The organism is Streptomyces sp. NPDC005820, from assembly GCF_040630255.1.
Classification (GTDB): domain Bacteria; phylum Actinomycetota; class Actinomycetes; order Streptomycetales; family Streptomycetaceae; genus Streptomyces.
The window spans coordinates 111,936-169,606 of record NZ_JBEXXE010000009.1 but is presented as its reverse complement, the minus strand read 5'-3'; the positions used below and the strand labels follow the sequence as shown (position 1 = coordinate 169,606).

Annotated in this window: 40 protein-coding genes and 2 pseudogenes (2 of these 42 cut by a window edge); 20 read left to right on the top strand and 22 right to left on the bottom strand. The window is 70.1% G+C overall.

Translation table 11 applies throughout. The features are described from left to right. The 13 genes from ABZ464_RS13540 to ABZ464_RS13480 form a co-directional block, all read right to left on the bottom strand. Positions 1–250 carry the beginning of a DegT/DnrJ/EryC1/StrS family aminotransferase gene (locus ABZ464_RS13540; protein ID WP_359275398.1) on the bottom strand. 1,118 nt of this gene lie to the left of the window's left edge, so 250 of the gene's 1,368 nt are visible here — the first part of the coding sequence; it begins with the start codon at positions 248–250; its stop codon lies beyond the left edge, outside the window. Between the two features lie 172 nt (positions 251–422). Then, on the bottom strand, positions 423–1,913 hold the full coding sequence (locus ABZ464_RS13535) for an amino acid permease (RefSeq protein ID WP_359275395.1): 1,491 nt from the start codon (positions 1,911–1,913) through the stop codon (positions 423–425). 158 nt (positions 1,914–2,071) lie between these two features. Further along, positions 2,072–3,535, bottom strand: a complete 1,464-nt coding sequence (locus ABZ464_RS13530) for an aldehyde dehydrogenase family protein (RefSeq protein WP_359275393.1) — start codon at positions 3,533–3,535, stop codon at positions 2,072–2,074. Continuing rightward, a complete protein-coding gene (locus ABZ464_RS13525; protein ID WP_359275390.1) occupies positions 3,532–4,431 on the bottom strand; it encodes an NAD(P)-dependent oxidoreductase in 900 nt (299 codons plus the stop codon). The genes ABZ464_RS13530 and ABZ464_RS13525 overlap by 4 nt, the downstream gene beginning before the upstream one ends. Before the next feature lie 248 nt (positions 4,432–4,679). After that, positions 4,680–6,803 carry a beta-galactosidase gene (locus ABZ464_RS13520; RefSeq protein WP_359275387.1) on the bottom strand — a complete coding sequence of 708 codons (2,124 nt, stop codon included), beginning with the start codon at positions 6,801–6,803 and terminating at the stop codon, positions 4,680–4,682. Continuing rightward, a complete protein-coding gene (locus ABZ464_RS13515; protein ID WP_359275384.1) occupies positions 6,800–8,344 on the bottom strand; it encodes a family 43 glycosylhydrolase in 1,545 nt (514 codons plus the stop codon). Before ABZ464_RS13515 ends, ABZ464_RS13520 begins: the two co-directional genes overlap by 4 nt. Next, a complete protein-coding gene (locus ABZ464_RS13510) occupies positions 8,341–9,612 on the bottom strand; it encodes an MFS transporter (RefSeq protein ID WP_359275381.1) in 1,272 nt (423 codons plus the stop codon). Before ABZ464_RS13510 ends, ABZ464_RS13515 begins: the two co-directional genes overlap by 4 nt. Before the next feature lie 110 nt (positions 9,613–9,722). After that, positions 9,723–11,777 carry a PKD domain-containing protein gene (locus tag ABZ464_RS13505; RefSeq protein ID WP_359275379.1) on the bottom strand — a complete coding sequence of 685 codons (2,055 nt, stop codon included), beginning with the start codon at positions 11,775–11,777 and terminating at the stop codon, positions 9,723–9,725. Positions 11,778–11,905: 128 nt separating this feature from the next. After that, on the bottom strand, positions 11,906–12,757 hold the full coding sequence (locus ABZ464_RS13500; RefSeq protein WP_359275376.1) for an ATP-binding cassette domain-containing protein: 852 nt from the start codon (positions 12,755–12,757) through the stop codon (positions 11,906–11,908). Between the two features lie 3 nt (positions 12,758–12,760). Beyond that, positions 12,761–14,527 (bottom strand): dipeptide/oligopeptide/nickel ABC transporter permease/ATP-binding protein, encoded by a 1,767-nt coding sequence (locus ABZ464_RS13495; protein ID WP_359275373.1) that lies wholly within the window; start codon positions 14,525–14,527, stop codon positions 12,761–12,763. Then, positions 14,524–15,465 carry an ABC transporter permease gene (locus tag ABZ464_RS13490; RefSeq protein ID WP_359275370.1) on the bottom strand — a complete coding sequence of 314 codons (942 nt, stop codon included), beginning with the start codon at positions 15,463–15,465 and terminating at the stop codon, positions 14,524–14,526. The genes ABZ464_RS13495 and ABZ464_RS13490 overlap by 4 nt, the downstream gene beginning before the upstream one ends. A gap of 30 nt (positions 15,466–15,495) precedes the next feature. Then, entirely contained in the window at positions 15,496–17,031 is a 1,536-nt protein-coding gene (locus tag ABZ464_RS13485) for an ABC transporter substrate-binding protein (RefSeq protein ID WP_359275367.1), read from the bottom strand. Between the two features lie 307 nt (positions 17,032–17,338). Next, positions 17,339–18,481: a LacI family DNA-binding transcriptional regulator gene (locus tag ABZ464_RS13480; protein WP_359275364.1), complete on the bottom strand. Its 1,143-nt coding sequence runs from the start codon at positions 18,479–18,481 to the stop codon at positions 17,339–17,341. Between the two features lie 226 nt (positions 18,482–18,707). Here ABZ464_RS13480 and ABZ464_RS13475 point away from each other — a divergent pair, with 226 nt between their 5' ends. The 3 genes from ABZ464_RS13475 to ABZ464_RS13465 are packed head-to-tail and all read left to right on the top strand — an operon-like array spanning position 18,708 to position 25,012. Next, positions 18,708–21,521: a glycoside hydrolase family 78 protein gene (locus ABZ464_RS13475; RefSeq protein WP_359275361.1), complete on the top strand. Its 2,814-nt coding sequence runs from the start codon at positions 18,708–18,710 to the stop codon at positions 21,519–21,521. 31 nt (positions 21,522–21,552) lie between these two features. Then, a complete protein-coding gene (locus tag ABZ464_RS13470; RefSeq protein WP_359275358.1) occupies positions 21,553–23,952 on the top strand; it encodes a glycoside hydrolase family 3 N-terminal domain-containing protein in 2,400 nt (799 codons plus the stop codon). Beyond that, positions 23,945–25,012: a family 43 glycosylhydrolase gene (locus ABZ464_RS13465; RefSeq protein ID WP_359275355.1), complete on the top strand. Its 1,068-nt coding sequence runs from the start codon at positions 23,945–23,947 to the stop codon at positions 25,010–25,012. Before ABZ464_RS13470 ends, ABZ464_RS13465 begins: the two co-directional genes overlap by 8 nt. 214 nt (positions 25,013–25,226) lie before the next feature. Here the strand turns inward: ABZ464_RS13465 and ABZ464_RS13460 are convergent, their stop codons facing one another. Together ABZ464_RS13460 and ABZ464_RS13455 are read right to left on the bottom strand one after the other, a co-directional pair. Next, the gene (locus tag ABZ464_RS13460; RefSeq protein WP_359275352.1) at positions 25,227–26,981 is read right to left on the bottom strand and encodes a DUF5060 domain-containing protein; all 1,755 of its coding nucleotides are present in this window, start codon (positions 26,979–26,981) and stop codon (positions 25,227–25,229) included. 74 nt (positions 26,982–27,055) lie between these two features. Next, the gene (locus ABZ464_RS13455) at positions 27,056–28,045 is read right to left on the bottom strand and encodes a TIM barrel protein (protein ID WP_359275348.1); all 990 of its coding nucleotides are present in this window, start codon (positions 28,043–28,045) and stop codon (positions 27,056–27,058) included. A gap of 165 nt (positions 28,046–28,210) precedes the next feature. On the opposite strand from ABZ464_RS13455, the gene ABZ464_RS13450 reads away from it, so the two are divergent. Genes ABZ464_RS13450 through ABZ464_RS13435 form a run of 4 tightly spaced genes read left to right on the top strand, consistent with a single transcriptional unit; the run spans position 28,211 to position 32,620 of the window. Continuing rightward, complete coding sequence (locus tag ABZ464_RS13450; RefSeq protein ID WP_359275345.1) at positions 28,211–29,092, top strand: transketolase; 882 nt, start codon at positions 28,211–28,213, stop codon at positions 29,090–29,092. Continuing rightward, a complete protein-coding gene (locus ABZ464_RS13445; RefSeq protein WP_359275342.1) occupies positions 29,089–30,093 on the top strand; it encodes a transketolase C-terminal domain-containing protein in 1,005 nt (334 codons plus the stop codon). The genes ABZ464_RS13450 and ABZ464_RS13445 overlap by 4 nt, the downstream gene beginning before the upstream one ends. Then, on the top strand, positions 30,090–31,589 hold the full coding sequence (locus ABZ464_RS13440) for an FGGY family carbohydrate kinase (RefSeq protein ID WP_359275339.1): 1,500 nt from the start codon (positions 30,090–30,092) through the stop codon (positions 31,587–31,589). The genes ABZ464_RS13445 and ABZ464_RS13440 overlap by 4 nt, the downstream gene beginning before the upstream one ends. A 41-nt stretch (positions 31,590–31,630) precedes the next feature. Beyond that, complete coding sequence (locus ABZ464_RS13435) at positions 31,631–32,620, top strand: sugar-binding transcriptional regulator (RefSeq protein WP_359275336.1); 990 nt, start codon at positions 31,631–31,633, stop codon at positions 32,618–32,620. Between the two features lie 545 nt (positions 32,621–33,165). Here ABZ464_RS13435 and ABZ464_RS13430 read toward each other — a convergent pair. Beyond that, positions 33,166–33,657: a hypothetical protein gene (locus ABZ464_RS13430; RefSeq protein ID WP_359275333.1), complete on the bottom strand. Its 492-nt coding sequence runs from the start codon at positions 33,655–33,657 to the stop codon at positions 33,166–33,168. A 429-nt stretch (positions 33,658–34,086) separates the two neighbouring features. Between ABZ464_RS13430 and ABZ464_RS13425 the strand changes: the two are divergent. Next, positions 34,087–34,179, top strand: a pseudogene (locus ABZ464_RS13425) (IS6 family transposase); the annotation flags it as partial. A gap of 101 nt (positions 34,180–34,280) precedes the next feature. On the opposite strand, the gene ABZ464_RS13420 reads toward ABZ464_RS13425, so the two are convergent. From ABZ464_RS13420 to ABZ464_RS13405, 4 genes are all read right to left on the bottom strand, one after another. Further along, positions 34,281–35,906, bottom strand: coding sequence for a CocE/NonD family hydrolase (locus ABZ464_RS13420; RefSeq protein WP_359275330.1), 1,626 nt, complete (start codon positions 35,904–35,906; stop codon positions 34,281–34,283). A 341-nt stretch (positions 35,907–36,247) separates the two neighbouring features. After that, entirely contained in the window at positions 36,248–37,420 is a 1,173-nt protein-coding gene (locus ABZ464_RS13415) for a serine hydrolase domain-containing protein (protein WP_359275327.1), read from the bottom strand. Positions 37,421–37,595: 175 nt separating this feature from the next. After that, positions 37,596–38,522, bottom strand: a complete 927-nt coding sequence (locus tag ABZ464_RS13410; protein ID WP_359275325.1) for a family 43 glycosylhydrolase — start codon at positions 38,520–38,522, stop codon at positions 37,596–37,598. Between the two features lie 103 nt (positions 38,523–38,625). Further along, positions 38,626–39,651 (bottom strand): LacI family DNA-binding transcriptional regulator, encoded by a 1,026-nt coding sequence (locus ABZ464_RS13405; RefSeq protein WP_359275322.1) that lies wholly within the window; start codon positions 39,649–39,651, stop codon positions 38,626–38,628. Positions 39,652–39,950: 299 nt separating this feature from the next. Here ABZ464_RS13405 and ABZ464_RS13400 point away from each other — a divergent pair, with 299 nt between their 5' ends. From ABZ464_RS13400 to ABZ464_RS13380, 5 genes are all read left to right on the top strand, one after another. Beyond that, positions 39,951–41,540 carry an ABC transporter substrate-binding protein gene (locus ABZ464_RS13400; protein WP_359275320.1) on the top strand — a complete coding sequence of 530 codons (1,590 nt, stop codon included), beginning with the start codon at positions 39,951–39,953 and terminating at the stop codon, positions 41,538–41,540. Positions 41,541–41,568: 28 nt separating this feature from the next. Then, complete coding sequence (locus ABZ464_RS13395) at positions 41,569–42,507, top strand: ABC transporter permease (protein WP_359275317.1); 939 nt, start codon at positions 41,569–41,571, stop codon at positions 42,505–42,507. Then, a complete protein-coding gene (locus ABZ464_RS13390; protein WP_359275314.1) occupies positions 42,504–44,477 on the top strand; it encodes a dipeptide/oligopeptide/nickel ABC transporter permease/ATP-binding protein in 1,974 nt (657 codons plus the stop codon). Before ABZ464_RS13395 ends, ABZ464_RS13390 begins: the two co-directional genes overlap by 4 nt. Continuing rightward, positions 44,474–45,487, top strand: coding sequence for an ABC transporter ATP-binding protein (locus ABZ464_RS13385; RefSeq protein ID WP_359275312.1), 1,014 nt, complete (start codon positions 44,474–44,476; stop codon positions 45,485–45,487). Before ABZ464_RS13390 ends, ABZ464_RS13385 begins: the two co-directional genes overlap by 4 nt. A gap of 137 nt (positions 45,488–45,624) precedes the next feature. Beyond that, the gene (locus tag ABZ464_RS13380) at positions 45,625–47,784 is read left to right on the top strand and encodes a DUF6351 family protein (RefSeq protein ID WP_359275309.1); all 2,160 of its coding nucleotides are present in this window, start codon (positions 45,625–45,627) and stop codon (positions 47,782–47,784) included. Positions 47,785–47,830: 46 nt separating this feature from the next. Here ABZ464_RS13380 and ABZ464_RS13375 read toward each other — a convergent pair whose 3' ends face one another. Continuing rightward, positions 47,831–48,613, bottom strand: coding sequence for an enoyl-CoA hydratase family protein (locus tag ABZ464_RS13375; protein ID WP_359275306.1), 783 nt, complete (start codon positions 48,611–48,613; stop codon positions 47,831–47,833). A gap of 165 nt (positions 48,614–48,778) precedes the next feature. Between ABZ464_RS13375 and ABZ464_RS13370 the strand changes: the two genes are divergently transcribed. The 6 genes and pseudogenes from ABZ464_RS13370 to ABZ464_RS13345 all read left to right on the top strand — a co-directional run bounded on the left by ABZ464_RS13370 (position 48,779) and on the right by ABZ464_RS13345 (position 55,977). Continuing rightward, positions 48,779–50,404 carry a carboxyl transferase domain-containing protein gene (locus tag ABZ464_RS13370; RefSeq protein WP_359275303.1) on the top strand — a complete coding sequence of 542 codons (1,626 nt, stop codon included), beginning with the start codon at positions 48,779–48,781 and terminating at the stop codon, positions 50,402–50,404. Positions 50,405–50,433: 29 nt separating this feature from the next. Next, a complete protein-coding gene (locus tag ABZ464_RS13365; RefSeq protein ID WP_359275300.1) occupies positions 50,434–52,491 on the top strand; it encodes a biotin carboxylase N-terminal domain-containing protein in 2,058 nt (685 codons plus the stop codon). Positions 52,492–52,562: 71 nt separating this feature from the next. Then, a pseudogene (locus tag ABZ464_RS13360) lies at positions 52,563–53,308 on the top strand (hypothetical protein). A gap of 16 nt (positions 53,309–53,324) precedes the next feature. Further along, a complete protein-coding gene (locus ABZ464_RS13355; protein WP_359275610.1) occupies positions 53,325–54,500 on the top strand; it encodes an acyl-CoA dehydrogenase family protein in 1,176 nt (391 codons plus the stop codon). Continuing rightward, positions 54,500–55,312 (top strand): CoA transferase subunit A, encoded by an 813-nt coding sequence (locus tag ABZ464_RS13350; protein WP_359275298.1) that lies wholly within the window; start codon positions 54,500–54,502, stop codon positions 55,310–55,312. Before ABZ464_RS13355 ends, ABZ464_RS13350 begins: the two co-directional genes overlap by 1 nt. Next, positions 55,312–55,977 (top strand): CoA transferase subunit B, encoded by a 666-nt coding sequence (locus ABZ464_RS13345; protein ID WP_359275296.1) that lies wholly within the window; start codon positions 55,312–55,314, stop codon positions 55,975–55,977. Before ABZ464_RS13350 ends, ABZ464_RS13345 begins: the two co-directional genes overlap by 1 nt. A gap of 419 nt (positions 55,978–56,396) precedes the next feature. Here ABZ464_RS13345 and ABZ464_RS13340 read toward each other — a convergent pair whose 3' ends face one another. Then, entirely contained in the window at positions 56,397–57,236 is an 840-nt protein-coding gene (locus ABZ464_RS13340) for a LuxR C-terminal-related transcriptional regulator (protein WP_359275293.1), read from the bottom strand. A gap of 252 nt (positions 57,237–57,488) precedes the next feature. On the opposite strand from ABZ464_RS13340, the gene ABZ464_RS13335 reads away from it, so the two are divergent. Continuing rightward, positions 57,489–57,671, top strand: partial view of an AMP-binding protein gene (locus tag ABZ464_RS13335; RefSeq protein ID WP_359275290.1) — the 5' end (the start) only. It continues 1,401 nt past the right edge of the window; the window shows 183 of its 1,584 coding nt (coding positions 1–183); its start codon is at positions 57,489–57,491; its stop codon lies off the right edge, out of view.

The following is a 57,671-nucleotide window of genomic DNA, read 5'->3' as shown; positions in this document are numbered from 1 at the left end:
CCAGGGCGGGGCGGGTGGACAGGTCGCCGGCGTGGGCGGCACGGACTGCCGGGGAGAGCACGTTGGTTCCGGCGTACAGCACGAGACCCTCGGTGGCCGTGCGGTGGTGGAAGGCGTCCAGCTCACGGGTGACCGCGTCGGTGACCTCGGCCGGTCCTTCCTCGCGGTGGAGGGTCTCCAGTTCGCGCAGCCGCCGCCGGCTGGCGGCGTCGGCCCAGGGTGCGATGGCGGGGGGCGGGTGGGCGTTCACGAGGAGAGGCTCCTTGCCGGGCGGGGAGAACGAGTGGTCGGCGGGCTGCCGCCGTGGTTCGGCAGCCCGCCGGGTGCGGGCCGTCCGGGAGGGGCCCGTGTGTCGCCGGTGCGGCGGCGACGGCTTTCACCAGAGCCGGGTCACCGGGGGTCTCCCGGCGGCCCGGTCGCGGTCAGTCGACGAGGTGTGTCGCGGGCTTGTCGCCGGCTCCGGCGTCGACCGTGGAGGGGCGGACGCCCGGTTCGCCGGAGGCCGCCGCCGCTTCCCGGGCGGCCATCCTCGGCCGGGCGTACAGGTAGCCACCGATGAGGGCGGCGGCCCACACGGGCAGCGCGTACAGGGCGATGCGGTTGTCGGGATCGAAGCCGAGGATCACCGTGACGAATGCCAGGAAGGCGATCACGAGCCAGCTCAGCGGGGTGGCGAAGGGCAGCCTGAACCAGCTCTCGTGCACCTCGCCCCGGGCCAGACGTCGACGGTAGATCATGTGGCAGACGATGATGACCAGCCAGCTCCAGATCGCGCCCAGGGTGGCGACCGAGGAGATGTAGACGAAGGCCTGGTCCGGTACGGCCGCGTTGACCAGGACGCCGATCATCATGGCGGCGCCGGACGCCAGGATCGCGGCGGCGGGCACATGCCCCTTGTTGACGGTGGCGAACCGGGCGGGCGCGACGCCGTCCGCGGCCAGCCGCTTCAGCAGGCGCCCGTTGCTGAACAGACCGGAACTGCAGGAGGACAGGGCCGAGGTGAGGACGACGAAGTTCATGACGCTGCCCGCGGCCGGCAGTCCGATGTGGGTCAGCGCCTTCACGAACGGGCTCTCGCCCGCGCTGAACTCGGTCCAGGGGAACAGGGTGAGCAGCACCAGCAGCGAGCCGACGTAGAAGATGCCGATCCGCCACGGGATCGAGTTGATGGCCTTGGGCAGGACGGTGTCGCGGTTCTTCGTCTCGGCGGCCGTCATGCCGATCAGCTCCACGCCCTGATAGGAGAAGACCACGATCTGGAAGGCGAGCAGGACCGCCATCCAGCCGTTCGGAGCCGCACCACCGTGGTTCCACAGGTGGGCGAGGGCACTGTTCTCACCGGCGTCGCCGATGCTGAAGACCGCGACGAGGGTGCCACCGACGATCAGCCCGAGGATGGCGGCGATCTTGATGGACGCGAACCAGAACTCCGCCTCGCCGAACGCCCCGACCTTCAGCAGGTTCAGCAGCACCAGCGCCACGAGGACGACGAAGGCGGTGACGTACTGAGGGACGGACGGGAACCAGTAGTGCACGTAGATGCCCGCCGCGGTGATCTCGGCCATGCCGATCACCGTCCACGTCGTCCAGTAGCCCCACCCGGTGACGAAGCCGTAGGCGGGGCCCATGAACTCACGGGCGTACTCGGCGAAGCTGCCGCTGACCGGACGGTAGATGAGCAGCTCGCCCAGGGCGCGCATGATGATGAAGATGAACACGCCGGTGACCGCGTAGACGCCGATCAGGGCGGGCCCGGCCTTGGCGATGCCGCCGCCTGCCCCGAGGAACAGGCCGACGCCGATGGCTCCGCCGACGGCGATCATCCGGATGTGGCGCTTGGTGAGGCTCTGGGCGAGCCCGTCATCGGTGAGTTCGACGCCGTGGGCCGGCGGCCGAGGGGTGGTGGTACCCATGGAAGGTCTCCTTCGGGTACGGCGGAGCCGTCGCGCGACAGGCGCCGCCGGAGCGGGGTGGTGAACAGCAGACCCGTGTGGGGAGCCGGGCTTCGGCGACGCCTGTCGGACGTCGTGCGTGGGGAGGGTCGCGCGCTGGGGTGGTGCGCGCCGGAGGGTCAGGCCGTGTAGGCGATCGTGAAGCTCTTGTGCTGGGTGAAGCTTTCGAGCGCGCCGTCCACGGAGTACTCGCGGCCCAGGCCGGACTGCTTGATGCCGCCGTAGGCCATGCCGGGGATCTGTCCGCCACCGCGGTTGATCTGGATCCACCCGGCCTGCAGCCGGTTGGCCGTGCGCAGCGCCTGGTCGATGTTCTTCGACCACACGTAGCCGGCCAGCCCGTAGGTGGAGTCGTTGGCGGCCTCGACGACCTCTTCCTCGTCATGCCAGGGGATGACGACCAGGACCGGGCCGAAGACCTCCTCGCGGGTGATCTCCCAGTCGGCGTCGACACCGCTGATGACGGTCGGCGCGACGTAGTAGCCGTCCTGGTCGACCGGCCGACGGACACCGCCGGTGATCAGCTTGCCGCCCTTGTCGAGGCCGGACCGGATGTAGCGGCAGACCTTGTCGTACTGCGTCTCGCTCACGAGGGCGCCGATGTCGCTGTCCTCGTCGAGCGGGTCGCCGATCCTCAGCTGCGCCAGCTTGCCGGTCAGCTTCTCCAGGAACGAGTCGAAGATGTCCTCGTGCAGGTACAGGCGGGAGCCGGCGGTGCAGGACTGGCCCTGGCGGGTGAAGCGCATACCCATGATCACGCCGTCGACGGTGGCGTCGTCGTCGGAGTCGGGAAAGACGATGACCGGGGACTTCCCGCCCAGCTCCAGGGTGACCGGCGCGATCCGGTCGGCGGCCGCCGCCAGGATGCCGCGCCCGACCCCCGTGGAGCCGGTGAACGTCAGCTTGGCGATGTCCGGGTGGGAGGCGATACGCGCGCCCGCCACGGCACCGGAACCGGAGAGCACGTTCAGCACACCGTCGGGCAGGATCTCCGCCGCCCACTGCGCCAACCGCAGCACACCCAGGGGGGCCAGCTCGGCGGACTTGAGGACGAGGGTGTTGCCCATGGACAACGCCATGGCGATCTTCAGCGCGGACAGCTGCACCGGTGCGTTCCACGGCACGATCCCGCCGACGACGCCGAGCGGCTCGCGCACGGTGTAGGACAGCAGGCCGTCGCCGAGCGGCAGCGTCTCGCCCTTCTGCTCGGAGGCGACCTGTCCGTAGTAGCGGAAGATGTCCACCGCGGAGGCCGCCTCACCGCGAGCCTGGGTGCGCAGGGCGTTTCCGGTCTCCGAGGCGATGATCCGCGCCAGTTCCTCCTGGTGCTCGGCGATCCTGTCACCGAGCTTGATCAGCAGGGCGCCGCGCTCCCGCGAGGGCCGGGAACGCCAGGCCGGGAACGCCTCCCGCGCGGCCGCGACCGCCCGGTCCACGTCCGAGGCGCCTGACGCGGGTACGCGGGCGATGATCTCGCGGCGGCCGGGGTTCTCCACCTCGATCCACTCGCCGGAGTCCGCCGGACCCCACACGCCGCCGATCAGCTGGTGGACGGAGGGAATCTCCACGCCTGTGGTGCTCACTTGCCGGTCTCCTTGGTCTGCAGGCGGACGCCGGCGAAGTCCTCGTAGAACTCGACGACGCTGGTGAAGTCCTTGCTGCCGCGGCCCAGTCGGCGGCCGATCGTGAACAGGTCCCGTACGGCGTTGGACAGCGGCAGCGGCACCGGGCCCGAGGCGGCGGAGGCCAGGAACAGGCTCAGGTCCTTGTGCATGAAGTCCAGCGCGAAGCCGGTCGGCCGCTCGGCGGTGAACAGCGTGCGCGGGAAGTAGCCGGACAGCACGTTGCTGTTGGCAGAGCTCTTGGTCAGTACGCTCACCGCGGTGTCCAGCTCCACGCCCTGGCGTACCGTCATGGTCAGGGCCTCGCCCAGCGCCGCGATGTTGATGGCCGTGATGAGGTTGTTGGCGAGCTTCACGACCTGACCGCTGCCGCTGTCCCCGACCCGCACCACGCTGCCGGCATAGGTGTCCAGGAGCGGGCGCACCTTCTCCAGGGCCGCCTCGTCACCGCCCACCATGATCGCGAGCGTGCCCGCCTCCGCTCCCTGCACTCCACCGCTGACCGGCGCGTCCAGGAAGCGCACGTCCTGCGCCGCCGCCGTCGCCGCGAGCCGCCGTGAGGTGTCCGGATCGATCGTGCTGTGATCGACGATCACCGCGCCCTGCTGGGCGTGCGGCAGGATCTCGCCGACCACCGCCTCCACGATCGCCGGCGTGGGCAGACTCAGAAGGACGGCCGCAGCCCCCTCGGCGGCCTGCGCGGCCGACGCCGCGGCGCGGGCCCCCGCCTCCACCGCGGCCTGCACCGCGGCGGCGTTCAGGTCGAAAACCGCCACGTCGTGGCCGGCCTTCACCAGATGGGCGACGACTCGCCCACCGATGTTCCCCAGCCCGACAAAGGCGACTGTTGCACTCATCCGAAGACTCCGATCTCAGCTGGTTCCCAGCCACTGCCCGAGGGGCGTGAGCAGCTGGAATCCGACGGTGTGCAGACCGTACGGCCCGGCTGAAACCGGTCACCACCGGCAGATGCCGAAAGCTGTGCCGCGTTCCTTTCGGCATTTGTAGAAGGGCCGCCCCATGTGCAGAGGGCGTGGACCGCCTCCCTCGGGAGGTGGTCCACGCCCTCTGCGTCCGGCGGCGCGGTCGGCCGATGTCGTTGGGGCTATCGCCCTTGTTCCGCCCCCGATGGGCCCTCTCCGCTCTCCACGAGGACTCGGACGTCCCACGGCCCCAGCTCGAGGGACTCGCCCTCCGCGCAGGGCCGACCGCTGACGACGTCCCGGAATGTCTGGGGAAGCCGCACGGGCTGTGGTGTCCAGGACCAGTTGTGCAGGAAGTGGACGCGACGGCCGTCGGCCGCGGTCGCGCTCGTGCGGGTCACGCTCGCGGGCAGGCCGGACCAGGCGTCGAGGGACGACGGACACGCCCACGCCAGCAGCGCCTGGGCCAGGCTCTCGTCGGGCACGGTGCCGACGCAGGTGATGCGCCCCTCGCCGACCCGGCGTGTGGTGACGGCCGGCCACCGGCCCAGATGGGGGTGGTCGTACCGCGCCAGGACGGTGGCGTCGTCGACGACGAGGCTGTCGGCCCATCGGGTGGCCGCGGCCGGCCCGCCGTTCGCCAGAGCGGCGTGGGCGGCGATGACGGGCACCGCCTCGTTCAGATTGCCGAACTCCGCGTAGTGCACGCCCGCGGCGGTGGCCAGCCGGGCCGGCATGACGTCGGTGCGGGCCCGGCCCTCCTCGTCGCCGTACCCGGTGCGCGGCCCCAGAACCAGATGGCCACCCGCCTCCGCGTAGGCCCCGAGCCAGTCGAGCGTCCGGTCGTCGGTGAGGTACAGGCCGGACACGACCAGCACCCGGTGCTGCCGCACCGCCTGCTCGGGAGGCGTGTCGGCGAGTTCCCGGGCGTGCACGATGCGCGCCTGGAGCCGGGCGTCGAACGCGCCTCGGTGGAAGGGGTCGAACAGGGCGTCGTAGGAGTCGGGGTCGGGGCTGCCGTCCGGGTGGGCGAGCGGTGGGTACTTCTCCATCAGCCACTTGGTCGGGCGTGAGTAGACCAGAGCGACGTCCGCGTCCGGGACCAGGTCCACGACCAGATCTCCCGCCGCCTCGAACTCGGCGCCGATGCCGGCCACTTCCGCGTGGATCCGGCCGGGCCGGCCACTGTGCGGCAGCACACCGCCCCAGTAGGTCTCGCCGCCGAAGTGCAGGGTGTGCCAGTGCCAGTACTCGATCATCCGCGCTCCCCGGGACACGAAGGCCCACGCGGCCTGGCGCAGTTGCCCGTCGTACGGAGGGCGGTTCTCGAACGGGCCGCCCACGCCGCCCGCGTTCGTCTCGGTGACGAGGAAGGGCTCCTGGCGGGAGGAGTACATGCGGTCGGCCCTCAGGTACAGCCCCCGCGGGCCCATGGCCTTCCACGGGTGCCGGACGGGGACATTCTCGCCGGGCAGTCCCAGTGCGTCCTGTGTCTCGTAGTAGGCGTTGCCCGAGGAGACGTCGAGGGCGTCGGTCATCGTGTCGTCGTCGACCGCGGGGCGACCGTAGTCGATGCATGTGGTGACGAACTGCTCCGGGCGCGCGTACTCCCGCACGATGCCGGCCTGGCAGGCGATGAACTCGTTCACCTGCCGGGCCTGGAACTCCCGCCACGCGATGTCGTACTGAGGCTGTGCGTTGCCGTCGGGCGTCCACAGGTCGGCCCAGGTGGACAGCCGGTGCGACCAGTAGACCAGACCCCACGCCCGGTTGAGGGTCTCCACGTCACCGTACTTCGCCCGCAGATCGTCGACGAAGCGCTGGAACACGCCATGGTTGTACAGGAGTTCGTTGCCGGGTTCGTTGTCGACCTGGTATCCGATGACGGCCGGGTGGTCGGCGTACCGTTCGAGGATCCTGCGGGTCACCCGCTCGGCGTGGAAGCGGAACGCCGGGTGGGTGATGTCGGCCTCCTGCCGGGCGCCCCAGGGGATGCGCCGGCCGGTGCCCCGCTCCCCCGCGATCTCCGGGTACTGCCGGGCGAGCCACGGCGGCACCGCGTACGTCGGGGTCCCCAGGAGGACCGAGATGCCGCGTTCGTGGGCGCCGTCCAGGACGGGCCGGAGCCAGTCGAGGTCGAAGCGGCCGTTCTCCGGTTCCCAGGTGGACCAGACGGACTCGCCGACCCGGATGACGGTGAAGCGGGCCTCGGCCATCAGATCGAGGTCGTCCTTGAGACGGTCGTACGGCTGGTACTCGTGGTAGTAGGCCGCGCCGAACAGGACGCGGCGCGGCAGCGAGGTCATGACGAGCCCTCTCCGTGGTAGCGGAAGTCGGCGAAGTGGACGGTGCCGTGCTCGGCGAACACGCCGGTCACGCGGCCGGTGAAGGGTGACGCCAGTTCGACGGACCAGAAGCGGCCGTCCAGTTCGGCGAGTGTTGTCTCGGTGCCGGACTCGTCCACGACGACGAGCCTGATCGTGTCGCCCGGCGGGAGCCAGGGCACCTCGTGGGGTTCGGGCACACGGGTTTCGAGCCGCAGGAGTACCTGTGCGCCCGGTACCTCGGCAGTCCAGGTCTGGGTCAGCGCGGGCAGGTTGCCCCGTGCCGTGACCAGGAGGCCGTCGCCGGACGGTGCCCGTTCGGCGACCAGCGTGACCGTGTACCGCTCGTCGAAGCGCAGACCGATCCCGCCCCTGCCGTCCGCCGGGTCGACGCGGGTCTCGAACAGGCTGCTCAGATGGCGCTGCCGGCGGCCGACGAAGTCGGGCCGGAAGGTGTCCAGGCCGCCGGAGCCCGCGCTCACGGTCAGATGACCGGGTCGTGCGTCGAGGGACGCCACGTCGGCGGGGGCCCGGCCCACCGCCAGCCAGCCGGGGTCGGCCAGGGCGGCCGGGTCGGTGAACTCGACGTACTCGTCCAGTGGTTCCGGGCGCGGGTTCACCTCCACGGGCGCCGGGCAGGGCCAGTCGTCGACCCATTCCACGCCGGTGACGTACGTTTCCCGCCCCAGGGGCGAGGCCTTGCCCGCCATGCGCGTGCCGAGCAGCACCAGGACGTCCTCGCCGTGCGGGCCGCGGACCAGGTCGGCGTGGCCGGTGCACTGGACGGAGCGGTCGGTGCCCGAGGCGCACAGCACCGGGTTGCCCGGGGCTCCTTCGAACGGCCCCTCGATGCTCGGGCCCCGGGCGACGCTCACCGCGTGGCCGTACCCGGTGCCGCCTTCCGCGATCATCAGGTACCAGTGGTCGCCGCGCCGGAACAGGTGCGGCGCCTCGGGTGCGACCAGCCCCGTTCCGGACCACAGTTCCCGGGGTTCCTCCAGCGCCCGTCCCTCGGCGAGGTCGACCCTGGCCTGGAGGATGCCCCGGTGCTCGACGACCGTCGTCCCGTCCAGGTGCAGGCCGCTGTAGGTGACGTAGGCGGCGCCGGTCTCGTCCCAGGCCAGGTCGGGATCGATGCCGATGATTCCGTCGAGGGTGGTGCCGTCGCTCCAGGGTCCGGCCGGGTCGGCGGCGGTGAACACGACGCAGCCTCGGGGACTGGTGGCCACCGTGACGATCACGTGGAAGAGGCCGTCGTGGTGGCGGATGGTCGGGGCCCACACTCCCCCGGAGTCCGGCACGTTCGCGACTCCCACCTGCTCCTCACGGGTCGCCACGTTGGCGATGTGTTCCCAGGTGACGAAGTCGGTGCTGCGGTGGACCGGCAGCGCCGGAAGGTACTCGAACGACGAGGTGACCAGGTACCAGGTTCCGTCGACGAGGACACAGCTGGGGTCCGGGTTGAATCCGGGGATCAACGGGTTGGGCAGCGGTGCGGCCGGGCGCGGGTTCGGTGATGTCATGGCTGGTCCTGCCTGTTCGAGGGTGCAGGGGTCACGGGATCGCCCGGGGAAACCGGCGGCTTCGCGGGCTGATCCGTGACCTGGTCGGTCGTCCCGTCGGGCGGGGTGGCGCCCCGCCGTCCGGATCTGCGCCAGGGCTCGCACACCAGCGCCGCGAGGAACGCGAGACCACATGCCGCGGCCAGCGGGGCGCGGGCTCCCCAGCCGGTGACGAGCAGCCCCGCGAGAGTGGTCCCGGCCACGTTGCCGATGGCGAGCACGCTGCCCATCCATCCGAACGCCTCGGCGGCGGAGCCCGTCGGCGCCGTCGCGGACAGCCGTTCGAAGAGGCTGGACAGCGCAGGTGCGACGGTCATGCCCCAGAAGAAGAGCAGTACGATCAGAGCGGTCCGGCCGGTGGTGAGCGCCAGCAGCCCCAGTCCCGCCGCCACGTACAGCAACGGGCGCCGCAGCCTCGCCTTCTGACGCCTGCGCGCACCATGGACCAGTCCGCCCACGAGAGACCCGAGGCTGCCCACCGCGAGCACGAATCCCGCATCCGTCGACACCTCCGAGCCGCTCACCAGGGCGACCACGCCGAGGACCTGGGCCGCCAGCGCGCAGGTCAGCAGCGCTCCCGCCGCGAAGAGACGGGGCAGACCCCGCACCCGCAGCACGGCCCCGCCGCGGACGGACGCCGCGACCACGCGGCCGGCCTCCGCCTCACGGCCCGCCGCGTAGGCGAGCGTTCCGACGAGAACGAGCGTGCCGCACGCGGCGAGCGCGAGGTGGGGCCCGCCGAAGGCGGCCAGGGACGACGTGATCACCGGCCCCACGACGAAGACGACTTCCTGCGCGGTCGCCTCGAGTGCGAAGAAGGTGCGTCCCTGTTCCGGACGGACCAGTACCGGCACTGTCGCCCGGACCGTCGAGGTCAGCGGAGGCGTGCACAACCCCAGGCACAGGGACAGGCAGACCAGCAGTACCGGTTCCGGGGGAACCAGGATCAATGTCGCCATGGCCACGGTATGCAGTACGGCGGTGACGGCGAGGACCCGGCGACGGCCGCGCGCCTCGGCCAGTCTGCTCAACAGTGGTCCGGAGACCAGGGCTCCGATCATGCCGACCGCCGACACCGCGCTGTACACCGCGTAGCTCGACCGATCGATGGTGAGCATCAGCATGGCGAGGCTGGTCATGCCCTGGTTGAAACGCCCCACGATGGAGGTGAGGAACAGCCAGGACACCGAGGGAGTGCGCAGGAACTCCCGGTAGGCGGCTACGGGCACGGCCGAGCCCTCGCTGCGTCACGGTGGGGCTGACGTGATGTGTTCACTCTGTTCCTTGTCGAGGTGTGTGTGCGCTGCGGCTGCGAGGAGCCCCGGCATGAGCACCCGGGTCAGCGCACGACGACCCGTACCCGGCCCAGGTTGCGCGCCCGGGCGAACGGCGTGTGCGCGTCGCCCTCGCGCTGAGCGGTGGCGCGCAGTGCCACGAAGTACGTGCCGGGCTTGTCGTAGGTGAAGGCCGCCTGTACCTCCGCGGTCTCCCGCGCGGGGCCGCAGGGGTGTGCGGTGAAGGTCCCGGATCCGGTGAAGTCCCATTCGGTGGACACGAGCCGGCCGGCCTTCGGGGGCATCTCGATCCTGGCCCGGAAGACGACCGGCCGTCCGGCGGCGACCTCGATCCGGTCCCGGCCGTGCACCGTGAGGTCGACGACGGGCTGGACACCCAGCCGGGCGCGGGCCCGCGTCGGCACCTCGACCTGGCTGTCGCGCATGGTGTACGAGGTCGTCCGCGCCGGTGCCCTGCCCTTTTCCACCCAGGCGCTCAGGTCACGGAGTGCGTGCTCCAGGATGCCGGTCCACTCGACCAGTCGGGTCGCACGGGCTCCCGTGACGGGACCCTCCAGATGGTCGGCGCTGTCGTTGTACCAGAGCCGGTAGGTGTCGTCGAACCGGTCGCCCATGGCCTGCTTCACCTGGGCGCCGTACCAGTCGGCGGGCACGGGGCAGGCGTCGCAGTCGAGCAGGTTGGCGACCACAATGACCTTGCCGTTCACCTTGCCGGTGTGCGTGCCGCCGTCGCTGGTGCCGGCGGATATGAGTGGGCCGATCTGGATCGCCCGCTGCGGGTACAGGGGCTGTCCGTCCGGTCCGCGGTACTGGTCGAAGGTGTGGAATCCGGGCCGGGTCGGAACCTGATGCCGGTGGTAGGCGTGGAAGGCGAGGTACCAGCGGTTGTCGGACTGGAGCCTGACACCGCCGGCGAGGGCGTCGAGGACGTCCGCGCTGTTTCCGTCCGCGAGGGTGAACACCTTGGCGTCGACGTCCAGCGAACCCTTCAGCGCGCCGACGTCCGTCGTGCCGTCCGCACCGCGGACCGTGAAGTCGAGGGGTGTCCTGATCGCTGTCGACGGCACACTGTCGAGGAGGAGAGCCGTCGGCACGTTGTCCGCGTTGCGGCGCACCTCGGTGACGGTCGATGTGTGATCGATCCGCGCGGCACGGACCAGGTCGCCGAGAGGGGACTTCTCGGTGCCCAGATAGCCCGGCTTCGACCAGAAGTCATCCGCGTACGTGGGATCGATGCTGCGCACGACGGCCACGAACCCCAGCAGGTTGTCGGGGTCCACCGGCAGTTTGAGTACGTAGGAGTAGTCCTCCCACGTCCGGAGCGGAACACCCATGCTCGACACCTCGCGCAGCATGGCGCGCTCGACGCTGTTGAGACCGGCGTAGGGATCGCCCGTGCCTCCGGGGCTGACCGCGTCACCGATGCGGGCGGCCTTCTCCCGCAGCACGAGCCTGGCCAGGGCGCGCACGGTGAAACTGTTCGGGATGGACACCGGGCTGCCGGGTATGAACGGCACCGCTCCGTCCCACACGCCCACGGTGTTCTCTATGGCGCCGATGGTCTGGTAGGAACCGCCGCTGCCGCCGTAGAGGTATCCGTAGATCCGCCGGCTGGAACGGTAGTACTTCGCCGCGACCGTCCTGGAGAACTTGGCCGCCGCCGCCTCGACGCGGTAACCGATGCCTCCGTTGGTCTGGACGACGTACGCGCCGCTGGCCGCGCCGAAGGCGACGACGTCGTCGGGGGCCTGCTCGTCCTGGGTCGGGTACACCTTGTGGAAGAACCGCCCCTGCCACTGCTTCTCGGGGGGCAGGTAGATGGTGAACTTCTTCGACGTGCCCTCGAAGTGGCCGGACACCTTCCGGTGCCGCACGGGGGAGGTGAGGTCTTCCTCGCTGTCGATCACGGGCCGGTTGTACGTCGGGTCGTCGCAGTCGGGCGTGATCTGCACGGGGCCGCCGGGGCCGCTCGCCGTGCAGGTCGGCCGTGCCTCGGCCGAAGCGGGGGTACTGAGCAGCGGGGTCGCTCCCAGCACGACGGCGGTGCCTGCCGCCGAGGTGCGGACGAAATCGCGTCTGGAGGGTCGTCGTACGGTCATGTGCTTCTCCTGGGAGGGGAGGTGCTGCGCTGGTTCGTGGTGGGCTGACGCGGGTTCCGCGCTGCTGCGGGCATGCCGGGGAGCCGCCGGTACTCACCGGCGTACGGGCCGACCGGCGCGGCTGTGCGTCAGCGGGCGTCCGTGGTCTCGGGCACGCCGGTGCCCTCGGCGGCGGCGAGGCTCAGCCGCTTCGCCCGGCGGACGCGCTGTCGCTTCGGGTCGGCGACAGGCGCCGCCATCTGGAGCTTGCGGGTGTAGGGGTGCTGCGGATTCGTCGCGACGTCGTGGGCGTCGCCGATCTCGGCGATGCGCCCCTGGTTGAGGACGGCGATCCGATCGCTCACCTGGTTCACCACGCCCAGGTCATGGCTGATGAACAGATACGCCACACCCGTGTCGCGCTGGATGTCCTGGAGGAGCGCGAGCACCCGGGCCTGTGTCGTGACGTCCAGGGCGCTGGTGGGTTCGTCGCAGATGATGACCGAGGGGTCCAGGGCGAGGGCCCGCGCGATGGCGACGCGCTGCCGCTGCCCGCCGGAGAACTCCCGCGGGTACCTTCCGCCGGAGTCGGCCGGGAGACCGACGGCGTCCAGGAGTTCCCGTACCCGTGCCCGTCCGTCCCGGGAGCCGGCGGCGAGAAGGGGTTCCACCAGGATGTCCTCGACCACCATCGACGGGTTCAGTGAGGAGTAAGGGTCCTGGAACACGACCTGGATGTCGCGTGCGATCTTGCGTCGGCGGGCCCGGGAGATGTTGCTGATGGCCTCGCCGCGGAAGAAGACGGAGCCGGAGGTCACCGGCGCGAGCCCGAGGATCGCCCGGCCGATCGTCGTCTTCCCCGATCCGGACTCGCCCACCAGGCTCAGGGTCTCCCCCGCGCGCAGGTCGAACGAGACGTCGTCGATCACCGTGGCGCCCGTGCCCCGGCGCCCTCCGTAGCGCACGACGAGGTTCTCGACCTTCAGGACCGTCTCCGTCATCCGTCACACCTCCGCGATCTCGACACGGCGTGCCGACGAGAGCAGTTCCCTTGTGTACGCCTCGGCGGGCGCCTCGAAGAGCGCGTCCACATCACTGCGCTCCACGATGTGTCCGTCCTTCATCACGCTGACCCGGTCGCAGAGGTCCGCCACGACGCCCAGATTGTGCGTCACGAGGATCACGGCGAGGCCGCGTTCGTCCCGCAGCTCGCGGAGCAGTTCGAGTACCTCCGCCTGAACGGTCACGTCCAGGGCGGTGGTCGGCTCGTCCGCCACGATCAGGTCCGGGCCCGAGGCGATCGCGCCGCAGATGAGGACGCGCTGGGCCATGCCGCCGGAGATCTCGTGCGGGTACTGCCCGAAGACCCGTTCCGGGTTCTTGATCCCGACCCGCGCGAGGAGGGCCAGCAGTTCCTGTTCCGCCTCCCGCTTCGTGATGTCCTTCACCGCGCGCAGGCCGTACGTGAGCTGCGCGCCCACCGTGAAGCAGCTGTCGAGGTTCGACATGGGTTCCTGCGGTACGTAGGCGATCCGCCGGCCGCGCGCCTCACGCATGTGCTGCTCGTCGGCGAGCAGATCCTTGCCGTCGAGGACGATGCTGCCGCCCAGGACGACCGCCTCGCGGGGCAGGATGCCGAGGGTGGAGAAGGCGATCTGCGACTTGCCGGACCCGGACTCGCCGACCAGCCCGTGGATCTCTCCGCGCCGTACGTCGAGGTCGACGCCGTGCACCACCTCGTTCACCCCGTCCTCGCCGTCCGGGTAGCCGATGCGCAGGCCGCGTACCGACAGCACCGTGTCCGCCGGAGCGGTCGTCGTCTCCTCGCCCGCCGTCCGCTCCCGCGCCTGCCGGATCAGTTCGCGGCGCCGGCTCGGGGTCACAGTCTTGCTGTGGGCGGACGACTGGAGCACGTCACGCAGGGCGTTGCCCAGCAGGACGAGCGCCAGGACGGTCAGGCTGATGAGGAGCGCGGGCCACAGGACGCCGGCCTTGTTGTTGTAGATGTTTCCGAACGCCTCCTGGAGAACTCCGCCCCAGGATGCCTTGGTCGGGTCGCTCAGGCCGAGGAAGCCCAGTCCGGCCTCGATGCTGATCGCCGAGGCCAGGACGAACGCACTCTGGATGATCACGGGCGCGCGGACGGCCCAGAGCACATGGCGGCCGACGATCCGCAGATCGGAGAGTCCGACCACCTTGGCCGCGTCCACGTACAGCTCGCTGCGGACCCCGAGGACGACGTTCCTGACCAGGCGGAAGTAGGACGGTGCGACGATGAGCCCGTAGGTGGCCATCGCCGCCACGATGTTCGCCCCGGTCCGCGTGTAGAGCGCGATGAGCAGGATGATGCCGGGGGTGGCCATGACCACGTCGGAGGCCCAGTTCGACACGGCGTCGACCCTGCCCCGGTAGAAACCGGCGACGAGACCGGTGGTCACTCCGAGCACCATGGAGACGAGGAGCACCACCACACAGGCGATCAGGGTCTGCTGGGTGCCGCTCATGAGCCGGGACAGGATGTCCCGTCCCGTCGAGTCCGTCCCGAGGAGGTGCCCGGCGGAGAACGGTGAGGTGTTCACCGAGTTGACGTCCGTCACGTTCTGGCCGTGCGGGGCCAGCCAGGGACTGGCCAGTCCCGCGAACGCGACGCAGATCAGGAAGGTCAGGCAGACGAGGGCCTGCGGGTTGGTGAGCAGCCTTCTGACGAGCGAGGCTCCCTTGGCGGCCGGCTGGGCGGGCCCGGCCGTGGTCAGCGGGGGCGTCGTGGTCATCGCTTCCTCGCTTTCGGGTTGACCGCTGCCGTGACGAGGTCGCCCAGCAGGTTGACGACGAGGACGACGAGGATGGTCACCAGCACGCATCCCATGACCAGCGGCACGTCGCCCTTCTGGGCGGAGGTGTTGCTGAGGTCGCCCAGGCCCGGCAGCGCGAACACCGACTCGATGATCACCGCCCCGCCGATGAGTCCGAGGGTCTGCAGGCTCAGGGTGGTCAGTCCGGGACCGGCGGCGTTGCGCAGCACGTGCCGGAAGACCACCCGTGACTCGGGGATGCCGCGTGCCCGCAGGGTGCGGACGAAATCCTGCGACAGCGTGTCGAGGACCGCTCCGCGGAACTGTGCGGCGGCGTTGGCGACGGAGCCGATGAGCAGCGCGATCACCGGGAGGGCGATCGATTCGAGCCACCCGCCGAGGCTCTGGTCCGGCGAGACGTACCCCGTCGCCGGGAACATCCGGATCGAGACGGCGAAGGCGAAGACGAGACCGATGCCGATGATGAAGGGCGGTATGGCCGCGCCCAGGACCGACATGACCTGCACCATCCGGTCGATCCATCCGCCGCGGACGGCGGCGGCGACCCCGATGAGGACGCTCACCGCCGTCGTCAGCACGATCGTCAGCACGATGAGAGCCAGGGTCACCGGCACCCGGGAGGAAAGGGCGGATGTCACGGACTCGCCCGTGAAGAAGGACTCGCCGAGGTCACCGGTGACAACCCCCTTGAGCCAGTCCCCATACTGGACCAGCAGCGGCTTGTCCAGCCCCAGCTTGACCACCTCGGCCCGGACGTCGCTCTCGGTCGCTCTCACTCCGAGGACCGACCGCGCGATGCCCGTCCCGTTGCCGTACATCAGGGCGAAGGTCGCGAAGCTGACGAGAAGCAGCACGCTCGCCGAGCGGACCAGTTTCCTCAGTACTGCACCCAACACCTGCGGCTCCAATCGTTCCCGTCCGTCGGCCTACTGGAAGTCCCACAGCATGGGGTGCAGACCACTCGGGTCGGTGGACGGGCGGACATTGACCTTCGGGTTGTAGGCGTAGTGCATGCTCGCCTGCACCATGGGCACGAACCAGGCCTGGTCGACGACGTAGCGGTTGAGGGCCTGCTGCTCCTTGGCGGACTCGGCCGGGCCGCCGGTCAGGATCTTGTCCCAGCCCTTGGCCACCGTCGCGTCCTTCTGGTGCATCACGTTCCAGATGCCGTCGGGCAGCAGGTAGTCGCTGATGTCCAGGACCGAGTCACCGTAGTTGCCGAGCTGCCAGAACGGGGCGGGGTACTTGCCGCTGAGCAGTTCGCTGATGGCGTTGGGACCGGTCAGGTTGACCTGCTTGACCTTGATGTTCAGCAGGCCCAGCTGCTGGATGACGACCGGCATCAGCGGTTCGAGGTTCTGGCCCTGCATGAACGGTATCTCCAGCGTGAAACCCTTCGGGTATCCCGCCTTCTTCATCAGGGCCTTCGCGGCCTTGACGTCGAAGGGGTAGGGGTCCTTGAGGCCGTCGATGTACGCCGCGCTGCCCGGGCGGAAGATCTGGGCGGTCGGGTCGGCCAGGCCGCGGTAAATGTTCTTCGCGATGGCCTCCTTGTCGAAGACCATGTTCATCGCGCGGCGCACGTCGACGTTGCCGAGAGCCGGGACCTTCTTGCCGAGGTGGTCCGTCAGCAGCAGCCGGGTCACCTGGGACTTCTGCGACTGGATCTTCAGCTTGGCGGCCTCGGCCTGGCTGTAGGTCGCCTGGGTGATCAGGGAGCCGTCGATCTGTCCCGTCTTGAGGGCGTTGATCGCCGCGGTCTCGTTGGTGAGCACCTTCAGGACGAGCTTCTTGTACGGGAAGGTCTTGGAGTCCCAGTAGCCGTCGTTCTTGACGAAGGTGTACACCGAGCCGGCGGTGGTCGCCGAGGTGTCGAGCGTGTAGGGGCCGGAGCCGACCGGGGCCTTGTTGAGTTTGCCGGAGGCCAGGTACTTCGGACTCGCCATTCTGACGTCGCACAGACGGGCGACGAACATCGGATTCGGCTTCAGGGTGATCTTGACGGCGAGATCGCCCTGTGTGGAGATTTCCCAGCCGGCCAACCGGGCCGCGCCGGCGCCATGGTCGCGCCCGTATTCGATCGACGCCTTCACCGCCTCGGCGTTCACGGGGGTGCCGTCCGAGAACTTCATCCCCGGGTGAAGGGTGAACGTTCCGCCGGTGTTGTCCGGGTTCAGGTCCCAGGACTTCGCGGCACCCGGCCGGGGCTTGCCCTGCCCATCGCAGCGGAGCAGGGTGTCGTAGACGGCGGACGCGCCCCAGCCCTGGTAGCTGGGCTGGTTGGTGGGGTCCCAGCCCTGGATGTCCTGGCTCATGCCGAGCGTGAGGGTGCTCTTGGTCTTTCCGCCGCCCTCGTTCCCCGCGCTGGAGCCGGCATCGGTACAGCCGCTCAACGCGGCGAGTGCGGCCACGGCCGTGATCATGGTGACCGCTCTGTGAGCGGGCCGAATGGTGCGCCTCATCGTTGACTCCTTCGGACGCTAATGAGGGTGCCGCCGGGGCCATGTGCCACCTGGCGGGAAATCGTCCCAGCGCCTCGGGACAGACCGGCGCAGACTGGACGGAAAGAAGAGGGTGTACAACGTTCTACGCGGCAACGTACGGAGCCGATTCGGCCGCGTCAAGAGGGTGCTCCGGCCCGCGTGGGTAACGGTTCCGCAACGCACCCGTAGCCTTGTGTTCGCACTCGCCGACGTACGGACACGAGTCACCGCCGACGCGGCAACCCCGGTTGAGCAGGGAGGATACGTGCCGGCAACGCAGCAGCGCTCAGCCGAGTCTCTTCGGCACCCGGGCCCCGGCCGCGGGAGCCGCACTGGTCCCGCGCGGCAGGAGCCGAGGCGCCACGACGTAGTGGACGGGCTGGGTGCGGCCTTCCAGCCGTTCCAGGAGGAGGCGGGCGCTCATCTGGCCGGTGAGGTGGCCGGACTGGTCGACGGTGGTGAGGGAGACCCTGCCGATCGACGAGGCGTTGACGTTGTCGTATCCGGTCACGGTGAGGTCTTCGGGCACCCGCAGGCCACGTTCCTCCGCCGCCCGCAGCACGCCGAGGGCGGCGATGTCGGCGCCGGCGAAGATCGCGGTGGGCGGCGTGGGTCTGGAGAGGGCTTCGAGCGCGGCGCGGTGTCCGCCTTCCTCGGTGAAGGACGTCTCGATGACGTCCGGTTCCAGGCCGTGCCGTTTCATCGCCGCCACGAAGCCGTCCAGCCGCGCGGTGTGCGCGAGGACGTGCGGACGTTCCAGCCCGCCCATGGGGTGAGTCGTGTGCACGATGCGCCGATGACCGAGGCCCACGAGGTGATCGACCATGAGACGCGCTCCGCCCTGGTCGTCGTCCACGACGGTGTCGTAGCCGGCCGCACCGCCGTGCCGGGCGACGACCACCGTGGGCAGGCTCGCCCCGAGACGGTCCAGCCAGGACGTGCTCATGGCCGGCGAGATGATGACGAGGCCGTCGACACCCCGGTCCATCAGCGCCTCGACGCTGCGCTGCTGACGTTCCCGTTCGAGCCCGCCGGTGACGAGTATCTCCTGGTAGGGGGTCGGTTCCAGTTCGTCCGTGACGCCCTCGACGATCTCCGGCTGGAACGGATGCGACAGCGCCACGAGCATGACGCCCACCGTGTACGAACGGCCGCGCATCGCACGGGCGCCCGCCTGCGGGCGGTACCCCAGCTTCTCGATCGCGGCGGTGACCTTGGCCCGCATCTCGGGACTGACGCCATAGGCGTCGCGGAGAACCTTCGACACCGCCGACACGGAGACCTGCGCCTCCCTGGCCACGTCCTGAATGGTGACGCGGCGCACGCCGGAGGCCCCCGGACTCCTGCCGACGCGGCCACCCCGCCGCTCCTGTCCGTCCTGTGCGGCGGTCATCTCGCCCCGCCCCCCGTCAGCAGAGCTGGTGTCCATGCGCGCCATGCTACAAGCGCCGCCGCTACCGGCTTTCTCATGGATCGACGTCCTCCCTCGTCCCTTGACACGTGGGAGCAGCGGTCCCTACGCTGCCCGGCGTAGAACGTTATACGAAACCGGCCCGACACACAGCGCTCATCACCGCGCGCGGGCGTTCCTGGGCAAGGCCGCGAAGCCTGCTCCAGGCCCGGTCACCGACTGCCTGAAAAGTCTGGAGACTTGCATGGCCGTGGCAGCCGCTCCCCACGCACCCCACTTCGAGCACCTCACCGACCGCTCCCCGCTGCGGGGTATCGGAACGGGCTCACCCCGACTTTCCTGGACGACCCCGCACGCGGACGCGGACTACCGGCAGACCGCCTACGAGGTGGAGATCCTGCGCGGCGGACGCGCCGAGCGCTACCGGGTGCACAGCACCGAACAGGTGCTGGTGCCCTGGCCCGCCGCGCCGCTGGGATCCCGTGAGTTCGCCTCGGTCCGCGTGCGCGTGGCGCACGACTCCGACTGGAGCGAGTGGAGCGAGCGTTCCGTCGTGGAGGCCGGACTGCTCGACACCTCCGACTGGTCCGCGGCCTTCGTCAGCCCGGTGGCCATCGGCGGCCTGCGGATGCCGGCACCGGTACTGCACGGCTCCCTGCGTGTGCCGGGCGAGGTGCGCAGGGCCCGCCTCTACGCCACCGCGCACGGCCTGTACACCGCCACCCTCAACGGTCACCGCGTCGGCGACCAGGTCCTCGCACCGGGCTGGACCGCGTACGAGCACCGGCTGCGCTACCAGACGTACGACGTCACGGACCTGGTACGCGAGGGCGACAACGAGCTGGACGTGCTGCTGGGCAACGGCTGGTACCGCGGACGCCTGGGCTTCAACGCCGAACGCGCCCTGTACGGTGACCGGCTGGCCCTGCTGGCGCAGTTGGAGGTCACCACCGCCGATGGTCAGGTGCACGTACTGGCCACCGACGGCACCTGGACCGCGCGGGAGAGCGAGGTGCTCGCCGACGACCTCTACGACGGTCAGCGCACCGACCTGCGGCGGCGCGACGCGCGCTGGCACACGACCGCCGGCGCCGTGGAGGTGGTGCCGGGCGACCTCGGTCGCCTCGTCGCACCGGAGGGGCCGCCGGTCCGGGTCGGCTGTCTTCTCCCCGCGGAGAAGGTGTGGACGTCACCGGCCGGCCGCACTCTGGTCGACTTCGGCCAGAACGCGGTGGGCTGGGTGCGGTTGCGCGTACGCGGTCTGGCATCCGGCAGCGAGGTCGTGGTCCGGCACGCGGAGGTCCTGGAGAACGGTGAACTCGCCACCCTTCCCCTGCGCACGGCCGAGGCGACCGACAGCTACCTCGTCGGCGGCGCCACCGAGGAGACTCTGGAGCCTTCCCTCACCTTCCACGGCTTCCGCTACGCGGAGGTGTCGGGTGTGCCCGGTCTGCGCGCGGAGGACGTGCACGCCGTGGTGATCGGCTCCGACCTGCGCCGCACAGGATGGTTCAGCTCCTCCCACGCTCTGCTCGACCGCTTCCACGAGAACGTGGTGTGGAGCATGCGCGGAAACTTCGTCGACATCCCCACGGACTGCCCCCAGCGCGACGAACGGCTCGGCTGGACCGGGGACATCCAGGTGTTCGCGCCGACGGCCGTGTTCCTGTTCGACAGCGCCGGATTCCTCAGCTCGTGGCTGGCGGACCTGGCCGCCGAACAACAGCCCGACGGGTCGGTGCCGTACGTGGTACCCGACGTGATCCGGACCCCGTCGCCCGCCGCGACGGCCTGGGGCGACGCCGCCGCTCTGGTCCCCTGGACGCTGTATCTGCGCACCGGCGACCGTGGGCTCCTGGAGCGTCAACTGCCCAGCATGCGCGCCTGGGTCGACCATGTGGCAGGCCTCGCCGGTCCCGACCGTCTCTGGTCGGGCGGCTTCCAGTTCGGCGACTGGCTCGACCCGACGGCTCCCGCGGAGGACGCCGCCCGCGCCAAGGCCGATCCCGACGTGGTGGCCACCGCGCACCTGGCCCGTTCGGCGGAGGTCGTGGCCGAGGCCGCGCGCGTGCTCGGGCGCACGGCCGAGGCCGACCGGTACGCCGCCCTGGCGGCCGAGGTACGTAGGGCGTTCGCGCACGCGTATGTCACCCGAAGCGGCCGGATCCTCTCCGACGCCCCGACGGTGTACGCCCTCGCCGTCCAGTGGGCGCTGCTGCCCAGCGCCGAGCAACGCGAACACGCCGGGCGGAGGCTGGCGGACCTGGTGCGTGCGAACGCGTTCCGCATCAGCACCGGCTTCGTGGGAACGCCGCTGGTGACCGACGCACTGGTCGCCACCGGGCATGTCGGGGTCGCCTACCGCCTGCTGTTGCAGACCCAGTGCCCGTCGTGGCTCTACCCGGTGACGATGGGTGCCACGACCGTCTGGGAGCGCTGGGACAGCATGCTGCCCGACGGCAGCGTCAACACCGGTGGGATGACGTCGTTCAACCACTACGCGCTCGGCGCCGTGGCGGACTGGCTCCACCGCACCGTCGCCGGACTGGCCCCCGCCGCGCCCGGTTACCGCGAGATCCTGGTCCAGCCGCGCCCCTCCGCCGACCTGACGTCCGCGTCGGCCCGTCACATCACTCCGTACGGCGCGGCCCATGTCGCCTGGGAAAGGTCCGCGGGAACGTTCCGCCTGACCGTACGCGTCCCGGTCGGTGCCACGGCCCACGTACATCTGCCCGGAGCGGACGAGCCCCTGACCGTCGGACACGGTGACCACCGTTGGGATGTGCCCGATCCGGTGGCCGGCGACACGGGGTCCGGCGCCGTGGCCACGGTCCGCAACCTGCTCGACGACGCGGGCATCTGGTCCCGGGTCGTGGCGTCGGCCGTCGACACCGGCGTCGTCCCGGGCGGCGAACCGGACATCGCCTCCCGTCTGGCCCCGTACCTCGATTCGCCGGTGGCCGTGGTCCCGAAGGCCCTCGCACCGCACGAGGTCAACCCCGCGACCAGGGCACTGGAACAGCGGCTGGACGCGATCCTCGGCCTGCGCCCCGCCTGACACCGATCCGCACCACAGGAAGAACACCCACATGGCCAGCAATGATCACCGCGACCTGCGCCTGCCCGCCGGCGAACGCGCCACCGTGCTGCTGCGGGAGCTGACGGTCGAGGAGAAGTGCCACCAACTCGTCTCGGTCATGCCCTGGACCCTGGTCCGCGCCGACGGTTCGGACTCCGACGAGGCCGAGCAGTGGCTGCAGAACCCGCCGGGGCATGTCGCGCAGCTCATCACCGACAACCCCGCGAAGCTCGCGCAGTTGGTCGGCAGCATGCAGCGGCAGGCCGTCGAGCGGACCCGGCTCGGCATTCCCATCCTGTTCCACCAGGAAGCGCTCAGCGGATTCCTCGCCGGCGGACACATGTCCTTCCCCACCGGTACGGGCCTGGCCGCGGCCTGGAGCCCGGATCTGGTCCAGGAGATGACCGAGCTGATCCGCCGCCAGATGATCCGCACGGGCATGCGGCACGCACTGTCCCCCGTGATGGACGTGGCGCTCGACCCGCGGTGGGGCCGGGTGCACGAGACCTACGGCGAGGACCCGTACCTGGCCGCTGCCCTCAGTGTCGCCTTCACTCGCGGCCTGCAGGGCGACGACCTGCGCCAGGGCGTCCTTGCCACCGGTAAGCACTTCCTCGGCTACGCCCTGCCGGTCGGCGGCGTCAACACCTCCGCGTACGAGGGAGGCGCGCGGCAGACCAGGGATCTGTTCGCCTACCCCTTCGAGGCCGCGATCCAGCTCGCCGGTCTGCGTTCGGTGATGAACTCCTACGGGGACGTGGACGGCATCCCCGTGGGCGCCTCACGGGAGGTGCTCACCGACCTGCTGCGCGGGGTCCTCGGATTCGACGGCTTCGTGTCGTCGGACTACACGACCCTGGACCAGCTGGTCGAACGCCAGCGGGTGGCGGACACCCCCGCGGAGGCCGCCTGCCTCACGATCGCGGCCGGACTCGACGTCGAGATGCCCAAACCGTACGGCTACGGCCAGGTGCTCGCCGAGGAGGTCCGGCGGGGCAACGCGGACATCGCGGACGTCGACACCAGCGTGTGGCGGGTGCTGCGGGCCAAGTTCGAGCTCGGGCTGTTCGAGAACCCGTATCCGGCGGAGCGCATCGACGTGGCGGCCGTCGCGGCCGAGGGCACGGAACTGTCGCAGGAGCTGGCCCGGCGGTCGGTCGTCCTCGCCAAGAACGACGGCATCCTCCCCCTGGCCGACGGGGTGAAGGTCGCCGTGGTCGGTCCGCACGCGGACGCGGCGAAGCTCCAGTTCGCGACCTACACCTACGCGGCGTGGCGGGAGGCGACGGATGCCGTGCTGAGCGGGGAGCTCGGCAACATGCTCGGCTCCGACGACGTCACCACCCCCTGGTACAAGGCTCTCGTGACACCCACCGACCCCGAAAAGCTGGTCCACGACCGGTTCGGCGCCCGCTCGATCGCGGAGGAGATCTCCGCCTTCGCCGGGCAGATGCGGACGGAGCAGGGCACCACGCTGACCCGGTCGCTGGGGGACGACGCGGTCGCACGGGCGGTGGAGATCGCCCAGGACTCCGACGTGGTGGTGCTCGCGCTCGGCGGCGCGAGCCTGTGGTTCACCGGGGAGCGCACCGAGGGGGAGGCCAGCGACACGGCGGACATCTCGCTGCCGGCCGCGCAGACGCGGCTCGCGGAGGCCATCGCCGCCACCGGCAAGCCCCTCGTGGTCGTCCTGGTACAGGGCCGTGCCTACGCGCTGCCCGAGGTGATCCGGGACTCTCCGGCGATCGTCATGGCATCCTACGCAGGCCCGTTCGGGCCGAAGGCGATCGCCGAGGTCCTCTTCGGCGTGACGAACCCCAGCGGCAAGCTGCCCTACAGCATCCCCCGGCATTCCGGCCAGGTCCCGGTGTACCACCACCAGAAGGCCGGCTCCGGCTACCGCAACCCACTGCCCCCGAGCGTCGACCGGCACTACCTCGACCTGGAGGCCACGCCCCTCTACCCCTTCGCACACGGCCTGAGCTTCACCGACTTCACTCTCGACGACCTGTCGCACGACGCGCAGGTCGACACCGACGGGACGATCCGGATCGCCACCACCGTCACCAACACCGGCCGGGTGACGGGTGCCACCGTCGTCCAGCTCTACGTCCGGGTGAACAGCAAGGGCGGTGTCACCCGGCCCGCACAGCAACTGGCCGGCTTCCGCCGGATCGAGGTGGAACCGGGCGACTCCCACCGGGTCACGTTCAGCCTCGCCGCCTCCCAGCTGGGCCACACCAACGCCGCCCGTGCGTTCGCGGTCGAACCCGCGCGCGTCGACTTCTTCCTCGGCTTCGACTCCGACGACCGACGGCTGACGGGCTCCCTCGACCTGGTGGGCGAGCCCCGTGAACTCACCAGCGCCCAGAGGGCCTTCCTCTCCGAGACGGTGACCGAACGTGCCTGAGACCTACGACTCCATCCGCCCGGGCCGGATCTGGCTCGACACCAACGGCAATCGCATCCAGGCGCATGGCGGTTCCCTCCTGTTCGAATACGGCACTTACTACTGGTACGGCGAGAACAAGGAGTACTCCAAGCCCGGCAGTGACATCTGGACCTGGGGCATTCGCTGCTACTCGTCGACGGACCTCTACAACTGGGAGGACCGCGGGCTGATCATCCCCCCGATCCTCGACGACCCCTCGTCGCCCCTGCACCCGTCGCAGTTCGTCGACCGGCCGCACATCGTCCGCCATCCGCGCACGGGAAAGTACGTGTGCTGGATCAAGATCATGGACAAGGACGGCGGCCAACGCTCGACGGTCCTCACGGCCGACTCCCTTCTCGGCCCCTATGACATCGTCCGCACCGGGCTCCGTCCGCTAGGCATGGACGCCGGCGACTTCGATCTGGTCGTCGACCCCGTGGACAGCAAGGGCTACTACTACTTCGAGCGTGTGCACAGCGAACTCGTCTGCGCCGACCTCACCGACGACTACACCGACGTCACCGGCCACTACTCGACACACTTCCCCCACCGGCACCCCCCGATGGTGCGCGAGGCTCCCGCGTACTTCCGGCGCGACGGCAGGCACTACCTGATCACCTCCGGCACTTCGGGCTACTTCCCGAACCGCTCCGAGGTGGCGGTGGCGGACACCTATCACGGGCCGTACACCGTGCTCGGGGACCCGCACCCGTCGGATGCGAGCGGCACGTCGTTCCGGTCCCAGATCAGCTCCGTCTTCAGGCATCCGACGCATCCGGACCTCTACATCGCGGTCGCCGACCGCTGGCTGCCCCATCTGTCGGAGGAGGCGTCCGACCAGACCGAGGCGTTCCACCGCTACTTCGGCGAGAAGGAGAGCGGCGGGGCGGAAGTGTCCCTCCCGCCGCAGGAGTTCGACACGTCGGTGGCCGACCATGTCTGGCTTCCGCTGCGTTTCGACGGGGACATGCCGGTGATCGAGTGGCGGCACGAGTGGCGGATCGAGGAGGTCACGGGACTTGAACGTCCGGCCTGAGACAGAAGGAGTCTCGAAGTCACCGTCGCGAGCATCGAAGGCGGCATCGTTCCACTCGACGCGGAAAGCCTCGCCCACAACGTCCTCGGCGATCTCGGAACCGACAAGCGGTACACCGACCGCGCGTTCATGGACCAATTCGGTGGTCATGGCGTGATGTTCGACTTCGAAAAGCCGTTGGTGGTGCATACCGGTCGCCCCACACACGGGATGCTCAGTCCTCCACCGCCCGCAGGCGGACCGCGATGTACGGGCGGCCGGGCAGCGGGAGTGTGAAGTCCCCTTCGTACGTGCCGGGAAGTTCGCTGACCGTCATGTTCCAGGTGTCGAGGACGTCGGCCCGGTAACGGACCCCGGGTTGCAGCAGGAAGGTCCGTCGGCGGGGTTGGCCGGTGCCGAAGTAGGCGAGCAGCCGGCGCCCCTTGACTCCACCGAGCGGGAAGTCGAAAGGCGACGGGAGCGGTTCGATGCCGGGCACGTCGGCGGGAAGTTCTTCGAGGATGGCGCGCAGGAATCCCATGCGCGCCGCGCTCTCGCCCTTGAGCACACCGCCCTTCGCCCACCACAGCACGTCGTCGTCGGCCAGCCAGCATTCTCCGTGGGTGACGTATCCACCCCGGACCACGCCCTCCCAGAAGCGGCGGACCAGTTCCTCAGGCGTGAGGTTCCCCCAGCCCTGTTCGATGTCGCCCTCGTAGCCCAGTTCGTCGAGCACCACCGGCTTCCCCCACCGGGAACGCCAGTCCGCCGTCCCCGCGGGGGGCTTCTGGATGCTGCAGTGGGTGACCCACTCGGCGTCGTTGTCCCAGATGTCGATGCAGTCGTGCACGCTGATCAGGTGTCCGTGCGGGTCGTGCGCGCGGATCACGGCCGCGATCCGGTGCCAGTCCTCGGTGTCCTTGGACCACACCAGGTCGTACTCGTTGGCCAGCGACCACCAGACGTTGGGCAGCGCGGCGAGCCGGGAGACCAGGTAGCGCACATAGCGTGCGTCGGCGACCGGGCTCATGTCGGAGAAGCCCCAGCGGTCGTACGCGTGGAAGAGGATGAGGTCGGCCTCGATGCCCAGCTCGCCGAGCTGGACGATCCGCTCCTCCAGGTGCCGGAAGTAGGCGGGGTTCGGCCGGCGGAAGTCCCAGCCGGACTCCGGTGTGCCCTCGAAGGGGTACAGGGGTGGTTCGTTGCTGTTGAAGAGGTACGACTTCGGGAAGACGCACATCCGGATCTTGTTGAAGGGGCCGCCGGCGAGGGTCCGCAGGGTCTGCTCCTCCAGTTCGGCGCCCTGGTGGGTCCAGGCGTAGGAGGTGGTCCCGACCGGGAAGTAGCGGGTGCCGTCGGTGTGGCGGAAATGGAATCGTTCGTGGACCCGTACCGGTCCGTGATCGTGCGGGCGGGCCGGGCCGCAGTGGAAGGTGCCGGTGACCGCATCCAGGGAGCGGGCGTTGCTCGCGGTGCGGAAGGTCCAGGTTCCCTCCTCGTCCGGCAGGAACCGGATGCGGTAGGTGCCCGCTCCGTCGTAGAAGCCGTGCGCGGTCAGCGTGCGGTCTCCGTGGCGGAACTCCGCCCGGAGTGCGACGTCCGTGAAGGGGTTGCCGTGCTCGGGCCCGTGCAGCTCCAGTTCGAACGTCCGCCACCGCGTCGCGGCTTCCTGTCGCACGCACCGGGCGCTGCCGATGGGCACCTCGGCCGACTCGTGGTCGGGAGACGGGACGACGTCCACCTCGGCGGCCGGGGACACGGGTGCGCGGACCGCTTCGGGGACGGTGGCGAGTTCGGCGTAGAGGGCGGCCTGCGCTTCGGGGTCGGTCCGCAGCCGCTCGATGAAGAACGAAAGCTGCCGCAGCGTTCCGTATCTGAACTGGACCGTCGTCAGCTCGTCGTCGAGGCGGGGCACGTGCTTGCGCACCACGGCTTCGGCCTGCTTGTCGCGCAGGACGTCGCCGAGGACGGATTCGGGGCCGTAGGGCATTCCTGATTCCTTGGGAACGTGGAGTTGTACGGAGGAGACGAAGGGTGGGACGACCGGTCGGCTGCCGGGCTGTGTCAGCCGAGCAGGGCCGTGCGGACGATGCGCTGGACGGCCATGGCGTCGTGCGCGGACTGTGCGGCGCGCAGTTCGGGCAGCGGCAGACGGGCCGCCCTGTCCTCCAGCGCGCGCAGGGTGGCGACGGATTCGCGGACGGCGTCCGCCGGGTCCTCGCGGTAGGGGAAGAGGTCCAGTTTCAGCGGCTCGTCCCAGCCGATCTGCCGGACCACGTGCAGGAACTCCAGGGTCTCCACGAGGTGGAGTGCTCCGGCGGTCAGATCGTCGTCCCACTCCCGGTAGTTGTCGTCCAGTTCGATGTCGACGAGACGGCCCATGGAGTGGGCGAGAGTGAGGACTTCGGCGGGATTCTCCTTGGCGAAGAGTGAGTGGCCGAAGTCCACGACCAGGCCGACGTTGTCCACGCCCATCTGCTCGATGGCGAGCAGGCTGGTGGCGGCGGTCGACCAGAAGAGACGGTTGCGGGGCTCTTTGAGCTTGTACTCGATGGCGAAGGTGACGTCGGGGAAGTTCCGGGCGACGTCCCGGATGCCCTCGATCGCGTGGCGGCGCAGATCGGCGTAGTCGACCTGGAAGGGGTAGTCGTAACCGTCCTGACCGGGCCAGAACTTCACGTAGCGGGCTCCGAGTCGGCCCGCCACCTCGACCGATTCGTGTGCGAGTTCGACGGCACGTCTGCGGGCGGAGGCGTCGGCGCTGGTGAACGAGCCGCTGCGGAAGCCGCGGTCGTAGATCACCGGCGTGATGTTGACCGCCGTCAGACCGTGCGCGGTGAGGGCCTTGCCGACGTCGTCGACGGTCACCCCCTCGTCGAAGGGGTAGTTGAGGTCCAGGCCGACCAACTGCCCCGAGGCGGCAGCCAGTTCGATGGCCCGCAGGGTCGGCACGGTCGGCCCGTAGCCGTCGGTGGCATAGCGGTCGATGATCCGGCCGAAGGTCCACATACCGCCGGTGAACGTGCGGCCGACGGGAGCCGTCTCAGGCTTCATGGCCGACTCCTGAATTTTTATTCACTCTATTTCCTTTCGGCTGACCGGACGCTAGGTCGGCACTCGACCGACTGTCAAGGCCTCCAGCAGGGGGTTGACGGTCACGGCAGACACCCTCCACCATCCGGGTGTAATAGATATCAATCACTGAATGGATATTCAGAGATGTTGACCGCTGATCCGGGTGCAGCCGCGGAGTACCGCCGACTACGGCGCTCTCTCCCCTCCGAGCACCCTCACGAGACCGTCGAGCGACTGCGCGCCATGTCCGCAGAGATCCGCCTCATGGTCCTCGACATGATCGACAAGGCGGGGATGGGGCACATCGGCGGCGACTTCTCCGTCACCGACATCCTCGCCACGCTCTTCGGAGCGGTCGTCGACGTCGATCCGGAGCACCCCGACGCACCCGGACGCGACCGGTTCATCCTGAGCAAGGGCCACTCCGCCGCTGCCCTCTACGCCACGCTCGCCCATTGCGGATACTTCCCGCGGTCGGAACTCGCCGGCTTCGCCACCGCCGCGTCCGCGCTGAACGGGCATCCCAATCGCCGCAAGGTGCCCGGTGTGGAGACCAACACCGGCCCGCTCGGCCACGGCCTTCCCGTCGCGGTCGGCTGCGCTCTCGGCGCCCGGCTGCGGGGGGACGACAGCCGGACCGTGGTCGTCCTCGGTGACGGGGAACTGCAGGAGGGCAGCAACTGGGAGGCGGCGATGACCGCCGGACACCAGGAGCTGGCGGGGCTGTACGCCGTCGTCGACCGGAACCGGCTCCAGCAGGGAGCCCGCACGGAGGAGACCGTCGCCCTCGACCCGCTGGCGGAGAAGTGGGCCGCCTTCCGCTGGGAGGTGCGCGAGACGGACGGCCACGACCACGCGGCCCTGCTCGCCGCCTTCGCCCCCTCGACGAGCGGACGGCCCGTCGCCGTCATCGCCCACACCGTCAAGGGCAAGGGCGTCTCCTTCATCGAGGACCGCGCCGAATGGCACCACAAGGTGCCCGACCGGGACCAGGTACGCGCCGCCGTCGAGGAGCTGACCCGATGACCGAGACCACTTCCCCGGCGGGGACGGCCGACCCGACGGCCGGGACCGTCGCCCATGCGCCCGCCTACGACTGCCGGCAGGTCTTCGCGGAGGAACTCCTCGCACTCGCTCGCGAGGACAGCCGCGTGGTCGTCGTGTGCAACGACTCGGTGGGCTCCAGCAACCTCGCCGGGTTCCGCGACGAGTTCCCCGAACGCTTGATCAACGTCGGCATCGCGGAGCAGAACATGGTGGGCGTCGGGGCGGGCCTCGCCAACGCCGGCTGTGTACCGTTCGTCTCCGCGGCCGGCCCCTTCCTGACCGGCCGCGCGCTGGAGCAGATCAAGGCCGACTGCGCCTACAGCGGGCACAAGGTGATCCTGTGCGGCCAGAGCCCCGGCATGGCGTACGGCGAACTCGGCCCCACGCACCACTCGGTGGAAGACCTGTCCTGGCTCCGCGCGGTCGCCGACCTCACCGTGGTCGTGCCCACCGACCGCGCCCAGACCCGCGCCGCCGTCCGCTGGGCCCACTCCCACGACGGGCCGAGCTATCTCCGCGTCCCCCGCTTCAAGGTGCCCGACGTGACTCCTCCCGGTGCCCCCTTCGCGCCGGGGCGCGCGCTGACTCTGCGGGAGGGAAGCGACGTCACCCTCGTGGCCATCGGCACGATGGTTCCGCGCGCGCTGATCGCCGCCGACCGGTTGGCCGCCGAGGGCATCTCGGCCCGAGTGCTCAACACCCCGTTCGTCGACCCTCTCGACGAGACCGCGATCCTGCGGGCCGCCGCCGAGACCGGGGCCATCGTCACGGCGGAGGAGGCCACCGTCAGCGGCGGCCTCGGCGCGGCCGTCGCCTCGCTCACCGGCCAGCACTCCCCCGTCCCGCTGCGGCTGCTGGGCGTGTCCGGCTTCGCACCGACCGGCAGCCCCGAAGGACTGCTGGAACACTTCGGACTGACCGCCGGCGCCATGCACCGCGCCGCGCGCGAGGCCCTCGGTCTGCCATCCTCGGCGTCATGACGTCCGCTCCGCTCCTCCTCGCCGTCGACCAGGGGACCTCCGCCACCAAGGCCCTGCTGATCGACGGCGCCGGCTCCGTCGTGGGCTCGGCGTCCGTACCGATCAGCGCCGCCCATCCGCACCCCGGCTGGGTGGAGCAGTCCGCCGAGGAGATCTGGCGCAGCGTGACCCGAGCCGTCGAGACATGCCTGGCCGGACGCGACCGGACCCAGCTGGCCGGCATCGGAGTGTCCAGTCAGCGGGAATCGTGCCTGCTCTGGGAACGAGCCGGCGGGCAGCCGCTCGGACCCGTGCTCGGCTGGCAGGACCGCCGCACGGCTCCCGCCCGCGCCAAGCTGCTCGCCGAAGGACTGGGCCCGCTCGTCCGCACGACGACCGGCCTGCCCCTGGACCCGATGTTCAGCGCCCTGAAGGCGCAGTGGCTCCTCGACACGTACGACCCGGACCGCACCCGGTCCCGGCGCGGCGAGCTGTGCCTGGGCACCGTCGACTCCTGGCTGCTGTGGCAGCTGAGCGGGCACACCGCACACATCATCGAGATCGGCAACGCCTCCCGCACCCAGCTCCTCGACGTACACACCCGGCACTGGGACGAACGACTCCTGGACGTCTTCGGCGTACCCCGTGAGGTGCTGCCCCGGATCGTGGCCTCGACGGGCCCCTTCCCCACCGTACGAGGACTGGCCTCGGTGCCGGTCGGCACCCCGGTCGGCGCCGTCCTGGGCGACTCCCACGCCGCCCTCTTCGGCCACGGCGTCTTCGCACCCGGCAGCGTGAAGGTGACGTACGGCACGGGCTCGTCCGTCATGGGGCTGATCGACACCCCGGCACAGGCGGAACACTCACCCCTCAGCCTGACCATCGCCTGGGACGACGGCGCACCCGCCTACGCTCTGGAAGGAAACATCCGCTCCTCCGGCGCCACGCTGCGCTGGCTCGCCGGCCTGTTCGGCACCGACGAGGCCGACCTCGCCGCACGGGCGGCGCCGGATGCCGAGGGCGTGCACCTGGTCCCGGCCTTCGGTGGGCTCGGCGCGCCCTGGTGGGACAACGAGGCCACCGGGCTCGTCTGCGGACTCACCTTCGCGGCGGGCCTGCCCGAGCTCGCCCGGGCCGCCCTCGAATCGATCGCCTTCCAGGTCGAGGACGTCGTGGCCGGGCTCGACGCTCCCGGCACCCCCGTCGCCACCCTGCTCGCGGACGGTGGCCCCACTGACAACACGACGCTCATGCAACTGCAGGCGGACATCTCGGGGCGGACCCTGCGCCGCCCCCACGCCCGTGCCATGTCCGCCCTGGGCGCGGCGCACCTTGCGGGGTGCTCCCTCGGACTGTTCACCGAGGAGAACCTGACCACTACGACGATTGCGGCGGACGTCTACCACCCTCAGTGGTCGCCCGCGCAGCGCGCCCACCGTCTGAGTGCCTGGCACGAAGCCGTGTCACGGGCAAGGACGACGTCCACGACAGCGCCGGGCCCGGCGGTAACGACATGACGGCTCCACCTCGACCGCCGGGGATCAGTAGGGTGCAGGGTGTGTCCCAGCGTTCTGACCTCACCAGTGGCGAATCCGTCGACAAACTGCGGCTGATCGTGCGCGTGGCCCGCATGTACCACGAGCGCGGCATGCGCCAGGCCGACATCGCCGACACCCTGGGCCTGTCCCAGGCCGGCGTCTCCCGGCTGCTCCGCTCCGCGGCGGACCAGGGCGTGGTACGGACCGTCGTCGTCTCGCCGCCCGGCATCCACAGCGACGTGGAGGACGCCCTCGCGGAGCGCTACCACCTGACCGACGTCGTGGTCCTCGACGACGAGGACCAGCCGGAACACGCCGCCACGCTGCTGCGCGGGCTCGGATCGGCGGCCGCGAGCCATCTGGAGACCGCCTTCCGCTCCGGCGACCTGATCGGTGTCTCCACCTGGAGCGAGACACTGCTCGCCGCGGTGGAGACGATGCAGCCGGCCAAGGCGGCCGGAGCCTCCCAGGTCGTCCAGCTCATGGGCGGTATCGGCGACCCCCGGAGTCAGGTACAGGCGACCCGTCTGACCGCCCGCCTCGCCGAACTCACCGGCGCCACCCCGCTGTTCGTCCGTGCACCGGGGCTCGTCGGTTCCGCGGAGGCCCGCCTCTCCCTGTTGCGGGATCCGGCGGTTCTGGAGGTCAGCCAGGCATGGCAGCAACTCAGTGCCGTCCTGGTGGGCATCGGAAGCCTCGAACCGTCCCCCCTGCTCCAGCTCAGCGGCAACGCGGTGGCCGAGGAGGAGATCTCCCGGCTGCGTGCCCTGGGCGCGGTGGGCGACATCTGCCAGCGCTTCTTCGACGAGAACGGCGTCCATGTCGACGCCGGACTGGGCGAGCGGACGATCGGCATCTCCGTCGACCAACTGCGCACGGTCCCGCGCCGCATCGCCGTCGCCGGCGGTGAGCGCAAGTACACGGCCGTACGCGCGGCGGTGCGTGGCCGCTGGATCACCGCACTGATCACCGACATCGCCACGGCTCGGCACCTGCTCGAGGAGCCCTGAGGGACCGCGCCCGGAGTGCACGACGATGAGCCGCGACCGAGACGCCAGGCGCTGGTGCGACTCTGCCGGCCTGGCCCTCTCGTAGAGCTCGGGCATCGTCAAGGGCCACGTCAGCCGCAGGACCACCGAGCGACAGAGGCACGGCCGAGCCTCGTTACGCCTCCTCCGCACCCTGTTCCTACTCCGATCATGAGCTGGGGGGCCAAGATGCCGGTGCCGTGGTGCGCGGTGCCGTACTGCAGTGCAGAGCAGGGACAGCAGGATCGCGATCTCGCCCGGGCCGAACAGGGCCTGCGGCCCGGCGAACAGCGTGTTGGGGGGGGGTGAGCGAGGCGGGTGCCGCTCAGCCGGCCACAGGACGGCGACGAGTCCGACCGGCTCTCCCACCGCCTCAGCCCCGCACGGCCCCCCACGTGAGTATGGAGGAAAGCCTCGTCACAAGCAGGTGTGGCTGGGCCCGATAGTTGTCACCGGACTGCTGCGGCGACCTGCACCTCTCCGCCCTGCTGAGCACGGTAGTTGTCACCACCTGGGCGCAAAAGTTGTCACCTGCCGTCCAGCGAGGACGTTTCACCAATCCCCGCCAGCAATTGGAACGGCCATTCCGGGTCGGCTTGGCCGATGGTCAGGCCGACCCATCGCTCCGAGTTCGGCAACCGCCACATCTGCATGCTGCTGGCGACACCGCATAGGAAGCTGAGCGGTTCGCGACTCGTGGCGATTGAGTCGAAGTCGTCGAGTCCGAGATAAGGCCACAGGTCAACCACTTCCGGGGCGCCCCAGCGTTCCGCGAGGATGACCGACAACGCGGCAAGGCCGGCTTCCAGCTCCCGTTCGGCTGCCTCGACGATCTCGGTGCTCCTATCCTCCCAGAAGTCCTGACTTTCACGGAGTACGGCCAGGTGAAAGCCGGGCCCGCTCCACTGGCCGTTCGCTCCCGGTCGGCCGTTCTCGTCCGGGAAGGGCCGGGCACTCAAGCTGTCGATGATCGACAAGTGCTCGTCAGCGTGATCTCTGGACTGGTGCTGAGGCGGCATGACCGAAGCCTAGCTTCGCGATTCCGGCCGGACTTTCAGAGCGTCCGAGCATCGTGCTGCTTGGGCCGGTGACAGATGTCTCGCCCAGGTAGTTGGCACCAGGCCACGTTCACGACCTGCACGGATGCATACAGCGCAGGTCATAAGGCGTGTGTCGCCATGGCGGAGCCAGAGATCTTCGGTGGGCGAGAGCCTTGATATAAACAAGGCAGCCACATCGCTGTGTTCCTGCGAGGCGAGAAGCTGTGCCGGACGGCAAACCGTACCCCTCCCGCCAGTATGCGTCGGTCGCCACGTCAACGAATCAGGCGGGACGGGACGAGTGAAGGCGCCGTTCGGTCCCCGTCCTGACGCCTCCGAGTACCGCAGTCTGTACTGCGGTTCCCGGGGTCGACCGGCAGGAGGTCTGGAAGGACATCCTCTCAAGGTTCCTCCGGTGCGGCTCACCGTGAAGTCATGCCCTCCGTCGAGCACCGCTCGCACAGGGGGTTGAACAACCTGGTCGAGAACAGTCACCAGCCCGCAAACGCGAACCGTAGGCATCTCATGACCGCGTAGTCCCCTCCCGCTACGTTGGCGGGCACGGCGCGACAGCCTGACTACCCGGCTCTCAGTCGACATGACTATTCGTGACCCCCCGAGAGCGTAGGGAGGATCACGCGGGAGACCGCGCCGCTGTCATGGTGGATGGTGTGCGTGCACGGCCGCAACTCGGTTCCGGTGCCGGGCAGTTCACCTGTGCCCTCGTTGCGTGCGTACCGCGGGTGGGAGCCGCCGGCGATCAGCAGACGGATCCGGTGTCCGGCCTTGACCTGGTGGGCGCAGGCGTCCAGTCGTATGCGTACGGTCTGCACCCGGTCGAGGGGTGAGGTGGGGTCCAGGCGGACGAGTCCTTCGGCGAAGTTGCGGGACACGCCCTTGGGGTCGACGTCGCAGAGCCGGACGAAGACGTCGGCGTGGGGGTTGCTCCTGGTGTGCGCCAGCTCGACGACCGGGGTTCCCATGATCTCCAGGGGATCGGTCAGCGGGTCGGTGGTGAAGGTGAGCACATCGGGGCGGCTCTCCAGGGCGGCGTTGTCCTTGACGCCGGCGTCGAGGGTGAGCAGGGGGCCGCCGAGGGTCGGTGTGGGGTCTGCGGGGTCGTAGAGGTACGTCGACGGCGCGCCGCCGCCCGGCTTGTCGGCCAGGAGCCTGCCGCCCGGCTGCAGGTGGCGCACGGTCTCGCTTGTCGCCGGCGGCCATTCGGCCAGCTGTCGCCAGGCACCCTGCCCGGTCACGTACACCTCGACGGGGGATGCACAACGTGGCTGTGCCGGCCCCTCGCCCGCGAGGTTGGCCTCCAGCCATGCGAGGTTGCCGCGGAGCAGACGCCCCATGCCCTTCTGGCCCAGTTCGTTGTGGGTCCAGGGGCCCACGGTGAGCGAGACGTCGATCCCACGGGCACGCAGCGACTGGTACTGGTGCAGGTTCTGGTCGACGAAGAGGTCCTGCCAGCCTGCGGTGAGCCGCACCGGTACGTTCGCCCGCTCAAGGGCGTCGTGGAGTCTGAGTCGATCCCACATCGGATCGTCGGGGTTGGGAGTGGTCAGCCATTCGCGGAACCACCGCGCGCGGTGCTCGGTCGCCTCGTCGGCCGCGTCGGCCAACGGGAGGGCGCCGAAGACCGGGGCCAGCCGCCGTTTGATCGTCAACACCCGGGCAACACCCCGCAGCCCGGTGAATCTCTCCTGGTTGACCAGCATCGCCGCCCAGGACAGGAAGTCTCCCGCCTGGAAGGCTCCAGCTCCGTACACCGCGTCGTGCATGTCATGCGGCCCTACGGCGATCAGGCAAGCACGTAGTTCGGGTGGCGGATCCATCAACAGCGCCCACTGGGTCCAGCCCACATAGGATCCCCCGGAGGTCGCGAGCCGTCCGTCGAACCACGGCTGGGTCCGCAGCCAGGCCACCGCGTCCTGGGCGTCGTCGGCCTCGTTCGCCATCGGGTAGAAGTCGCCCGTGGAGCCGAACGTGCCGCGGCAGCTCTGCAGCACGACGTGATACCCGTGGCCCGCGTAGACCCTCGCCTCCAGATCACCCGGGAAGCCGCGCCCGTACGGTGTGCGCAGAAGGACGGTGCCCTTCGGTTCATCTGTGACGGGGGCGTAGTGGTCCGTCACCAGAAGGGCGCCGTCACGCGCGGGCGCCGGGAGGTTCCGTTCGACCCGGTAGTCGCATCGTGTGCCCGGCAACCGCATCAGGCGCGCCATGACCCGATCCGTTACGCGAGTGGCCAGGCTCGGCGGCGCCAAAGCAGAGTGACGTGGAAGCGTGGTGGTCATTGCCTGATTTCCGGTTCTCTTCGGTCGACAGGTTCGGGACGTGACTCGCCGGTGTGAGGTTGACGGTCGTGTTCACAGACAGACACACAGCGCACGGCACAGCACGTCGGCTCTGTGGTCGGGCAAGCCCCGTGCCGTGCGATCTGGTAGGCGAACGCGGTCTCTGATCTTCTGGTCGTCGCCGCACTCGGCGATGCCCAGACGTGTGCTCGAGAGCGGCCATGCAGTACGCGACAGCAGGCCACACGGGGAGTCGTTCCTTTGCCGGCTCAGAGGGTACGGCGAAGCGTGTCGAGGATGTCCAGGGCCCGGATGTCCCCTACGCCTTGCGCGTCGTTGGTGACGAAGCCGAAACCGACTCCAAGGGCCGGGTCGGCGAAGGCGAGTTGGCCGCCGGCGCCGTCATGGCCGAAGGACGACGAGGTCAGGAACGGACGGGCGGGGCTGTCAACCATGAAGCCCGTGGCCCAGCTGGGCTGAGGGACGCCCTGAGGGCCCAGGATCTGTTGCCCTGAGGACTGGACCTGCACCATGTCCGTCACCACGTCCAACGGGAGGGGCTGGGTCGCGCTCGTGGGCAGGATCGTCGAGGACCAGATCTCGGCGAGAGCCCGTGCGGTCGCGACCGCACCGCCACCGGGGACCTCGGCGGCCTGGATGTCCGGGTCGTTCAAGCCGGTGCCTTCCCCTGCGAGGGTGCCGGGGAAAGCACCACCGAGGGTGAAGGCCCTCTTCAGAGGGGCAAACTCCGGTGGAAGCTGCATCGCGTCGACGTCGAGGTCCGGGGCCATCGCGAGAACCACCACCGACGACAGTTCCTCGCGCGGCACGCCGATCCATGCACGGGCGCCGATCGGCCCGGCGACCAGCTCCGCGAACGCTTCGCCCACGCTCTGGCCGGTGACGCGTCGGACCACCTCACCGACCAGCCAGCCGTAGGTGAAAGCGTGGTAGCTGTGGCCGGTGCCCGGCTCCCACAGGGGGGTTTGGGCGGCGAGCTTGTCCACGACGGGATGCCATGCGAGGACATCGGCCTTGGTGATGTCCTCGGTCGGGTAGGACAGGCCGGCCTGGTGGGACAGCAGCCACCGTACGGGGATGGTTTCCTTGCCGGCCTGGCCGAACTCGGGCCAGTAGGTGCTGACCGACGTGTCGAGGTCGATCTTTCCGACTTCCACGAGCCGGGCGACGAGGACGGCGAGGAGCCCCTTGCTGCAGGAGAACGTCACACTGGGTGTGTCCTGCGTCCAGGCGCGGCCGTCGCGGGCGTCGGCGGCCCCACCCCACAGGTCGACCACCTTCTGGCCGCCGACCATGACCGTCAGCGCCGCGCCGCCGCGCGTGCTGCGGGCCAATGCCGTCGAGAAGGCGTCGGCGACCTTGCCGTAGCCCGCGGCGACGAGGCCGTCCAGGGGCAGGGACGGTGCCGGCTGCGGGCTCATCGCCGCACCTCGGACCGCCCGCACACTATGTGGCGATCAGCGCGCATGGCATTCCTCCTCTGGGGTTCTCGGCCGGGTTTCCGCAGGATGCACCTTGGTGAATGGATTTAGCAAGGCACTGTGACGGAGATTGAGCGTGCCTTTGCTCCGCGGTGACGCGGGCTGGTGCAGCGGGTCAGGCGACGACACCGAGACCGCCTTCAGGCGTGTAACGGACAGGGATCGGGTGGGACAGCTCGCCCGCGAACCGCCCGTCGCGCTGTTCGACGAAACCCATGAGGTTCCAGCCCCCGGTTGCGTCCTGGACCAGGCGTGGCGCGTAGAGGTTGTCCACCAGTACGGGCCGCGCCTGTGCCATGTCCCATGGGCCGGTGAGTGACGGGCCGTGCACCACCCAGATCTGATGGGTCAGTGGCTCTTCGGCGTAGTTGCTGCAGAAGAGCAGGAGCGGTTGGCCGTCGACGACGGCCACCTGCGGGACTTCCAGGTGGCCGAATCCGGCCGGTGCCGTCAGTGGTGGCCGCACTTGCCAGTTGAGCAGGTCCGATGACCAGGCATGTCCGATCACTCCCCTGCCGTCGGCGGGACCGTCCTGGGCGTGGGCGGTGATGAGCATGTGCCAGCCATCGCCGGACGGGTCGGGAAAGACGAAGGGGTCACGCCACGCCTCGCCCGGCCACGCGGAGCGGTCGCAGGCCTCGTACCAGGTCGGATCTGGTTCCACGAGGGGTTTGTCGCCGTGCCGTCGCCAGACGTTCAGGTCGTCCGAGACGGCCAGACCTATGCGCTGCACATGGCGGTCCGAAGCCTGGGTGAGGCCGGTGTAGAAGAGGTACCACCGCCGGTCCGGGCCGCGTACGACGCTGCCGGTCCAGGTGGCGAGGTCGTCCCAGGCCGGGGCGTCGGCGGCCACGAGGGCATCGGCAGCGAGTTCCCACGTGTGCAGGTCGGTGGAGGCGGCATGGCCGATCGATGCCCTTCGGTGGCGGCGTTCGGGATCGTGCAGGGCACGGGAGGCGCGGAGGAAGAAGGCGTGGTGCCGGCCTTCGTCGTCCCGCGCGTACCAGCTGTCCCAGACCCAGTGGTCGGCCAGACGCAGCATTCCTTCATCTCCTTCTGATCAATCGATTCAGCAAGGTCGCGACGCCCGCGTACCCAACGCGCCGGGAGGCCCCATGGGACCGAGTTCGGACAGTCGACGCCGGTCAGCGCGGCGGGGTGCCGATGGAGCCGCGCTCCCGCAGCGGCATCGCGACCCAGCGCACTCCCGGAGCGGCGTCCTGGTCGAGCAGCAACTGGACAGCAAGACGCCCCATGTCTTCGTGGGGCAGGGCCGCGGTGGTGAGCCCGGGGCGGAGCCAGGTGGCGATGGGATCGTCGTCGAAGGAGACGAGCGAGACATCGCCCGGGATGCTCAGCCCCGTCTCGGCCACGGCCTGGTAGGCGCCGAGGGCCAGTCGGTCGTTCATGCAGATGACCCCCGAAGGCGGGTTGGCCCGCCCCAGGAGCGCGGTCATGGCCTCATACCCGTGCGAAGGCTCCCATGCGGCGGTGTACTCGGCACCGACGAGCCGCATACGGCGATCGGCGAGGGCTCGCCGAATGCCCCGCAGCCGTGGGCCGACGGCAAGGGACTTCCACGGGTCATGCTCCTTTTCCTCCGCCCGCCCGATGACGGCGACCCGCCGGTGCCCGTGGTCGAGGAGTGCGGTGGCCACGGCGTGCCCCGCCTGCTCGTCGGCCGGCAGCACCGAGGGAACCCGGTCGTCCGAGGTGGCGTTGAGCAGGACCGTCGGCCTGCCCAGGATCTCCCCCGGGACCGCGAGCCGACGGCTGTACATGGCGGCGTACACGATGCCGTCGACCTGGCGGTCCAGTATCGCCTCGATCGCCTCCCGCTCGAGATCGGCATTGCCCTGTGTCTCGGCGATGAGCAGCACATGCCCCTGTTCCCGTGCCGCGTCGAGGGCGCCGCGGATCATGTCCCCGGCAAAACGGGTAGTGGCGACCGTGTCCGACACGAAGGCGATCGTGGCGCTCTTGCGGGTACGGAGGCTGCGTGCTGCGGCGTTGGGACGGTAGCCCAGTTCCTCGGCGGCGGCAAGGACGCGCTGCTGCGCGTCCTCGGACAGACGGGTCCCCTCCCGTTTGTTCAGCACCAGCGAGGCCGCGGTCGTGGACAGTCCGGCACGCCGGGCCACATCGGCCAGTGTCACCCGCCTCTGGGGCATGCGCTCCTCCAACCCTGGCTCGCGCCGTCCGGCGTTCCCGACCCGGGAGGCCCCCCTACCCCCATTCGGGGGGATTGACGGGGCACCCGGTCGAGCGCATCCTGCTAAAACCTTTGAGCACGGTACACCGCGATCCCGCTACCGCGGGATGCCTCCAGCGCGTCGACCGGTGAAAGAGTCCCGTGCACCGCCACGCAAGCGTTTCCCGATCATCCGGACGCCGGTCACCTCGGATCGGCCCGCCTGAGCCCCTGTCTCGTGCTAAATCGATGCACTTCCTGAGCCGCCCGGAGAAGAACGTGTCCCCATCCCTGTCCCGCCGCAGATTCCTGGCCGACCGATCGCGCGGCAGCGCGGCGGTCGCCGCAGTCGTCACCACGGCCCTGGTCCTCACCGCCTGTTCGGGAGGCACATCCTCGAAGGGCGGTGCCAAGAGCGTGGGTGACGTGCTCACCTTCGGCGCTCCGCTGTCGCCGCCGAGCCTGAACCCGGCGGTCGGCGACCCCGCCTACAGCGCGTTCTACCAGTGGGCGTACGACCCGCTGGTGGTCATGCGCCCCGACGGCCGATTCGGCCCCGGCCTCGCGGTCAAGTGGGGGTACGTCGGCAAGGGGAACCGCGCCTATGAGCTGACCCTGCGCAAGGGCATCAAGTTCAGTGACGGTGAGGCGCTCGACGCGCGGGCGGTGAAGACGTACCTGGACTACCAGAGGTCCCAGAAGACCGGCTCGGTCGCCGGCCTTCTCGTCAACGTGGAGTCCATCGATGTCACGGGACCCTTGACCGTGCGGCTCAAGCTGCGTGCGTCCGATCCCAATCTGACGTTCGCCTTCGCCCAGGCGTTCGGAGGAGGGGACATCGCCAGCCCGAAGGCGGTGGGGAAGCCGGCGTCGCTGGACAACGGTACGGCCGGAGCCGGTCCGTACATGCTGGACGCGAGCCGGACGGTCGCCTCGGACCACTACACCTTCGTCCCCAACCCGTACTACTGGAACAAGGACCGGCAGCACTGGAAGGAGGTGACGATCCGGGTCATCCCCAACTCGTCGTCGATGGTCCAGGCGATGCGGGCCGGGCAGGTCCAGGCCGCGCTCGGTGATGCCACCACCCTCGGGGCGGCCGAAGGCGCCGGGCTCACGGTACTGGCCCCGCCGCAGGCGATGACCGGGCTCAACCTCGCGGACCGGCAGGGCAAGGTGAGCAAGCCGCTGAGCGACGTCCGGGTGCGGCAGGCACTGAACTACGCCGTCGACCGCAAGGCCATCGCCAAGGCGCTGTACGGCGACGAGAAGCTGGCGCTCACCCAGTACGCCCTCCCCGGACAGGCCGGATACGAGGCCTCTCTCGACGCCATCTATCCCTACGACCCGGCGCGCGCCAAGAGCCTCCTCGCCGCGGCCGGATACCCCAACGGGTTCAAGCTTCCCGTGCTCGACACCACTCTGGTCGGACTCGACAAGATGACGCAGGCGGTGTCCGGCCAGCTCTCGAAGGTCGGCGTCAAGCTCCAGATCACCACGAAGCCGACCGCGAGCGACTACTTCGTCGCGATGACGTCGGGTAAGTACCCGGCCCCCGTGATCGGCTACGGCCTGGCCAACATGGCCACGCTGCACGTCGGCTTCGTCAGTGCGCAGGGGCCCTTCAACCCCTTCCACACGTCCGACCCGCACCTCGACGCGCTGTACGAGCAGTACTTCGCGGCGGACGAGAAGGACAGCACCGCGCTGCAGAAGCAGATCAACGCGTACCTCACGAAGCAGGCATGGGCACTTCCCGTCGTCGGCTCACCGCTGAGCTACTACCTCGCCAAGGGCCTCACCGGCCTGGACGCCACGACGGCCAACTCCGGAGTCCCCTGGCTCACCGAACTGCGCCGAGAGAGCTGATGGGCCCGCACGTGAGCAGAGGTGACCGATGGTAAGGCTCGTCCTGCGCCGACTGGCCTGGGCCGTACCGCTGGCACTCGTCGCCTCAGTGATCTCATTCGTCCTTGTGGCGCTTCTGCCGGGCGATGCCGCCCGCTCCCTGCTGGGGCAGAACGCGACCGACGCGCAGGTGGACGCCGCACGGCATGAACTGGGTCTGGACCGGCCGCTGTGGACGCAGTACTGGCGGTGGTTGTCCAGGGCGCTGCACGGTGACCTGGGCACCTCGCTGATCAACCGGCAGCCGGTGACCGGTCAGCTCAACGACCGGCTCGGACCGTCGCTGTCGCTGATCATCGGCGCGACTCTCCTCGCCGCCGTCGTCGGAATCCTGCTGGGAGTCCGCGGTGCACAGCGAGGCGTACTGGGCAACGTGGTCAAGTCGGGATCCGTCATCGGCCTCGCCGTTCCCGACTTCTGGCTGGGGCTCGTGCTGGTCGTGCTGTTCGCGGTGAAGCTGCCGTTCTTCCCGCCCACGGGCTATGTACCGCTGCCCGAGGATCCGGCGGCGTGGTTCACCTCGCTGGTCCTGCCGGTCGTCACCCTGGCGGTACCGGCCACCGCCGTGATCGCCAAGCAGAGCCGCGACGCCGTGGCGACCGCGCTCGACCAGCCCTTCGTACGGACCCTGCGGGCGGCCGGCGTCCCGGAACGGTCGGTGGTCTACCGGCACGCCCTGAAGAACGCCGCGGTCCCGGTCCTGACCGTGATCGGCATGGTGTTCGTCGGCGCACTCGGCGGGACCGTGGCCGTCGAGTTCATCTTCGCCATCCCCGGCCTGGGGAGCACCGCCGTGCAGGCGACCGCGTCCCATGACCTGCCTCTGATCGAAGGAGTCGTCGTGTACTTCACGATGGTCGTCATCGTGGTGAACCTGCTCGTCGACGTGGCCTACCACGCGGTCAACCCGAGGGTGCGCGCATCATGACGACGAGTTCGACGAACCCGGAGGTCTCAGCGGCCTCCGGGCCGGCGGAGCCGGCACCCGGCCCGTACCGGTCGCGCCGCGTCCTCGGCCGGCAGCCACTGGGTGCTCTGGCGGTGGCCTACCTGGCGCTGCTCGTGCCGGCCGGACTGCTCGCCCCTGCCGTCGCACCGTATCCACCTGACGAGCAGGACCTGAGCACCGTGCTCAGCGGTCCGTCGGCCGCGCACTGGCTGGGCACGGACGCGGTGGGCCGCGACGTGCTCAGTCGCCTGCTGTACGGAATCAACCCCGCGCTGGTGAACACGCTCACCGCGCTGGCGGTGTTCCTGCTGCTGGGTGTGCCGCTCGGCATCCTCGCCGGCTACCGGGGCGGCTGGCTGGACACCACGATCAGCCGGACGGCCGAGCTGATGCTCGGCATCCCCGCGATCATCCTCGTCCTGGTGGTGCTCGGTGTCTCCTCCTCCAGCCCCACCGCGGCCATGGTCACCCTCGGCGTGCTCGGCGCACCGGGTCTCACCCGACTCGTGCGGGGCGCGACGCTCGTGGTGCGTGAGGAACTGTTCGTGACGGCCGCCCGGGTCGCCGGCGTGCGCCCCTCGCGGATCATGAGCGGCCATGTGCTGCGCCGGGTGCTCGGCCCGATCCTCGCCCAGGCGTCGGTGTTCGCGGGCGTCGGCCTCGGCTTCCAGGCCGCGCTCGCCTTCCTCGGCGTCATGTCCGCGGGTGACCGGCCGAGCTGGGGGGAGATGATCAGCCAGGCGTCCACCGTCGTCACCACCGATGAGTGGCTGCTCGTTCCTCCCGGCGTGACGATCGCCCTGACCGTGCTGGCGTTCGGTGTGCTCGGAGATGCCATCCGCGATCAGACGGCGGGTGAACGAACGGCTGCCGCACCACGAGAGCGCCGGGAGCGAGGTCACCGGAAGGCCGCCCCCGCGCCTCGGGCGACGATCGTGGCACCGCCGGGAGGACCGTCCGACGGCCTGCTCGACGTCCGGGGACTGACCGTGACGGCGAGCACGGCCGACCGGGATACCACCCTGGTCAGCGACGTGACGTTCAGTATCGGCACCGGGGAGACGGTCGCCCTCGTGGGCGAATCCGGCTGCGGCAAGAGCATGACCGCCCTGGCGGTCCTGGGGCTGCTGCCTGACGGCGTCCACGTCACGGGTGGCGAGGTCTTCCACCGGGGCACGGATCTCGTGGCGGGCGGGCCCCAGGCGTACCAAGCCGTCCGTGGTTCCGGCATCGCGTACGTCGCCCAGGACGCCCTCGGCAGTCTCGACCCCACGCACACGGTCGGCAGCCACCTCAAGGAGGTCATCCGGCGCCACGACCGGCTCTCCGGGCCCGCGACGCGCGCAAGAGCCGCCGAACTGCTCCAGCAGGTCAAGCTGCGCGACGTCGACCGGGTCCTCGCCTCCTACCCGCACGAGATCTCCGGCGGCATGGCACAGCGCGTCAACATCGCCCTCGCGCTCGCCGGCCGACCGAAACTCGTGATCGCCGACGAACCGACGACGGCGCTGGACGTGACCGTGCAGGCGGAGATCCTCGCTCTGTTGCGCGAGTTGCAGCAGAGCACCGGCCTGGCGATCCTGCTGATCACCCATGACTGGGGCGTCGTCGCGGACCTCGCCGATCGTGCCGTCGTCATGTACGCGGGCGAGGTCGTCGAGCAGGCCGGTGTCGACAGCCTGGTCCACGCCCCCCGCTTCCCCTACACCGCGGCGCTGCTGGCCGCCGACCCGAGCACGGCCGACGAGGGAACGCGCCTGCCCATGCTGCCGGGCCGGGTACCGCCCCCCGGGGCGTGGCCGACCGGATGCCGATTCGCCGGCCGGTGCGCGCACACGCGCGAGGAGTGCACCAGCGGGCCCGTTCCCCTCCTGTCGGTCGGTCGGAACGCGGCCGCCCGCTGTATTCGCGTCGACGACCTCGTCCGGGAAGGAGCACTACCGCGATGACCCAGGAGCACCCTCCCGTCCTGGAGGTACGCAACATCAGCGTGGGTTTCGGACGCCGACGCCGGGAACCGCTGTTCCGGGCGCTCGACGACGTCAGCCTGACCGTCCGGCGCGGCACGACCATGGGACTGGTCGGGGAGTCGGGATCGGGCAAGTCCAGCCTCGCCAAGGCGGTGCTGGGCCTCGTGCCGGCACAGTCCGGCAGCGTGCACCTGCTCGGCCGGGACACGACCCACCTGAGCCCCTCGGAAAGAAGGAAGCTCGGCAGCTCCCTGCAAGCCGTCTTCCAGGATCCGAACAGCTCCCTCAACCCTTCCTACACAGTCGGCCGCAGCCTGGCCGAGCCGATGAGAGCCCAGGGCGTCCGTTCCCGGCAGACCATCGCGCGCCGGACGGCGAAGCTCCTCGAGGACGTGGGACTGGACCCGGCCGCCGCCGCGAAGTACCCGCGCGACTTCTCCGGAGGACAACGCCAGCGCATCTCCATCGCCCGTGCCCTGATGACCGAGCCCCAACTCGTCATCTGCGACGAGTCGGTCAGCGCGCTGGACCTGTCGGTCAAGGCCCAGATCCTCAACCTCCTGGCCGACCTCCAGGACGGACATGGAGTCGGCTACCTGTTCATCTCGCACGACATGTCCGTCGTACGGCACATCTGTCACGACGTCACCGTCCTGTACCGGGGACAGGTCATGGAGGCCGGACCGACCCGCCTCGTGACGCACGAGCCCGCACACCCCTACACCCGTGCGCTCCTGCTGGCCGCCCCGGTCGCCGACCCGCAGGCCCAGCGGAAACGGCGCGCCGCGAACGCGGCGTACGGACGCACGTCCGGAGTCACGGCGGAGGTGTCGAGCGGCTGCCCGTTCGCCCCGCGCTGCCCCTTCGCGACGGACCAGTGCCGACGGGAACGCCCCGAGCCGCGAACGCTCACCGACGGGCGGGTCGTGGCATGCCACCGCTATCCGGAATGGCGCCGGGAAGACGGGGCCAACGCGCAAACAGTCTGAAGCAGGGATCCGCCCGACGTCCTCTCGCCCGGGCACCGCTCCGACGAACTGGGAGAAGCACGATGGCTCACGCCGTGGACAGGCCCGGGGGGAATCTCACACCGGGGGCAAAGGCCAGATGGCTGACCGTCCTCGTGGTGGCCTTGGCTCTCACACTGACCGCGATCGCGCACGCCGACTCAGGAGGTTCACTCCAGATCAGGGTGCTGTCGAATCGCGCGGATCTGGTGTCCGGGGGTGACGCTCTCGTCGAGGTGGTGCTGCCCTCCGGGGCGACACCGCAGAGTGTGCGCGTGGACGTGGACGGGCGGGACGTGACGTCCGCTTTCGCCGTCCGGCCGGACGGCCGCTTCCTGGGCCTGGTCACCGGCCTCAGGGTCGGCGAGAACCAGGTGACGGCCCAGGGGCAGGCGGGTGCGGCGCGTCTGACCGTCACCAACCATCCCGTCGGCGGGCCGGTGTTCGCCGGGCCCCAGGTGCAGCCGTGGGAGTGCGCCACCGAGGAGAACGGCCTCGGGGCGGCGCAGGACGCCGCCTGCAACACCCCGGCGAAGTACACCCTGTTCTACAAGTCGTCGCTGACCGGCCAGTTCACCGCGTACGACCCGCGAACTCCCCCTGTGGACCTCGCGTACACGACGACGGACCAGGGCAAGCGGGTCGCCTATGTCGTGCGCCGGGAACGTGGCGTCATGGACCGCGGGATCTACGACATCGCGGTGCTGTACGACCCCGCCAAGGCCTGGAAGCCGTGGGCGCCGCAAAGCGGCTTCAACGGCAAGCTCGTGGTGCCGTTCGGCGGCGACTGCACACCCCGGCACTCGCAGGGCGCGCCCGCGGAGAGCGTTCTCGACGACGCGGCGCTGTCGCGTGGATTCGCCGTCGCGACGTCCAATCTGAACATGCTGGGGCAGAACTGCAACGGCGTGGTCTCCGCCGAAGCGCTGGTGATGCTCAAGGAGCACTTCGTCGAGACCTACGGCCCGATCCGCTACACCATCGGCCGGGGCTGCTCCGGCGGCTCCATGCAGCAGCACTGGATCACCTCCGACTACCCCGGCCTGCTGAACGGCATCCTGCCCTCCTGCAGTTTCCCCGACGTCTGGTCCACGCTGCAGGAGGCCGAGGACTGCCACCTGCTCGACCGGTACTTCGACACCTCCCCGCTGTGGGCGGTGACCGCCCAGCGCACCGCGGTGACCGGCCACGCGGCCGAGACGGTGTGCCGGTCGCTCTGGGACAACCCGACCGGCAACCTGCAGTACGCCAAGACCTGGCTGGACCCGGACAACGGGACCGGCTGCCTCGGCGGTCTCAACGCCGGCCACACCACCCTGGAGCCCAACCCCCCGTGGGTGTACGACGCCGCGACGAACCCCGAGGGCGAGCGGTGCACACTGCAGGACTACGCCGTGGCGGTCTGGGGCCGAAGGCCCGAGAGTTCATGGGGACCGGTCGAACAGAGCATCCAACGCGGTTTCGCCAACCGGCCGTACGACAACACCGGTGTCCAGTACGGCCTGAAGGCCCTCGAATCCGGTTTGGTCACCCCCGAGCAGTTCGTCGACCTCAACGAGAACGTCGGCGGGCTGGACATCGACTGGAACCGGCAGCCGGGACGCAGCGAGGCCGACCCCGCGGCGCTGGAGACCGCGTACCGCTCCGGTCAGGTGACCTACCCCCGCGAGGCGGCCAAGGTGCCCGTCATCGACCTCCGCACCGCCACCGGCAACCTGGAGATCCACACCGACTTCCACAGTTACGAGATGCGCGCCCGGCTCGACCAGGCCAACGGTGACCACGACAACCAGATCATCTGGACGGGTGTGCCCGCCGTCGCCAGCGATGACGACGCCAGCGAGAAGGCGTTCGTGCTCATGGACAGCTGGCTGGCCCGCATCGAGGCCGACACGTCCGCCGACCCGCTGGAGACCAAGGTGGTGCGCGACAAGCCGGCCAATGCGGTCGACGCGTGCTGGATCGGCGGCCACGAGATCACCGACATGTCCGTCTGCCGGGCCGCCTACCCCTACTTCGGACTGCCCCGGACAGCCGCCGGGGGCCCGATGGCCAACAACATCCTCAAGTGCAGGCTCAAGCCGCTCGACCGGGGCGACTACACCGCCGACTTCACCGACGCCCAGTGGGACCGGCTGCGGAACACCTTCCCCGAGGGGGTGTGCGACTACAGCAAGCCCGGCGTGGCCCAGCAGCCCTCCCTGCCGTGGCTGACGTTCGCCGGCGGACCGGGCGGGCAGCCACTGGGCGCCCCGCCGCAGTCCAGCCCCGCCCCCTGAAGCACGAGGTGTCCGCGCTGGTGGCCTCCGCCCGCTGACGGACGGATCAGCTGTGCGGCGCCCAGCGTGGTGGGCGCCGCTCACGGAACGCGCGCATTCCTTCCGCGGCCTCCTCGGAGGCGAACAGGTCGGCGGAGAGCCTCACCATCTCGGCTCCCCGCTCCTCGATCGTCCGGCGCGTGCGCGCCGCGGTCAGCTTCTTGGACTCGGTCAGCCCCTGCCGCGAGCACAGGCGCAGGGCCGCGAGAAGTTCCGCGACGCGCTCTTCCGTTGCCCGTGCGCCGTCCGGGGCCTCGGTCAGCAGGCCGATGTCGGCCGCCGCGGCGCCGTCGAAGGTCTCACCGGTCAGGAAGTAGCGCGCCGCCGCTCGTTCGTCGAGGCGGGGCAGCACGGTGAGGGAGATGATCGCGGGGGCGAGGCCAAGGCGGACCTCGGAGAACGAGAAGGTCGTGTCGGCGGGAGCGATCGCGATGTCGGCGGCCCCGATCAGCCCTATACCGCCCGCCCGTGCGTTCCCCTTCAGATGGGCGATGACCGGTACGGGCGTCTCCACGATCTTGCGCAGCAGTTCCAACAGGGCCTCGGTGCCCCGCAGCATGCCCCCGTCCGCGGCCTCCTTGAGGTCCGCGCCGGCGCAGAAGGTGGGGCCGGTGTGCGTGAGGACGACGGCGCGGACACTCTCGTCGGCCGCCACGTGATCCAGGCCGGCGAGCAACTGATCGACGAGCGCGGCCGAGAGGGCGTTCCGGTTGCCCGGCGAGTCAAGCGTGAGGGTGGCGATGCCGGCCTCGATGTCGGTAGCGACCAGGCCAGGAAACTTTTCGGTCATGGCTTCTCCTTCGTTGTCGCGCCGCGAACGTGACCTACGTCTCTCGACAGCCGTTGTTAACGAGCGCTAACCTCCATCGCGCTAGTTAACGTTAACTAACATCCTTTGCCAAGCGTGTGCTCCCTTCGGCTCGTCTGCCGGGCGGTCCGCGCGAGGAGGCAGCGCATGCACACTCTTGCCACGGGGCCCCGGCTCACAACCGCGGCCGATCCGCTCTCACCGACGTTCCGGCACAACGAGGCGAGTCACGCCGCGGAGGTGGCGGAGCTGCGCAAGCGGCTGGCCGAGGCGTCCGAGGGCGGCGGTGAGCGGGCCAGGGACAAGCACGTCGCCCGCGGCAAGCTGCTGCCGCGCGACCGCGTGGAGACCCTGCTCGACCCCGGGTCGCCCTTCCTGGAACTGGCGCCGCTGGCGGCGCACGAGATGTACGGCGGGGACGCGCCGGCGGCCGGAGTGGTCGCCGGGATAGGTCGTGTGGCCGGACGCGAGTGCGTGGTCGTCGCCAACGACGCCACCGTGAAGGGCGGCACGTACTACCCGTTGACGGTCAAGAAGCACCTCCGCGCGCAGGAGGTCGCCCTGGAGAACCGGTTGCCGTGCATCTACCTGGTGGATTCAGGCGGCGCCCATCTCCCTCGTCAGGACGAGGTCTTCCCCGACCGGGAGCACTTCGGGCGGATCTTCTACAACCAGGCGAACCTGTCGGCCCGTGGCATCCCGCAGATCTCGGCGGTGATGGGTTCCTGCACGGCCGGCGGCGCGTACGTCCCGGCGATGAGCGACGAGACGGTCATCGTGCGCAACCAGGGGACGATCTTCCTGGGCGGCCCGCCGCTGGTGAAGGCGGCCACCGGAGAGGTGGTCACCGCGGAGGAGCTGGGCGGCGGTGAGGTCCACGCCCGCGTCTCCGGAGTCGTGGACCACCTCGCCGAGGACGACGCCCACGCCCTGCGCATCGTCCGCGACATCGTGGCCACGTTCGGCCCGCGAGTGCCCCGGCCCTGGAACGTGACCCCGGTCGAGGAGCCCGCGGTGGACCCCGCCGGTCTGTACGGCGTCCTCCCTGCGGACAACCGCACCCCCTTCGACATACGCGAGGTCATCGCCCGGATCACCGACGGCTCCCGCTTCACCGAGTTCAAGGCCGAGTACGGCCAGACCCTCGTCACCGGCTTCGCCCGCATCCACGGGCACCCCGTGGGCATCGTGGCCAACAACGGCATCCTCTTCGCCGAATCCGCGCAGAAAGGCGCCCACTTCATCGAGCTGTGCGACCAGCGCAGCATACCTCTGCTGTTCCTGCACAACATCACCGGCTTCATGGTGGGCCGCGCCTACGAGAACGGCGGCATCGCCAAACACGGCGCGAAGATGGTCACCGCGGTGGCCACCACCCGCGTACCGAAGCTGACAGTCGTCGTCGGCGGATCGCACGGCGCGGGCAACTACTCGATGTGCGGGCGCGCCTACTCCCCCCGCTTCCTGTGGATGTGGCCCAACGCCAAGATCTCCGTGATGGGCGGTGAGCAGGCCGCGACCGTCCTCGCGACCGTCAAGCGGGACCAGTTGGAGGCTCGCGGCGAGGAGTGGACCGCCGAGGCCGAGGAGCGGTTCAGGCGCCCGATCCGCGAACAGTACGAGCAGCAGGGCAGCGCCTACTACTCCACGGCACGGCTGTGGGACGACGGGATCATCGACCCGCTCGACACCCGCACGGTACTGGGACTGGCCCTGACCGCCTGCGCCAACGCCCCTCTCGCCGAACCGCAGTTCGGCCTCTTCCGTATGTGACCCCCTCCTTCCCATCCCAGGAGTTCCAGGTGTTCGACACCGTCCTGATCGCCAACCGCGGCGAGATCGCGGTACGGGTCATCCGCACGCTGCATCGGCTCGGCGTCCGCGCGGTCGCCGTCCACAGCACGGCCGATGCGGGAGCCCGGCACGTACGCGAAGCCGACACCGCGGTGGCCCTGCGGCCCGGCGGCCCCGCCGACGGCTACCTCGACATCCAGCAGATCGTGGACGCCGCCCGCCGTACCGGCGCGCAGGCGATCCATCCCGGCTACGGCTTCCTCTCCGAGAACGCCGACTTCGCCCAGGCCGTCGCCGAGGCCGGGCTGACCTTCATCGGCCCTCCGGCGGCCGCGATCACCCTGATGGGCGACAAGATCCGCGCCAAGGACACCGTGCGGGCCTACGGGGTGCCCGTGGTGCCGGGCAGCAGCGGCAGCGGGCTGACGGACGACCAGCTCGCCGAGGCGGCCTCGCAGGTCGGCCTGCCGGTGCTCCTCAAGCCGTCGGCGGGTGGTGGCGGCAAGGGCATGCGCCTGGTCCGCGATCCGGCCGCTCTGCGGGAGGAGATCGCGGCTGCCCGGCGCGAGGCCCGTGGTTCCTTCGGTGACGACACCCTGCTGGTCGAGCGCTGGATCGACCGTCCCCGCCACATCGAGATCCAGGTCCTGGCCGACGCCCACGGGAACGTGGTGCACCTGGGCGAGCGTGAGTGCAGCCTCCAGCGCCGCCACCAGAAGATCGTCGAGGAGGCCCCGTCCGTCCTGCTCGACGAGGACACCCGGGCGGCGATGGGCGCGGCGGCGGTCGAGGCCGCCCGCTCCTGCGGCTACACCGGCGCGGGCACGGTGGAGTTCATCGTCTCCGCCGACCGCCCGGACGAGTACTTCTTCATGGAGATGAACACCCGGCTCCAGGTCGAGCACCCGGTGACCGAGCTGGTGACCGGCCTGGACCTGGTCGAGTGGCAGGTGCGCGTCGCCGCCGGTGAGGTGCTGCCCTTCGGTCAGGAACAGGTCGGGTTCGACGGCCATGCCATCGAGGTCCGTCTGTACGCCGAGGATCCCGAACGGGACTTCCTTCCCAGCGGCGGGCGCGTGCTGACCCTGCGGGAACCGGCGGGCGTGGGTGTGCGCGTGGACTCGGGCCTGGTCGAGGGCTACGAAGTCGGAAGCCGCTACGACCCCATGCTCGCCAAGGTGATCGCCCACGGCCCGGACCGCGCCACCGCGCTGCGCCGGCTGCGCGCCGCCCTGGATGACACCCGGGTGCACGGAGTCACCGTCAACGCCGGGTTCCTGCGCCGACTGCTCGACGACGGTGACGTGGTGGCCGGACGCCTGGACACCGGGCTGGTCGAGGCCCGGCTCGGCTCGCTGGTGCAGGCCCCGGTGCCGCCCGAGGTTCCGCTGGCCGCCGCGCTCGCCGCTCAACTCGCCCGGGAACCCGCCACGGGGCAGGACCCGCGGGCGTGGGTCGACCCCTTCTCCGTACCGTCGGGCTGGCGGATCGGCGGCCCTGCCTGGACCACGCACCGGTTCGTGGACGGCGACCGCGCGCCGATCGAGATACGCCTCCGCCGCACTGCCCACGGACCGAGCCCGTACGAGGTGTCCTGCGAAGGCGCCGCACCGCTGCCTGTCGACCTGCGCGGCGACGGGACCGGCAGGGTGCTCCTGACCTGGGACGGGAAGACACGGCGCCTCGACCACACGGTGGAGACGACCGCGGCCGGAGAAGTCGTGCACTGGCTCTCGCGCGGCGCCGACACCTGGCGGCTGCGGACCTTCGATCCGGTCGCCGCGGCCGGCGCCGACGCCGGAGCCACCGCAGGCGGCGCGCTCACCGCCCCCATGCCCGGCACGGTCACCCTGGTGAAGGCGACCGTCGGAGACACCGTCATCGCAGGTCAGGTCGTCCTCGTCGTCGAGGCCATGAAGATGGAACACGCCCTGACCGCCCCCTTCGACGGAACGGTCGCCGAGCTGCGCGCCGCGCCCGGCGCCACCGTCGCGCTGGACGAGGTCCTCGCCGTCGTCGAGCCCGCGACGGCCGACGCGAAGGCGGACGAGGGGGTGGCTGCCTGATGTCGGAGCGACGCACCGCGACCGGGTCGACGCCGCCTGCGGGTTCTCCGCGACCGCCGGTATCCGATCACCTGCCGCCCGCCTCCTCGGCTCTGTCCGGCCTGCCGGAAGCCGTCCGTATCCACGAGGGTCGGGCCACGCGACGGACTGCAGAACGAGTCCAACGAACGCGGCCTGGACCGCGCCCTGGCGCTGATGGTCCGGCACATCGCGGTCTTCGGCAGCGCGACCGAGACGTTCACCCGGAAGAACCTGGGCCGCACGGTCGACGAGTCGCTGGAGATGTTCGCCCCGGTCGTCCGTCGTGCCACCGGCAGCGGCCTGCGAGTGCGTGGCCATGTGTCGATGTGCTTCGGCGACCCGTGAGAGGGGCGCGTACCCGTGCCTCAGGTGGTCGATGTGGTCCGACGCCCGGCCGATCTGGGATGCGACGCGATCAGCCTGGGCGACACCGTCGGCGTGGCCACGCCCGGCCTGGTCCACGAGCTTCTGGAGGCGCCGGCGGACGTCGGAATCACGGCGGACCGCCTGGCCGTGCACTTCCACGACACCTACGGACAGGCCATGTCCAACACGCCGGCCGCTCTTCAGGCCGACATCACCGTCCTGGACACCTCGGCCGGCGGCCTGGGCGGCGCCCCTACGCGAAGAGCGCCACCGGGGGCGCCCCAGCGCCTCGCGCACGGTGCGCGCCCTGGCGGGCGGCCCACCGGCCCCCACGGCCTCGACACCCGTCCCGGAGCGGACGGCCCGGCCACCTGACCTCCCGCCCCTCTCCCAACCGTCGACATCCCGGCCCCTCCCCCATCCGTCATGAGATCGAGGACGACATGTTGAACCACCGGCTCAGTGATGAGCACGAACAACTCCGCAGCACCGTGGCTGAGTTCGCCCGCGATGTGATCGCCCCGGTGATCGGCGACCACTACGAGCGGCATGAGTTCCCGTACGAGATCGTCCGGGAAATGGGCAAACTCGGCCTGTTCGGGCTGCCGTTCCCGGAGGAGTACGGCGGCATGGGCGGGGACTACCTCGCCCTCGGCCTGGTCCTGGAGGAACTCGCCCGAGTCGACTCCTCCGTGGCCATCACGCTGGAAGCGGGCGTCTCCCTCGGCGCCATGCCCATCCACCTCTTCGGGACACCGGAGCAGAAGGCCGAGTGGCTGCCCAGGCTCTGTGCCGGCGAGATCCTCGGCGCCTTCGGCCTCACCGAACCGGGCGGCGGCTCGGACGCCGGGGCGACCCGCACCACCGCCCGCCTGGACGAGACCACCGACGAGTGGGTGATCAACGGCAGCAAGTGCTTCATCACCAACTCCGGTACCGACATCACCGGGCTGATCACCGTCACCGCGGTCACCGGCACCGCGGAGAGCGGGGCCAAGGAGATCAGCGCGATCATCGTCCCCGCCGGAACCCCGGGCCTGACGGTGGCGACGCCGTACTCCAAGGTCGGTTGGAATGCCTCCGACACCCGGGAGCTGTCCTTCGCCGACGTCCGGGTCCCGGCGCGGAACCTCCTCGGCGAACGCGGTCGCGGTTACGCCCAGTTCCTGCGGATCCTCGACGAGGGACGGATCGCCATCGCCGCGCTCGCCACCGGTCTGGCCCAGGGATGCGTGGACGAGTCCCTGACGTACGCCCGCGAGCGGGAGGCGTTCGGCCGCCCCATCGGCGCCAACCAGGCCATCCAGTTCAAGATCGCCGACATGGAGATGCGCGCGCACACCGCCCGCCTGTCCTGGTACCACGCCGCCTCGAAGCTGGTCGCCGGTGAGCCCTTCAAGAAGGAGGCCTCGCTCGCCAAGCTCTACAGCTCCGAGATCGCCGTCGACAACGCCCGCGACGCCACCCAGATCCACGGCGGCTACGGCTTCATGAACGAGTACGCCGTCGCCCGCTTCTGGCGTGACGCCAAGATCCTCGAAATAGGCGAGGGGACCAGCGAGATCCAGCGCATGCTCATCGCCCGGCATCTCGGCCTCGCCGACCTGGAGGGGACACGCTGATGGACAAGGTCATCACCTCGGCGGCCGAAGCGGTCGCGCGGATCCCCGACGGGGCGTCGTTGGCCGTCGGCGGATTCGGCCTGTGCGGCATCCCCTCGGCGCTGATCCAGGCGCTGCTCAAGGCCGGCACAACGGATCTGAAGGTCGTGTCGAACAACTGCGGGGTCGACGACTGGGGCCTGGGCGTGCTCCTCGAAGCCCGGCGCATCGTCCGGGCCACCTCCTCCTACGTCGGTGAGAACAAGGAGTTCGCCCGCCAGTACCTCACCGGCGAGATCGAGCTGGAGCTGGTCCCCCAGGGCACCCTCGCCGAACGGCTGCGCGCCGGCGGCTGCGGCATACCCGCCTTCTTCACCCCCGCCGGCGTCGGCACCCAGATCGCCGACGGCGGGCTGCCCTGGCGCTACGACGCCGACGGCGCCGTGGCCGTGGCCTCCCCGCAGAAGGAGGTGCGCACGTTCCGCGGTGCCGAGTACGTGCTGGAGGAAGCGATCACCACCGACTTCGCCCTCGTCCGGGCGATCAGAGGGGACCGGCACGGCAATCTCGTCTTCGCCAAGTCCGCCCGGAACTTCAACCCCCTCGCGGCGATGGCGGGACGAGTGACCATCGCGGAGGTCGAGGAACTGGTCGAGCCCGGCGAACTCGACCCGGACACGATCCATCTGCCGGGCGTGTTCGTGCAGTCGGTGCTCGCCCTGAGCGCGACGGAAGCGGCCGACAAGCGGATCGAGAAGGTGACCGTGCGCCAGGCCCCGACCGGCGTCGAAGAGATGCCGGGACAGCGCGGTGCGACGGAAGGACGGAACTGATGGCCTGGTCCAGGGACGAGATGGCCGCTCGGGCCGCCGCCGAGCTGACCGACGGTTCGTATGTGAACCTCGGCATCGGACTGCCGACGCTGGTGCCCAACCACCTGCCGCCCGGCGTGCACGTGGTCCTGCAGTCCGAGAACGGCATTCTGGGTGTCGGCCCCTACCCCACCGCCGACCAGGTCGACCCCGACCTGATCAACGCCGGCAAGGAGACCGTGGCCGTACTGCCGGGCGCCTCCTTCTTCGACTCCTCGCTGTCCTTCGGCATGATCCGGGGCGGGCACATCGACGCGGCGATCCTCGGCGCCATGCAGGTCTCCGCCACCGGCGACCTCGCCAACTGGACCATCCCCGGCAAGATGATCAAGGGGATGGGCGGGGCGATGGACCTCGTGCACGGCGCACGGAAGGTCGTCGTGCTGATGGAGCACGTGGCCAAGGACGGCACCCCGAAGATCGTCCAGGAGTGCACACTCCCCCTGACCGGCAAACACTGTGTGCAGCGCGTCATCACCGACCTGGGCGTCATCGACATCACCCAGGACGGCCTCGTGCTGACCGAAACCGCACCCGGGATCTCGGTGGAGGAGGTGCGAGGCAAGACCGCAGCCGGCCTCACGGTGGCTCCCGGGCTCGGCGTCACCGGAGAACGTGTCGGTTGACCGGGCAACGGCGGGCCGACTGGCCCGAGGTGGGTGCACGTGGGTCGGGACACCGGGCCGATGCCGTACGCCGCAACGGCGACTCCGTCCTCCTGCACTGAATCCGAAGCGACAGAAGCACACCGTACCGACTTCTGTCACGTGGAGGCTTGGCACCGGTGGCGGAGGTTGCGTTGGCCTGCCCCCGCCAACGGGCAGGCTGGGCCGGACGAGCGCCCACGGCCGGTACGCGGTCCCGGCCCGCGCGGGCCGTGGCCGGTCGCGATCCGCGAGTAGCCGGCACAGCCGCAGGCCGGGGCGGAGACGGAGCCAGCGGCGAGCCGACCCCTACGTGACTCGCGTCCGGGCAACCAGGATTCCGACCCCGGCTGCCCGGACGCGGCATCTTCGCGGAACCGATGCGGACCACCGCCAGGTGCCTACGGAAGAAGCCCGCGGCGCCGAGCGGTGATCACTGCCTCGAATCGCGTGTGGGCATCGAGTTTCCGCATGGCGCTGCGCAGATACGACTTGACCGTCTCCGGCAGCAGCGACAGGCGCCTGGCGGCTTCGGCGTTGCTGCACCCCAGGGCCACCTGGGCGAGGACATCGACTTCGCGTGGTGACAGCGGGGAGGAGGCCCCCGGTTCGGATACCGTACCGAGGCCGGCCAGCCGCCGCGACGCCTCAAGGAGCCGGTCACGCAGAGCGTCGTCGCCGATGTCCTGTGCGATGACGCGGAGTTCCGCATGAACCTGGCGGACCTCGTCAGCGGCGATCCGGCTTCCGGAAAAGCCACGGTCGGCCGCTACGGCCTGCTGGAGCTTCAACCGCCGGTCGACCTCGTCCCGGATGGCGATCTCCCCGGCCAGTTGCCGTGAGGCGTCGACCATGGCGGCCGTCGCCCGGTCCCCGAGGGGCGCGGGTCCACGAGAGGCTCCGTACAGCACTCCGCGGACCGCGCCCGACACCACCAGCGGGACGGCGACGATCGAGCGGATACCCTCCGCCATCACTGCGGCATCGTAGTCGTGCGTGATGGATTCGGCGGACCGGTAGTCGGCCACGGCGGCAGGCCGACGCCGGGCCAGGACCTGCCCGCCCAGGCCGGCGCCCGGACGAATGTCGAGCCCGCTCATGGCCGTCGTCCGGACACCGACGAACTGCAGGAGGTGCAGAACCCCGTCACGCACCTGGCCACCGAAGACGACCGGCAGACCGGCGCGCTCCTGGGTCAGCCGAAGGGCGTGCCGGATCGCGTCTCCATCGTCGGGCCTCATGACATTGTCTGGATTTGTGATCATCTGCCCCTACCTCATTCCGGGGGTAGCCGGCCAACGGCGTAACCCGGAGCATAAGTTGCCGTAACGCCATGGCAAACGGCTGTCACAACACGATTCGATGACGTCCGCATTCCCTGCCCATGACGCGGCAAGGGGCGCAATACATTCACGGTCGCCATATGAAAGAGGTACCTCGTGCCGACAACGCAGAGTGCGCCCAGCTACGCATCAGGGGCCTGTGGAAAGCCCATGCTCGGCGAGACGATCGGCGAGAATTTCGATCGCACGGTGCTGTCCTTTCCCGAGCGGGATGCGTTGATCGAACGTGCCACCGGGCGTCGCTGGAGTTATGCGGGACTCGCCGCCGACGTCGACGCGTTGGCGCACGGGCTGCTGGAGCTGGGTATCGGCAAAGGAGATCGGGTAGGCATC

Excerpts from the sequence above, each read along its gene's own strand:
- ABZ464_RS13535 (WP_359275395.1), bottom strand. The coding sequence starts at position 1,913 with ATGGGTACCACCACCCCTCGGCCGCCGGCCCACGGCGTCGAACTCACC.
- ABZ464_RS13525 (WP_359275390.1), bottom strand. The coding sequence starts at position 4,431 with ATGAGTGCAACAGTCGCCTTTGTCGGGCTGGGGAACATCGGTGGGCGA.
- ABZ464_RS13520 (WP_359275387.1), bottom strand. The coding sequence starts at position 6,803 with ATGACCTCGCTGCCGCGCCGCGTCCTGTTCGGCGCGGCCTACTACCAC.
- ABZ464_RS13515 (WP_359275384.1), bottom strand. The coding sequence starts at position 8,344 with ATGACATCACCGAACCCGCGCCCGGCCGCACCGCTGCCCAACCCGTTG.
- ABZ464_RS13505 (WP_359275379.1), bottom strand. The coding sequence starts at position 11,777 with ATGACCGTACGACGACCCTCCAGACGCGATTTCGTCCGCACCTCGGCG.
- ABZ464_RS13500 (WP_359275376.1), bottom strand. The coding sequence starts at position 12,757 with ATGACGGAGACGGTCCTGAAGGTCGAGAACCTCGTCGTGCGCTACGGA.
- ABZ464_RS13495 (WP_359275373.1), bottom strand. The coding sequence starts at position 14,527 with ATGACCACGACGCCCCCGCTGACCACGGCCGGGCCCGCCCAGCCGGCC.
- ABZ464_RS13485 (WP_359275367.1), bottom strand. The coding sequence starts at position 17,031 with ATGAGGCGCACCATTCGGCCCGCTCACAGAGCGGTCACCATGATCACG.
- ABZ464_RS13480 (WP_359275364.1), bottom strand. The coding sequence starts at position 18,481 with ATGGACACCAGCTCTGCTGACGGGGGGCGGGGCGAGATGACCGCCGCA.
- ABZ464_RS13475 (WP_359275361.1), top strand. The coding sequence starts at position 18,708 with ATGGCCGTGGCAGCCGCTCCCCACGCACCCCACTTCGAGCACCTCACC.
- ABZ464_RS13470 (WP_359275358.1), top strand. The coding sequence starts at position 21,553 with ATGGCCAGCAATGATCACCGCGACCTGCGCCTGCCCGCCGGCGAACGC.
- ABZ464_RS13460 (WP_359275352.1), bottom strand. The coding sequence starts at position 26,981 with ATGCCCTACGGCCCCGAATCCGTCCTCGGCGACGTCCTGCGCGACAAG.
- ABZ464_RS13455 (WP_359275348.1), bottom strand. The coding sequence starts at position 28,045 with ATGAAGCCTGAGACGGCTCCCGTCGGCCGCACGTTCACCGGCGGTATG.
- ABZ464_RS13450 (WP_359275345.1), top strand. The coding sequence starts at position 28,211 with ATGTTGACCGCTGATCCGGGTGCAGCCGCGGAGTACCGCCGACTACGG.
- ABZ464_RS13445 (WP_359275342.1), top strand. The coding sequence starts at position 29,089 with ATGACCGAGACCACTTCCCCGGCGGGGACGGCCGACCCGACGGCCGGG.
- ABZ464_RS13440 (WP_359275339.1), top strand. The coding sequence starts at position 30,090 with ATGACGTCCGCTCCGCTCCTCCTCGCCGTCGACCAGGGGACCTCCGCC.
- ABZ464_RS13430 (WP_359275333.1), bottom strand. The coding sequence starts at position 33,657 with ATGCCGCCTCAGCACCAGTCCAGAGATCACGCTGACGAGCACTTGTCG.
- ABZ464_RS13420 (WP_359275330.1), bottom strand. The coding sequence starts at position 35,906 with ATGGCGCGCCTGATGCGGTTGCCGGGCACACGATGCGACTACCGGGTC.
- ABZ464_RS13415 (WP_359275327.1), bottom strand. The coding sequence starts at position 37,420 with ATGAGCCCGCAGCCGGCACCGTCCCTGCCCCTGGACGGCCTCGTCGCC.
- ABZ464_RS13410 (WP_359275325.1), bottom strand. The coding sequence starts at position 38,522 with ATGCTGCGTCTGGCCGACCACTGGGTCTGGGACAGCTGGTACGCGCGG.
- ABZ464_RS13405 (WP_359275322.1), bottom strand. The coding sequence starts at position 39,651 with ATGCCCCAGAGGCGGGTGACACTGGCCGATGTGGCCCGGCGTGCCGGA.
- ABZ464_RS13395 (WP_359275317.1), top strand. The coding sequence starts at position 41,569 with ATGGTAAGGCTCGTCCTGCGCCGACTGGCCTGGGCCGTACCGCTGGCA.
- ABZ464_RS13390 (WP_359275314.1), top strand. The coding sequence starts at position 42,504 with ATGACGACGAGTTCGACGAACCCGGAGGTCTCAGCGGCCTCCGGGCCG.
- ABZ464_RS13385 (WP_359275312.1), top strand. The coding sequence starts at position 44,474 with ATGACCCAGGAGCACCCTCCCGTCCTGGAGGTACGCAACATCAGCGTG.
- ABZ464_RS13375 (WP_359275306.1), bottom strand. The coding sequence starts at position 48,613 with ATGACCGAAAAGTTTCCTGGCCTGGTCGCTACCGACATCGAGGCCGGC.
- ABZ464_RS13370 (WP_359275303.1), top strand. The coding sequence starts at position 48,779 with ATGCACACTCTTGCCACGGGGCCCCGGCTCACAACCGCGGCCGATCCG.
- ABZ464_RS13350 (WP_359275298.1), top strand. The coding sequence starts at position 54,500 with ATGGACAAGGTCATCACCTCGGCGGCCGAAGCGGTCGCGCGGATCCCC.
- ABZ464_RS13345 (WP_359275296.1), top strand. The coding sequence starts at position 55,312 with ATGGCCTGGTCCAGGGACGAGATGGCCGCTCGGGCCGCCGCCGAGCTG.
- ABZ464_RS13340 (WP_359275293.1), bottom strand. The coding sequence starts at position 57,236 with ATGAGGCCCGACGATGGAGACGCGATCCGGCACGCCCTTCGGCTGACC.